The organism is Rhodopseudomonas sp. AAP120 (assembly GCF_001295845.1).
GTDB lineage: Bacteria > Pseudomonadota > Alphaproteobacteria > Rhizobiales > Xanthobacteraceae > Rhodopseudomonas.
Window position 1 is genome coordinate 1 of sequence record NZ_LJIC01000022.1, and the last position, 56795, is coordinate 56795.

The window sequence follows — 56795 nt, forward strand, 5'->3', positions numbered from 1 at the left end:
CGCCGCTGGTGCCCGCCGCCCAGCAGGACGCGCCGGCTCCGGCGCCTGCCGCAGCCGCGCCCGCCGCCGAGGCCGCCAAGCCGGCGCCGAAGCCGGCCGCCAAGGCAGCCAAGAAGACCAACGACCAGGAGGCCGCCCCGGCCGAAGGCGACCGCATCGCCAACCAGTCGATCCGCGTCAACGTCGACACGCTCGAACACCTGATGACGATGGTGTCCGAGCTGGTGCTGACCCGCAATCAGCTGCTCGAGATCAGCCGTCGCCACGAGGACACCGAGTTCAAGGTGCCGCTGCAACGGCTGTCGACCGTCACGGCCGAGTTGCAGGACGGCGTGATGAAGACCCGGATGCAGCCGATCGGCAACGCCTGGCAGAAGCTGCCGCGGATCGTGCGCGATCTCGCCTCCGAACTCGGCAAGCACATCGAACTCGAGATGCACGGCGCCGACACCGAGCTCGACCGCCAGGTGCTCGACCTGATCAAGGACCCGCTCACCCACATGGTGCGCAATTCCGCCGATCACGGGCTGGAGCGTCCGGATGAGCGGGTGCGCAACGGCAAGCCCGAGCAGGGCACCATTCGTCTCTCCGCCTATCACGAGGGCGGCCATATCGTGATCTGCATCGCCGACAACGGCCGCGGTCTCAACACCGAGAAGATCAAGGCCAAGGCGATCGCCAACGGCCTGGTCAGCGAAGCCGACGTCGAGCGGATGACCGAGGCGCAGATCCACAAATTCATCTTCGCGCCGGGTTTCTCCACCGCGGCCGAAGTCACGAGCGTGTCCGGCCGCGGCGTCGGCATGGATGTGGTGCGCACCAATATCGACCAGATCGGCGGCACCATCGAGATCAAGTCGGTGGCCGGCGAGGGCTCCAGCGTCACCATCAAGATCCCGCTGACGCTGGCGATCGTCTCGGCGCTGATCGTCGAGGCCGGCGGCGACCGCTTCGCGATTCCGCAGCTCGCGGTGGTGGAGCTGGTCCGCGCGCGGGCCAATTCCGAGCACCGCATCGAACGCATCAAGGATACCCCGGTGCTGCGGCTGCGCGACAAGCTGCTGCCGCTGATGCACCTCAAGAAGCTGCTGCACATCGACGACGGCACCGGCTCGACCGAGCCGGAAAACGGCTTCATCGTGGTCACGCAGGTCGGCAGCCAGACCTTCGGTATCGTCGTCGACGCGGTGTTCCACACCGAGGAAATCGTCGTCAAACCGATGTCGACCAAGCTGCGTCACATCGGCATGTTCTCCGGCAACACCATCCTGGGTGACGGCGCGGTGATCATGATCGTCGACCCCAACGGCATCGCGCAGGCGCTCGGCACCTCGGTGTCGGCTCAGCACGATCTGTCCGAGCAGAGCGCCGCGACGCGCGCGGCGTCCACCGAACAGCTGACTTCGCTGTTGGTGTTCCGCTCGGGCTCGCCGCAGCCGAAGGCGGTGCCGCTGTCGCTGGTCACCCGCCTCGAAGAGATCGCCGCCGACAAGATCGAAACGTCGAACGGCCGCTACATGGTGCAGTATCGCGATCAGCTGATGCCGCTGGTGCTGATGGAGGGCGTTGCCGTCGCCACCACCGGCGTGCAGCCGATCCTGGTGTTCGCCGACGAAGACCGCAGCATGGGGCTCGTCGTCGACGAGATCGTCGACATCGTCGAGGAGCATCTGCAGATCCAGGTCGGCTCCAGCCGCGAGGGCATCCTCGGCTCGGCCGTGATCAAGGGCCTTGCCACCGAAGTCATCGACGTCGCGCACTTCCTGCCGATGGCGTTCTCCGATTGGCTCGCCCGCAAGGAGATGAAGCAGTCGATCAGCACCCGCTCAGTGCTGCTGGTCGACGACTCCGCCTTCTTCCGCAACATGCTCGGGCCGGTGCTGAAGGCCGCCGGCTACAAGGTGCGGGTCGCGACTTCGGCGGTCGAAGGCCTGTCGGTGCTGCGTACCGGCGCTCAGTTCGACGTGATCCTGACCGACATCGAGATGCCGGAAATGAACGGCTTCGAATTCGCCGAGGCGATCCGCGCCGACGCCAAGCTCGGCACGACGCCGGTGATCGCGCTGTCCTCGCTGGTGTCGCCGGCGGCGATCGAGCGCGGCCGTCAGGCCGGTCTCTCCGACTACGTGGCCAAGTTCGACCGCCCGGGCCTGATCGCAGCGCTCAAGGAGCAGACCATCGGCCATGACCGGGCCGAGCTGCAGCAGCAGGCGGCATGACGAAGGACCAGGAAGGACACCAGACGATGAGCCGGCAAGTCGACGCCATCAGCGGCAACACCACCCAATACGCCACGGCGATGATCGGCGGGCAGCTGTTCGGGCTGCCGATCTCGCGCGTGCAGGACGTGTTCATGCCGGAGCGACTGACGCGGGTGCCGCTGGCGCCCGACGACGTCGCCGGCGTGCTCAATCTGCGCGGCCGCATCGTCACCGCGATCGACATGCGGGCCCGGCTCGGCCTGCCGAAGAACGACAGCGGCAAGCCGCCGATGGCGATGGGCGTCGACCTGCGTGGTGAATCCTACGGCCTGCTGATCGACACGATCGGCGAGGTGCTGACGCTTCCGGACGAAGGTCGCGAGGTCAATCCGGTCAATCTCGATCCGCGGATGGCTTCCTTCGCCAACGGCGTGCACCGTCTCGACGGCCAACTGATGGTCGTGCTCGACGTCGACAAGGTTCTCGAAATCGCAAACGCGCGGATGGCCGCGTAATCGGAACGTACCGGCGACAACAATCGTCCGTTCGTTCGGGCGCTGACTGACAGAGGCAGACAATGAAGACATGTTTGGTGGTCGACGACTCGAGCGTGATCCGAAAGGTCGCACGGCGCATCCTCGAAGGACTCGAATTCGAGATCGTCGAGGCCGAGGACGGTGAGAAGGCGCTCGAGGCTTGCAAGCACGGGCTGCCCGACGCGGTGCTGCTCGATTGGAACATGCCGGTGATGGACGGCTACGAATTCCTGCGCAATCTGCGCCGGATGCCGGGTGGGGACGCGCCGAAGGTGGTGTTCTGCACCACCGAGAACGACGTCGCCCACATCGCGCGCGCGCTTCACGCCGGCGCCAACGAGTACATCATGAAGCCGTTCGACAAGGACATCGTGACGGCGAAGTTTCAGGAAGTCGGCCTGATCTGAGCTGATCCGCCGAAAGGCGATCGACGCCGCGTCGTCCGACGCGGTGGGGCATGTGCGTTGCGTCGGTGAGTGATGAGTGTAGCATTGGCAGGCAGTCCCGCCGCAAGTTCGACGCAGTACGAACCTCTGCGCGTCATGATCGTCGACGATTCCGTCGTGATCCGCGGGCTGATCTCGCGCTGGATCGAAGCGGAGCCCGACATGACCGTCGCGGCCTCGCTGCGCACCGGGCTCGATGCCGTCAACCAGCTCGACCGCGTCCGTCCCGACGTCGCGGTGCTCGATATCGAGATGCCGGAACTCGACGGCATCTCGGCGTTGCCGAAACTGCTCGCCAAGAAGCGCGACCTGATCATCATCATGGCGTCGACGCTGACCCGCCGCAACGCGGAGATCAGCTTCAAGGCCCTGTCGCTCGGCGCCGCCGATTACATCCCCAAGCCGGAGTCGACCCGCGAGCCGCAGGCGGCCGACATCTTTAAGCACGACCTGCTGCAGAAGATCCGCAATCTCGGCGGCAAGGTGCGCCGCAGGGCGACGGGACTGGCCCCGGCCACCGCGCCGACGCCCGCAACGCTGGTGCCGGCGGCGGCCCCGGCGGCCCTCCGCGAACCGATTTCGCACGCCGCGCCGGCTCAGACCGTCGCCAGCCAGGCCGCGCTGGTGAAGCGCTCGTTCGGCCCGACCGCGCCGCGTGTGCTGCTGATCGGCTCCTCGACCGGCGGACCGCAGGCGCTGATGGCGCTGGTCGCCGACATCGGCCCGGTGATCGATCGCTATCCGGTGCTGATCACTCAGCACATGCCGCCGACCTTCACGACGATTCTCGCCGAGCATCTGATGCGCGCCTCGCGTCGCCCGGCGCATGAGGGCGTCGACGGCGAAGCGATCAAGCCCGGCCGCATCTATCTGGCGCCCGGCGGCCGCCACATGCGCGTCGTCAAGCAGGGCGGCAACCCGGTGATCGCGCTCGACGACGGCCCGCCGGTGAACTTCTGCAAGCCCGCGGTCGACCCGCTGTTCACCTCGGCGATCGACGTCTGGCAGGGCGGGATTCTCGCGGTGGTGCTGACCGGCATGGGCTCCGACGGCATGCGCGGCGGCAAGGAGATCGTCGCCGCCGGCGGCAGCGTCATCGCCCAGGACGAGGCGAGCAGCGTCGTCTGGGGCATGCCCGGCGCCGCCGCCAATGCGGGCATCTGCGCCGCGGTGCTGCCGCTTAATCAAATCGGGCCGAAGCTGAATCGGCTGTTTTCGGGAGATCGTTCGTGACGCCTGTCGATTTCGACTATCTGCGCAAGGCGCTCAAGGAACGCTCCGGCCTCGATCTATCGACCGACAAGCAATATCTGGTGGAGAGCCGGCTGCTGCCGCTGGCGCGCCGGCTCGGGCTCGACGGCATCGGCGATCTCGTCACCAAGATGAAGAACGGGGCCGACAAGGTCACCGCCGACGTCGTCGAGGCGATGACCACCAACGAGACCTTCTTCTTCCGCGACAAGCTGCCGTTCGATCATCTGCGCGAGGAGATTCTGCCGGCGCTGCTGGAGGCGCGGGCCGGCAAACGCAGCCTGCGGATCTGGTGCGCGGCGTCGTCGACCGGCCAGGAGCCGTATTCGATCGCGATGTGCCTCAAGGAGCTCGGCCCGGCGGTCGCCGGCTGGCGCTTCGAGATCGTCGCCACCGACCTGTCGCAAGCCGTGCTGGAGAAATCCAGGTCCGGCCTGTTCAGCCAGTTCGAAGTGCAGCGCGGGCTGCCGATCCAACTGCTGGTGAAGTACTTCAAGCAGATCGGCGATCTCTGGGAAATCAGCCCCGAATTGCGGTCGATGATCCAGCACCGCCAGTTCAACCTGCTGCAGGACTACTCGCAGCTCGGGATGTTCGACGTGATCTTCTGCCGCAACGTGCTGATCTATTTCGACCAGCCGACCAAGGTGTCGATCCTCGAGCGCCTGGCCAAGCGGCTCGAACCCGACGGCTACCTCGCCCTCGGCGCCGCCGAAACCGTGGTCGGCCTGACAGACACGTTCAAGCCGCATCCGACACGGCGCGGCATTTACTTGCCCAACGCGATGACCAAGTCGCCCTCGATCGTGCCGGCGGCGAAGCCGCTCGGGCAGTTCGCCGGGCTGCGGGCGGGTTGATCCGGCCTCGTTAGCCGACGTCTTCGTGTTCGACGGAACGCCGGGTGTGCCCCCTCTTCTGGCTTCCGGGTTCGCGCGCAAGAGCGCGCGCCCCGGAATGACGCTGCGGGGAGGGCCGCGGGCGGTTTCCGCAGCATCGGTTCTGCCGGCCAACCCCAAGCACTGTCATTCCGGGGCGCGCGCCTTTCGCGCGCGAACCCGGAATCTCGCAGTTTTGGAGACAGCGCGGTACAAACAAAAACCCCGCCATTTGCGGCGGGGCTGGAGGCTCTCGGGTGAGCGCCGGACGGGCGCTCTGGCAGAAAACGAACCGGCTCAGGCCGGGATGCGGACGTCGTCCTCGGACGGTTCGCGCAGCACGTAGCCGCGGCCCCACACCGTTTCGATGAAGTTGCGGCCGTCGGACGCGTTGGCGAGCTTCTTGCGCAGCTTGCAGATGAAGACGTCGATGATCTTCAGTTCGGGCTCGTCCATGCCGCCGTAGAGGTGGTTCAGGAACATTTCCTTGGTCAGCGTCGTGCCCTTGCGCAAGCTGAGCAGCTCCAGCATCTGATATTCCTTGCCGGTCAGATGCACGCGCTGGCCGCCGACTTCGACGGTCTTGGTGTCGAGATTGACGACGAGGTCGCCGGTCTGGATCACCGACTGGGCATGGCCCTTGGACCGCCGCACGATCGCATGGATGCGGGCGACCAGCTCGTCCTTGTGGAACGGCTTGGTCATGTAGTCGTCGGCGCCGACGCCGAGACCCTTCACCTTGTCCTCGATGCCGGCGAGGCCGGACAGGATCAGGATCGGGGTTTTGATCTTGGAGACGCGCAGCTGCTTGAGAACGTCATAACCGGACATGTCCGGCAGGTTCAGATCGAGCAGGATGATGTCGTAGTCGTACAACTTGCCGAGGTCGACGCCTTCTTCACCGAGATCCGTCGTATAGACATTGAAACTCTCGGATTTGAGCATCAATTCGATCGACTGCGCAGTCGCGCTGTCGTCTTCAATCAGCAATACGCGCATGCCAGTCCCCTTATAGCGCCGCTCCGGGCGTCAGGCGTCCGCACTACCTGCGGCACTGGAAACGCCTCTGAACAACTGATTCGGATCCTGACGAGGTATGGTTAACAAATCCTGATTCTGGTCCGCAAGCTCTGTTCGTGCAATTTTTGCAGAATCGACGTAAGATGTTGCGCAGAAGCAGCTTTTTGTTACCCGGCCTCTTCAAGTTTCACATTAAGAGTCAGTTTCAACCGACTCCCGCGACTCGCACCTTCGTTCTGATGGGCAAGCGCGTTCAGCCACCAAAGACAGTGACGCAATGATTAACGATGCGGGTAAACACGAAGTTAAGGTGACAGCGCCGCCCCCGACAAACTTAAGGGTTTCGCAATGAAGGCCCTGGCGGAACAGATCGGCGATATCGACGGCGTCAACATTTATGGCCGGGTGGTGGGCGTTCGCGGCCTGATGGTCGAGATCGCGGGTCCGATTCACGCGATGTCCGTTGGGGCGCGGATCGTTGTGGAAACTGGGGGAAGTCGCACCATTCCGTGCGAGGTGATCGGTTTCACCGGGAACAACGCGATGGTGATGCCGTTCGCCGGACTCGAAGGCGTGCGCCGCGGTTGCCGCGCAGTGATCGCCAACGCGGCCGCGCAGGTGCGGCCTTGCCAAGCCTGGCTTGGCCGCGTCGTTAACGCTTTGGGCGAACCGATCGACGGCAAGGGGCCGCTGCCGCAGGGGCCGTCGCCGATGCCGTTCCGCAATTCGCCGCCGCCGGCGCATTCGCGCAAGCGGGTCGGCGCGCCGCTCGATCTCGGCGTTCGCGCGCTCAACACCTTTCTCACCTGCTGCCGCGGCCAGCGCATGGGCATCTTCGCCGGTTCCGGCGTCGGCAAATCGGTGCTGCTGTCGATGCTGGCGCGGAACGTCGACGCCGCCGTCTCGGTGATCGGGCTGATCGGCGAACGTGGCCGCGAGGTCCAGGAGTTCCTGCAGGACGATCTCGGCGAGGAGGGCCTTGCCCGCTCGGTGGTGGTGATCGCGACCTCGGACGAGCCGGCGCTGATGCGCCGCCAGGCGGCCTATCTGACGCTGTCGATCGCCGAGTACTTTCGCGACGAAGGCAAGGACGTGCTGTGCCTGATGGATTCCGTCACGCGCTTCGCCATGGCGCAGCGCGAGATCGGGCTGTCCGCCGGCGAACCGCCGACCGCCAAGGGCTATACGCCGACCGTATTTACCGAGCTGCCGAAGCTGCTGGAGCGTGCCGGCCCCGGCATGGGCGAGGGCACCATCAGCGGGATCTTCACGGTGCTGGTCGACGGTGACGACCACAACGAACCGGTCGCCGACGCCGTCCGCGGCATTCTCGACGGCCATATCGTCATGCAGCGCTCCATCGCGGAACGCGGACGTTATCCCGCCATCAACGTGCTCAAATCGGTGTCCCGCACGATGCCGCGCTCGTGCGATCCGGCCTATCTGCCGGTGATCAAGCGGGCCCGGCAGGTGATGGCGACCTACGCCGACATGGAGGAACTGATCCGGCTCGGCGCCTATCGGCCCGGCTCCAGCGTCGAAGTCGACGAGGCGGTGCGGCTGCACGAGCCGCTGGAGGAGTTCCTGCGCCAGGGCAAGGACGAGGCGACCAGCCTTGCGACAGGTTATGCCCAGCTCGACCAGATCCTGAACTCCGTGGAAACGGAACGCTAACTTTGTCACGTCATCATGCTTGGCACGTCAATCGTTTTGCCGGTTGGCCCCTCGCGGGAGGCCGGTGATGTCCCGCGTTGAATCGGGACTTCTGGGGAGTACGAGTCGATGAAGTCACGTGACACGCTGATCCGCTTGAAGAAGTTTCAGGTCGACGAACGGCGCAGGCGAGTGGCCCAGATCGAGGGAATGATCGCGGATTTCCAGCGTATGTCGGTGGACCTCGAGCGCGAAATCCAGACCGAACAGGAACGCGCCGGCATCAGCGATCCCACGCACTTCGCCTATCCCACCTACGCCAAGGCCGCGATCCAGCGCCGCGAGAATCTGACCCGCTCGGCCGACGAGTTGCGCGTGCAGCTCGAAGATGCCCGCGCGCAGCTGTCCGAGGCCTATGACGAGTTGAAGAAGGTCGAGCTGCTCGACGAGCGCGATCAGGCGCGCGAGCGCGCCGAGGAGAGCGCGCGCGAGCAGGCCGATCTCGACAGCATTGGCCTGATGCGCTCCCGTCTCGGCGCGATCGCCTGAACGGACGTCGCCGCGATATCGCAAAGCCCGGGTCACGCCCGGGCTTTTTGTTTGGAGTATCCACAATCGCCGCGGTGGTGCCGTGGCGGAACGCGCGGGCGCGGGATATGCTGAAGCGTGGCCGAGCCGATCGGCCGAACGGACCGGAGCGGCGCGAGCGCCGGGGTGGGGACTGAATGCTGACGTCGGCTGAGTTGGTCTGGCTGATCGCCGCTGTGGCCAAGGGGGACCAGGCGGCCTTCGAGCGGCTTTACAACGCCACGCGCGCGAAACTCTACGGCGTCGTTCTGCGTATCTTGCGCCGTCAGGATCTCGCGGAAGAGGTCGTCCAGGAAGCTTACGTCAAGATCTGGAACAGCGCAGGAACGTTCAATCCCGGCGTTGCTTCTCCGATCACCTGGATGGCGTCGATCGCGCGTAACCGGGCGATCGACGTCGCGCGCAAGCGTAGCGAAGTCTCGATCGAGGACGAGCCGTCCGCGCAGGAGGCCGCCGCCGATTCGCCGGACCCGCTGGCCCGCCGTGAGATGACAGAGGAATTGAAGCGACTGCTCGAATGCGTCGGCCGGCTGGAGCCGGACCGCCAGAAACTCGTGCTGCTCGCTTACTACAACGGTTGGAGCCGCGAACAGCTCGCGGCGAAGTTCGACGCGCCGGTGAACACGGTCAAGACCTGGCTTCGCCGTAGCATGCTCGACATTCGGGAGTGTTTGGGACTCGTCTGATGGCCATGAGCGAAGACCATATCGCGCTCGCCGCGGAATATGCGCTCGGCACGCTGGATGCCGACGAGCGGGCGCAGGTCGAGGCCATGATGGCCGCCGACAAGGACTACGCGGCTGTCGTCGAATCCTGGCAGATCAGGCTCAGCGCGCTCAACCAGATGGTCGGCGGCGTCGAGCCGTCGCCGGAAGTGTGGGAGCGGATCAAGGCGGCGATCATCGCGTCGGGCGATCAGCAGGCTTTCGCCCTGCCGGCTTCGGCGGCTGTTCCGGTGCCGCCGTTCGACACGGTGATCGTCCCGCCGCGGCCCGCCAACGACACCGGCTCCGGCCTCAGTCCGGAATCGATGCGCGTCGTCCGTTTCGCCAAGCAGACCTATGTGTGGAAGCGCGTGGCGGGTGCCACCGGTGCGATCGCGGCCGGGCTGCTGCTGGTGCTCGGCGCACAGCTTTATCAGCCCGATCTGCTGCCGAATGCGCTGCGGCCGCCGGTCCGCACCCAGATCGTCAAGGTCGAGACGCCCGCGCCGGCGATGCCGGCGCAATACGTCGCGGTGTTGCAGCAGGGCGGCGACTCGCCAGCCTTCATCCTCACCGTCGACCCCGCCAACAAGATGTTCATGGTCCGCCGCGTCGCGGCGACCCCGGAGCCCGGCAAGAGCTATGAACTCTGGCTGGTGTCCGACAAGCTGCAGAAGCCGCGTTCGCTCGGCGTCATCGGCACGCACGACTTCACGCTCAATCCGTCGATGGCGTCCTACGATCCGGACATGGTGAACAAGGCGACCTACGCGGTAACGGTCGAGCCCGAAGGCGGCTCACCCACCGGCGTCGCGACCGGCCCGATCGTGTATTCCGGCAAGCTGGTCGAAACCATGCCGCCGATGCCCGTGCCGCCGAAGCAGTAAGCCGCGCTCGTCGTCCCGAGGAGCTAAGCGAAGAGGCGATCCGCTTCGTGCGACGGGCTGAATTGTTTCGCTCCGCGAGGACCCTCGGAGACCTGCAGTTCATCATTAGCCAGCGCGTATCAACCGCGCAAAAAGAAAGCGCCCGTGGGGAGCGGGCGCTTTCTGGGTGATCCACTTGGGGCGAGTGGATCACTGCATCACACGCGGACGACCTGGGGGCTTAACAAGCGCCACGTGAATGCAATCTCTGTCGGCCTATCGACCTCGTCAGCGAATGGCGGTGTTGTTCGTCGTCGAAAGCATCACAGGCTTGTCGGCCTTGATCACCCGCGCCGTCTGCGTATAGCCGTCGCTCGCGCCGAGGCGCGCCGTGATACCAAGTCCGGCCACAGCGATCCCTGCGACCAGTGCGACAGCCACGACCTTGAGATGGGTCGAGCGATCGGCGCTATAGATCGAGTGGTTCATGGTGAGCCTCCTGGTGTCTTTCTCCACCTTCGAGATTTGGTAGTCGCGATCTCGAAGCAGGTTCAAACAACTCGCCGAACAAACGTAGTCCATCGCTTTCCCGTTCCCAATATCCGATCACAAGGCGGTGATAAGACTTGAAGCGCCGCGAGGGTGCGACTGCGAACAAATCTAAATATTAAGCTATTTCATAGGCTTGCCTGGTTTCTCAGGCCGGGAGGCAAGCCGCGGCCATTTACCCTTGCTCAACGGAATTGCGCTCGTCCCGCTTGTCTGTGACGAAAATATCGCACCGGCGAGTTGGCCTAGCGGCGCTGGTCGCTCGGGCCGAATCAAACGCTGCCGACGGTTTTCAGCCGTGCCCGCGGATGGATTTCGGCTTGCGACAGCACGGTTGTCTGCGCCCGGAAACGCTCGACCAGCGAGCGCACGAACGGCCGGATCGCCGCCGATGTCACCAGCACCGGCGCTTCGCCTTCGCGCGCCGCCTGCTCGAATTTGTCGCGCACGGCCGTCATGAACTCCGACAGCTTCGACGGCGCCATCGCCAGGCTGCGCTCGTCGCCCTGGCCGATGATCGATTCGGCGAAGGCCTGCTCCCACTTCGCCGACAGCGCGATCAACGGCAGGTAGCCGTTGTACGAGGTGTTCTGCGCGCAGATCTGCCGCGCCAGCCTGGCGCGCACGTGTTCGACTATGGTCGACGGATTGCGCGAGAAGGCGAGGGCGTCGGCGATGCCTTCGAGAATGGTCGATAGATCGCGAATCGAGATGCGCTCGGCGAGCAGCAATTGCAGCACGCGCTGGATGCCCGACACGGTGATCTGGCCCGGCACGATGTCCTTGACGAGCTCCGACTGCTCCGCCGGCAGATCCTTGAGCAGTTTCTGGGTCTCGCCGTAGGATAGCAGGTCCGACATGTTGCCCTTCAACAGCTCGGTCAGATGCGTCGACAGCACGGTGGCGGCATCGACCACCGTGTAGCCCTTCAGCGACGCCTCTTCCTTGAACGCGGCATCGACCCAGGTCGCAGGGAGACCAAACGTCGGCTCGGTGGTGTGGATGCCCGGCACGGTGACCTGCTCGCCGCCGGGGTCCATGACCATGAACTGGTTGGGCCAGATCCGGCCGGTGCCGGCGTCGACTTCCTTGATCTTGATGACGTAGGTGTTGGCCTCGAGCTGGACGTTGTCGAGGATACGCACCGCCGGCATCACGAAGCCCATCTCGATCGCGAGCGAACGGCGCAGCGCCTTGATCTGTTCGGTGAGGCGGTCGGTGCCGTCAGGGCCATTGACCAGCGGCAGCAGCGCGTAGCCGAGTTCGATCTTGAGGTCGTCGATCTTCAGCGCGGCGCTGATCGGCTCCTCGGCGGCTGCAGCAGCGGCCGCCGCCATCCCGGCCGGCGACTGCGCCGCCGCGACGTCGGCCGCCGCCTTGGTCTCCTTCTTGCGCCGGCTCGCCTTCACCGCCAGCCAGCCGGCGCCGCCACCGAGCGCCAGGAAGGGCAGCGTCGGAATTCCGGGCAGGGCCGCCAGCACCAGCATCACGCCGGCCGCCATGCCGAGCGCCTGCGGGTAGCCGGACAACTGGCCCATCAGCGCCTTGTCGGCAGAGCCGGAGATGCCGGCCTTCGACACCAGCAGGCCGGCGGCCGTCGAGACGATCAGCGCCGGCACCTGGGTGACGAGGCCGTCGCCGACGGTGAGCAGCGTGTAGGTGTGGCCGGCTTCGGCGAAGCTCAGCCCCTGCTGGGCGACGCCGATGATAATGCCGCCGATGACGTTGATGAACACCACCAGCAGGCCGGCGATGGCGTCGCCGCGGACGAATTTCGAGGCACCGTCCATGGCGCCGAAGAAGCCGCTCTCGTCCTCGAGCTCCTTGCGCCGCGTCTTCGCCGTGGCCTCGTCGATCAGGCCGGCCGAGAGGTCGGCGTCGATCGCCATCTGCTTGCCGGGCATCGAGTCCAATTGGAAGCGCGCCGCGACTTCGGCGATACGGCCCGAACCCTTGGTGATGACCACGAAGTTGACGATGATCAGGATCGTGAACACGATGATCCCGATCACGAAATTGCCGCCCATCACGAAATTGCCGAACGCCTCGATGACGTGGCCGGCAGCGGCGGTGCCCTCGTGGCCGTGCGACAGGATCAGCCGGGTCGAGGCCATGTTGAGCGACAGCCGCAGCATGGTCGAGATCAGCAGCACGGTCGGGAACGACGAGAATTCCAGCGGCGCCTGGATGAACAGCGCGGTCATCAGGATCAGGATCGACAGCGTGATCGAGATCGCCAGGAACAGATCGAGGACGATCGCCGGCAGCGGCAGGATCAGCACGACCAGGATGGTCAGCACGCCGAATGCGAGCGCGAGATCGCCGCGCTTCAGCATGGTCAAGATGTCTTTGAAACTGGGAAGACCGCCGCCGGTGCCCTGGCCGACCGTGGTGTCCGTCATGTCCGCCGCCTCTTTCCGCCGTCTCGGTCGCGTCCGTTCCAGAGTCGGGACGCCGCTCGTCGAGGCACCGCACTGGCGCCCGCGGCCGTGACACGGTGCGCGGCCGACGACACCATCACTGGGCAAATTTTGCCGGGTTTATGGTTAGGAAAGGGTTAACGAGGATTAACGGCCGCGCAGGGCAGGCCGCCGCCGGTGTCGCTTGACCCGCGGTGGCCATGCGGCAAACTTGTGGCGTGGAAACGCCTCGCAAGACGACCGGCCCAAGGCCGGCATTCGTGCTCGACTCCCGCCAGGCCTGGATCAGGCTGGCGCTCGCGCTTGTCATTGGCTCGATCGGCAGCGTCGGGATGTGGTCGGTGGTGGTCGTGCTGCCGGTGGTGCAGGCTGAGTTCGGCGCCAGCCGCGGCACGGCGTCGCTGGCCTTCACCATGGCGATGCTCGGCTTCGGCCTCGGCGGCGTCGCCACCGGCAAGCTGACCGACCGGTTCGGCATCGTCGCGGCGATCGGCAGCGGCGTGCTGCTGATCGGGCTCGGCTATGCGGCCGCCGGGCTGTCGGCCGCGCAGTGGCAATTCAATCTGATGCACTTCGTCATCGGGGTCGGCGCCTCGGCGACGTTCGGGCCGCTGATGGCCGCGGTGTCGCACTGGTTCGAGCGCTATCGCGGCCTGGCGGTGACGATCTCCGCCTCGGGCAATTATCTCGGCGGCGCGCTGTGGCCGCCGCTGGTCAATTGGAGCACGCAGACCTACGGCTGGCGCGCCACGCATCTGGCGATCGGCGCGTTCTGCGTCGTCGCCATGACGCTGACGCTGATCGTGCTGCGCGCCCGGATGCGCGCCGCGGCGCCGCAAACGGCCGCGGCTGCTCCGGCGCCGCGCATCGACCTGCAGCTCGGCACCAACACGCTGACGGTGATCCTGTGCGTGGCCTCGATCGCCTGCTGCGTCGCGATGGCGATGCCGCAGGTCCACATCGTCGCTTATTGCGGCGACCTCGGCTATGGCGTCGCGCGCGGCGCCGAGATGCTGTCGCTGATGCTGGCGTTCGGCATCGTCAGCCGGATCGGCTCCGGCTATCTGGCCGACCGCATCGGCGGCATCCCGACGCTGCTGATCGGCGCGGTGGCACAGGGCGCTGCGCTGCTGTTCTATCTGTTCTTCGACAGCCTGCCGTCGCTCTACGTGATCTCGGCGATGTTCGGCCTGTTCCAGGGCGGCATCGTGCCGGCCTATGCGATCATCGTCCGCGAGGCGATGCCGGCGCGCGAAGCCGCCACCCGGGTCGGCCTGGTGATCCTGGCCTCGGTGGTCGGCATGTCGCTCGGCGGCTGGATCTCCGGGGTGATCTTCGACGCCACCGGCTCCTACGCCGCCGCCTTCCTCAACGGCATCGCCTGGAACGCCGTCAACGTCACCATCGTCACCGCCTTGTGGCTGCGCTCGCGGCGGCGTGGGGGCGGGGCGAGGGTGGCAGTGGCATAGGTGGCGGGCGCAAGCGCCCACAGCACCGTCCGCAGGGAGCATGCATGCGCGATCAGGATCTCGCCGGCTTTTATCGCGACTACATCGCCTGCCTCAATCGCCGCGCCTGGCCGGCGCTCGGCGGCTTCGTGGCCGACGAGGTGAGCCACAACGGCAACGAGCTGGGGCTCGCCGGCTATCGCGCCATGCTGGAGCAGAACGTTCGCGACATCCCCGACCTGCGCTTCGCCATCGAGCTGCTGGTCTGCGACGCCGAACGCATCGCCAGCCGGCTGTGGTTCGATTGCACCCCGACCGGCCGCTTTCTCGGCCTGCCCATCGACGGGCGGCGGGTCCGCTTCGCCGAGAACGTGTTTTACGAGATCCGCGATGGGAAGATCGCCGAGGTCTGGTCCGTCCTCGACAAGGCCGCGCTGGAAGCCCAGCTGGCGCCGAACGCCGGCCCCGCGCCGCGCTGACCGCGCCATTGTGCTAGGGTGGCGAGAGATCAGCGCGCACCCAGCTATGGATTGCCCGTGACCGCGCGGCATTGTATGGCCATCTGCCCCCTGCCGCTCCGGCGGCCCCGGCGGGGCCTGTAGCTCAATGGTTAGAGCCGGCCGCTCATAACGGTCTGGTTGCAGGTTCGAGTCCTGCCGGGCCCACCAATGATTTCAATGAAGTTTTTGGCAAAGAGGTCGTCAGCGCGGGTGTTTCTTAAGAAAAGATCTTGCTCGTGGCACGCGTCGGTTCTTTCAGCGACCCGCCAAGCGCATCCATTCCGATGTCGAGTTTGGTTCGCTCAAATATGATGCGGCCCCAACTCTCGCTGCGTTAGTAAGATGACCCGGGCGTCTGCAGATGGGACGCATCTCGTCTGCGTCTCGCGCTAGGCACCAATACTGAAGACTTTTGGAGCTCACATCTTTGTTGACGATCAGGAGAAGCACGTACTGAGGGCGGCAAACGCTGTCGTAGCTGGGCACGTTCCAGAACCTCACTCGCTACTGAGTGTAAAATCTTCTGTCGCATTGATCTGAGTTGGGCATTTTGTATATCGAAGTTTTACGAGCAGAACGGGTGGGGGTATGCAGGTTGGTATAGTCACGATTGACAAGCTGTTCGGCAAGGAGGTGCACTATGCCGTGCCACTCTACCAGCGGCCCTACGTTTGGAACGAGCATGACCAGTGGCGTCCACTCTGGGATGACCTCCAGCCTCTGGCTGAAATGGTGGCGGACGGCAAACAGAGTCGCGCCCACTTTATGGGGGCGTCGGTTCAAGAACCGATCCCGGTGCCAGCAGGGGCGACGGAAACGCGTAGGGTGATTGACGGACAGCAGCGTTTGACGACGCTACAAATGCTCCTGAAGGCATTTCGTGATGTCGCCTCGGCGCGCGGCCATGCGCCTCATGCGCAGGCGATTGATGGACTGCTGCGGAATAGCGATCCGTTGATCACCGATGCGCCCAAGCGGTTAAAACTGTGGCCGACCCGGACTGACCAGCAAGACTACCAACACGTGATGGATGTTGCCTCCCCCGACGAACTGAAGCAGGCGCTCGGAAGGCCGGGCGCATCCTATCCGCTTAAAAATCACAACATAGCTAATGCCTATCTGTTCTTTCACAAAGAGATCGACGCTTGGTTTGTGGCGGATGAGGCTGACATCGCCTCCCGCGTAAAGGGCCTCTATGGTGCGATCCGCGATCAGCTTCGGCTCGTGGTAATCGATCTCGATGATAAGGACGATGCCCAGGCCATCTTCGAGACGCTGAACGCGAGAGGCGCACCGCTGCTTTCCGCCGATCTCGTGAAGAACTCACTGCTGGGGCAACTGCCGCCGAATGACGCGGCTGAAGCGTACAGAAAATACTGGCAGAGTTTCGATAGTGACGGTGCGTTCTGGCGTGAGTTGATCGGTCGCGGTCACGCGCAGCGAGCCCGCATCGAGACTTTCCTCCAGCACGCCCTTACCCTGCTCATGGGCAAGATAGTCAGTGCCGGTCATCTCTACAACGCCTATCTAGAGTATTCCGAAACGCCTGCTGCCGGAACAGCGCTCGACATGCTCAAGCGGTTCAAGAGACTGGGCGATATCTATCGACGGCTCCTTGAGCCGCAAAGAGATGATCGGCTCGAACGTTTCTTCTACCGACTGCACACTCTAGACGTTGTGACTGCTTGGCCTTTCATTTTGGCGCTTTATGACCGACATGAAGAGCGTCCAGACGCTGTTCGTGAAGTCTTAATTGATCTCGAAACCTATCTCGTCCGACGCATGGTCTGCCGGCTCAGTACGAGGGGGTACGGCACGGTCTTTGCCGCATTGACCAACGTGGTCATCGCTGTGCAGGACGACGTTGTCGCCGCTGTGCGTACAGCACTTTTGAAGGGCGAAGCCGAAGTTGATCGGATGCCGAGCGACGTCGAGTTTGAGCATGCTTGGACCGCCTATCAGCTTTATGAGAACCTAACTCGACCGCGCATGCGGCTTCTACTGGAGGCCATGGAAGAAGCGCTCCGAACCGAATTTGCTGAAGAGACGGGGGCTCCGCGCAATCTGACCATCGAGCACGTTATGCCTCAGGGGTGGCGCGAGCACTGGCCTCTATCGGTTGACGGATCAGCGGAGCAGCGCGATCGCATTGTCCAAACCATTGGCAATCTCACGCTGCTCACGAAGAAGTTCAACCCATATCAATCCAACCGTCCTTGGATCGACGGGCAGAACCCCGAATGTGGCAAACGCGCAAATCTCGATGCACACACGGTGCTCGTGATGAACCGCGAACTTTGCCACTGCAACGAATGGATGGAAGCTGACATCAAGAACCGTGCGTCACGTTTATTCGAATTGGCCAAGGCGATCTGGCCGCAGCCCAACGCCTAGCAATGCTGATTGATGCCCACGTCTCTAAAGAGTGCCAGAAGACTGTATGGCCGAGGGGGCTCGTAGCGTCTTGGAGAAAGACAGGTACTTTGCGAGCTTCTTCGGCTAATGGTTTTTAATGGCGCAAACACGAGTTCTTACACATCATCCAACACGGCGATGGTTGATATATTTTAGATTTCAGGCTCGGCTTCACGTAGCGCGGTGATCCTGCAGGAGTACCTGCTCGGGCGCCACGCCTGGATGATTGTCCGGTAGCAGGTCTAGCGCCATGGCGGAAATCTTCGCCAGCAGTTCGTCCAGCGTCGGCGCATCAGCCGCGGCGGGGATCGCGTCGCAATGGCCGGTCCAGACCTGGGCCTCGGCGTCCCAGAGTGCGGAAATCGTAAAGATCACCGGTTTGCTCATGGGCACTCCATCGGTCGGATCCGCCGGCACTCGGCTCGACGGCTACAGCACGTCTAGCATAGCTGGCGCCGCGACGGGAGAGTGCAGGCAAGAGGCCGAGACCTCAACGGCCCGGCGCGGTTTCACGCCGCGAGCGCCGAGTATTAAGTCTATTATAAAGACTTTGGGATGTTTCGAGGCGGCAAAGCCGCTATAGTTGCGGCGTCTGGCGTATCGCGTCGGGCGGTCGCTGTGGTCGGATGCGCACGGCTAGGCGATCCGGTTCACCTGACGCGAGACACCACGCCCATGCGAAGCCAAGACCGTGATCGTAACCGTGTGCCGCTCTATCTGCAGGTCGCCTCGGTGATGCGGCAGCGGATCGAGAGTGGGCATTGGAGCGAGGGCGACAAGATCTCGACGATCGAGGAGCTCGAAGCGGAGTTCAAGGTCGCGCGGATCACGGTGCGGCAGGCGCTGGATCTGCTGCGCGACGATGGTCTGGTCGAATCCATCCGCGGCAAGGGGACGTTCATCTCCGGGCGTCCCAAGGAGAAGCATTGGTTCAATCTCGCCAACGATCTCGAGTCGGTCATCGAGTCGGTGCGGGACAACGTCATCAAGGTGGTAAGCATCGACGAGCAGGCGGCGCCGCCGCTGCTGCAGGCCGGCGAGGGCGTGCTGGCGCCGGACTATGTTCAGCTGCGCAGCGTGCAGTTCAGCCGGGGCGAGCCGTTCGCGGTCGCCAATCTGCGTTTGTCGCGCGAGATCTATGCGCGCGACCGCCGGACCTTCAACCGCAAGCCGGCGCTGCCGCGGATCATGGAGATGCCCGATGTCGACGTCGCGCATGCGCTGCAGACGGTGACGATCGGCGTCGCGGATCCGGAAACGGCCAGCCTGCTACGGGTTGGCGTCGGCGAGCCGACGGCGGATTGTCGCCTGGTGCTGCTGGATAGCGCCAACGTCGCGATCTACGTCGCGGAGTTTCATTATCAACGCAATTGCTTCGCGCTGCGCCGCGATCTGGTGCCGAAGCCCGTCAAGGCGCCGCGCAAGCTGGCGAAAGCGAGCTGACCGACGCGGCCGGCTTTCGCCGCGTGCAGATAAGGCTGCGCCGCGAGCTGGACGCAGCTCAAGACATCGAGCAAGCTCGCCGGCGCGGTCATTGGGACCAGACCTGTCTCCCGGTCCGCCACGGCCGGCACCGCGTAGTAAACCGGAATGCCGGACGTCACCGACGCGACGACGTCGAGCACGACGGTGGAGGGCTCGTTCGGGTTCATGCCAACCTCTCGATGCTGAGCGCTCTGCGGAGAACGCGTCGGTGCTCACAGCGAAATCTTAGCGAGCCGGCTCCGCCCGGCGAGCGCAAATTATCCGCAGCGCGTGCATGGATTTCGATCAGGGAACGAGGTGTCGAGCCGCGCGTCATCTGTTGGCGCGCGGCGCTGCTTCCGCCGCGATCAACTTGTCGACCATCCGCCGCATCTTCATCGGCGCGGCGTCGATGCCGAGGATGATGCGCTTGAAGTCCGGGGCGCGCTCTTCCTCGAGCTGGATGCGTTCGAGGATCACCTTGTCCTCGCGGAACGCAATGTCCAGGCTGGCGCTGAGATCGGCATCCATCTCGAATTCGTTGGTGTGGAAATTGCGGACATGGAACCAGTGCTGCAGCACGGTGCGCTGATCGACCGGCGTCAGCACGTGGCAGGTGTACATCTGGGTGCCTTCGGACCGACGCTCCATGTCCGGGATGCTGCCGGTCGGGCACGAGCCCATGTCGATCTTGAAGTAGCTCGGCGTGCTGTAATTATAGTAGTGCCAGCGATCGACCATGCCGGTCAGCCCGCCGAATTTGGCGAACACGCCGATCGGCGCCGCGTTGCGGATCCAGCGCCAGACGCAGATCTCGTTGCCGTGATACTCGTTGTTGACCGGCACGCTCGCGCCGGCCGGCGTGCCGAGCGTGGTGGCGTGGACGAAGGTCACATGCGCCGGGTCGAGCAGATTGTCGCACAGGCTGAGATAATTGCACTCGATCCGCAGCGTATCGCCCTGCACCGCGTGCCAGGCGGGGTCGTCGTATTGTTCGATGTGGAAGATCTTGCTCGGATCGGCGTTGCGGGCGTCGCCCATATACAGCCAGACCAGCCCGTACTTCACCTGCACCGGATAGGCCCGCACCAGCGCGCGGCCGGGGATGATGTCCTGCCCCGGGATCAGCACGCATTTGCCGGCGCAGTCGAACGTCATGCCGTGATAGCCGCATTCGATATCGTCGCCCTTCAGCCGGCCGAGCGACAGCGGGGCGAGCCGGTGCGGGCAGGCGTCCTGCAGCGCCGCGATGCCGCCGTCCTGCAGCCGATAGATCACGATCGGCTCTTCCAGCACGGTGTGGCGCGTCAGCTCGCGGCCGACGCGATCGGCCCAGACCACCGGGTACCATGCCTCGCGGATGTAGCTCATGATGGGCTCCTGCGTGTTGGGTCTGCGGTCAGTGATAGTAAGCGCCACCGTCGACCACCAGCGTCTGGCCGGTGATGAAGGCGGCGTGCGGGCCGGCGAAGAAGCAGATCGCGCCGCCCAAATCGGTCGGCAGCATGTCGCGCTTCAGGGCGCGACCCCGCACCGAGAAGGCGGCGACCGCGCCGGCCAGTTCTGGATTGTTGTGCACGCCGTCGCTGAGCGTGAAGCCCGGCGCGACGCTGTTGACGGTGACGCCATGGTCGCCGAGCTCGGTGGCGAGCGTCCGCGTCATCGACACGATCGCGCCCTTGGTGGCGACGTAGTGCAGCATGCCGGGATTGCCCTTGAAGGCGACGCCAGAGGAGATGTTGATGATGCGGCCGGACTGCTGCGCCTTGAAGTGCGGCACCACCGCCTTGCAGCACAGGAACTGGCCGATCACGTTGACGTCGAGGATGCTGCGCCACTCGGCGACGGTGAGTTGCTCGAACGGCTTCGACGTCAGCGTCGAATAGATCGCCGCGTTGTTGAGCAGGATGTCGATGCGGCCGAAAGCGACGAGCGCGGCCTCCGCCATCGCGGCGGTGTCGGCTTCGCTGGACACGTCGGTGTCGGCGTGGGCGGCGCGATGCCCCTTGCTCCGCAGCTTTTCGGCCGCGGCGGACGCGTCCATCTTGTCGGCGACCAGAATCGCGGCGCCTTGCGCGGCGAGCGCCTCGCAGGCGGCAAAGCCGATCCCCATCGCGCCGCCCGTCACGATCGCCACGCTGCCGTCGAGATCCATTCGTGCGTCTCCTCGGTGATCTGCGTGCGGCACGCCGCCGCGGTCGCTAATACGTCCTATAAATAGCACAATAGATTTATAAGCGACAACGGCGTCACTGCGTCGATGTTGGGCAATGCCTGCCGGAATTATCGTCGCCCCGGCCGGTTGACTGCAAACATCCTAAAGTTAGGCTATTAGAGCAAAATGCGGCGTGGCTCCGCGTTGCGAGGCGTCAACCTGGTTCGGCCAAGGAGAAGATGAAGATGAGCTCGTCGCGTTCGTGGATGGCGTGTGCCGCCGTCGCCGTTGCCGTCAGCGGCCCCGCTGCCGCGCAGGAGACCATCAAGATCGGCGTCAATCAGCCGTTGACCGGCGTCGTCGCCGCGGCGGGCAACATGGTGACGGCAGGAACTAAGATCGCGGCCGAGCAGATCAACGCCAAGGGCGGCATTCTCGGCAAGAAGCTCGAGCTGATCATCGAGGACAACAAGAGCAATCCGACCGAGGCCGCCGCGGTCGCCGAGAAGCTGATCACCCGCGACAAGGTGCCGGCGCTGGTCGGCGCCTGGAGCTCGACCTACACGCTCGCGGTGATGCCGAAGCTGCTCGAATATCAGGTGCCGATGGTGGTCGAGACCTCGAGCGCCGACAAGATCACCACGCTAGGCAATCCTTACGTGTTCCGCATCAGCCCGACCAACGGCACCGAAGCCAAGAGCTTCGCGCGGTTCGTCGAGCCGCTGGGCATCAAGAAGGCCGACTTTCTCACCGTCAACAACGATTGGGGCCTCGGCGCCGCCGCCGAATTCGGCAAGATGCTGAAGGACAAGGGCCTCACCGTCAACAAGTCGCTGACGATGGACGCCGCGGCGCAGGATGTCTCGGCGCAGCTGTCCAGCCTGAAGGGCACCGACAGCGACACGCTGTTCATCACCACCGGCGTCGAGCAGATGACGCTGCTGATGAAACAGGCGCAGTCGCTCGGCCTGAAGCGGCGAATCGTCACCACCGGCGGCACGCTGCCGGATCAGCTGATCGCGCAGGCGGGGACGGCGGCCAACGATTCGTATCATGACGCGATGTTCGCGCCGTGGTTCCCCGAAACGGCCGCGGATCCGGAAGCGGCGAAACTGTTCATCGCGGATTGGGGCAAGGCCGGCCTGCCTCCGGGCGGAATGCCCGAGGGCGCCCGCGGCTATGATGCGGTCTATGTCCTCGCCAAAGCGATCGAGAAGGCGGGCGCAGCCGAGTCCGAAAAGATCCGCGCGGCGCTCTGGGAAGTCAGCTATTCGGGGCTGACCGGCAAGATCAAGTTCGAAAAGGTCGGCCCGGCCGGCAAGGAAAGCGGGCAGAGCCCGGCGGTGACGCACCTGGTCAAGATCGAGGACGGCAAGGTGGTTCTGGTCAGCAAGTAATCAGCAAAGCAAATCGTGGAGCAAGCGGAGGATGAGGGGCGGCCTTGCACGGGGCCGCCCCTTTTCCTTGCTTGAGGCACATTCGCGTCGTCTCATCTTCGTTGATGAGGCGGACGTACGGTTCCTATGCGGAGCGCGCAGGGCGGGAACCGCGGCCGCCTGCGGTGATTGATCCTGGATCGCCGCGTCGCGCAGCTTCGTGCGCGTCACAACGCCGCGTGTTTCACTCCGAGGTTCCCGATGTGTCGCTGGATTGCCTATCGCGGAGAGGCCACTCTCTTCGAGAACTATGTCACCGAGCCGGTGCATTCGCTGATCACCCAGAGCCTGCGTGCGCGCGAATCAGCGGGCCCGACCAATGGCGACGGGTTCGGGCTGGGCTGGTACGGCGTGCATCCGGAGCCGGGGCTGTATCGCGAGACGCGGCCGGCGTGGTCGGATGAAAATCTGCGCTATCTGTGCCGGCATCTGCAATCGCACATGTTCTTCGCGCATGTCCGCGCCGCCACCGGCACGCCGGTGACGCGGCAGAATTGTCACCCGTTCGCCTGCGGCCGCTGGATGTTCATGCATAACGGTTTCGTCGGCAGCTGGAGCCGGCTGCGCCGCCGCATCGAGGCGATGATCCCGGACCCGCTGTATCCGTCGCGCAGCGGCAATACGGACTCCGAGGCGATCTTCCTGGCCATCATGGGCGCAGGCATCGATGAAGATCCGATCGAGGCGACGCGCACGGTGATGACGCGGCTCGGCGCGCTGCTCAACGAAAACGGCCTGCGCGAGCGGATGCGGTTCACCGCCGCGCTCGCCAATGGTCACGATCTCTACGCCTTCCGCTTCGCCGAGAACGATACGGCGAACTCCTTGTACTATCGGCAGGCCGGCGATCGCCTGATCGTCGCGTCGGAACCGTACGATGGAGAACCGGGCTGGATCGAGGTTCCGGCCAATCACGTGTTGTTGTCGCGCTCTGCGCACCAAATCGAGTTGTTGCCGTTCATGCCGGATGAACCCCGGCTGAAATCGGAACATCCAGGTGCCCAAAGGGTTGTCGCGCGCGCCTGAAAAAGCAGCAAAGCGAGCGAGGCCCAGGGACAATGTGTGGAATTTGCGGAGAGATCCGCACCAAGAATGATGTTCGGCTTCCGGCATTCTGGACCATGACGCAGTCGATGCAGTCGCGCGGTCCGGATGCGGAAGGTGTGTTTTCGCAAGGCCTGGAGCAGGGCGCGATGGCGTTCGGTCATCGCCGGCTCGCGATTCTCGATCAGTCGTCGACGTCGCAGCAGCCGATGATCGACAGCGAGCTCGGCCTCGGCATCGTCTTCAACGGCTGCATCTACAATTTCCGCGAGCTGAAAGCCGAGCTGCAGAGCAAGGGCTATCGCTTCTTCTCCGAAGGCGACACCGAAGTCATCATCAAGGCGTATCACGCCTGGGGCACCGACTGCGTGCGCCGCTTCAAGGGCATGTTCGCGTTCGCGCTGTGGGAGCGCGACAGCGGACGTGTCGTGCTGGTCCGCGACCGTCTCGGCATCAAGCCGTTGTACTACACCGAAGGCGATGGCTTTTTCCGTTTCGCCTCGACGTTGCCGGCGCTGCTGGCCGCGGGCGGGGTCGAGCGCAGCATCGACCGGGTCGCGCTGCATCACTTCTTCAGCTTCCATGCCGCCGTGCCGGCGCCGCGCACCATTCTGAACGGCGTCAGGAAGCTCGAGCCCGCCACCATCCTGACGATCGCGCCGGACGGCAGCAAGACCACCGAGCGCTATTGGCAGTTCGCGGTCGGCGAGCGCGGCGGCGACCGCCGGCTCAGCGAGCAGGAGTGGAGCGAGGCCGTCAACGACGCGATGCTGGCGGCGGTCGATCGCCGCCGCGTCGCGGATGTGCCGGTCGGCGTGCTGCTGTCGGGCGGTCTGGATTCGTCGCTGATCGTCGCGCTGCTCGCGAAGCTCGGCCACGGCAATGTCCGCACCTTCTCGATCGGCTTCGACAGCGTCGGCGGCCAAAGCGGCGACGAGTTCTATTACTCGGATATCATCGCCAAGCATTTCGGCACCGAGCACGAGCAGATCCGGATCGACGGCGGCGAGGCCCTGGGCGTGCTGCCGGATGCGATTCGGGCGATGTCCGAGCCGATGGTGAGCCACGATTCCGTCGCGTTCTATCTGCTGTCGCGCGAAGTCGCCAAGCGCGTGCGCGTGGTGCAGAGCGGGCAGGGTGCCGACGAGATCTTCGGCGGCTACAGCTGGTATCCGTCCTTCCTCACCACCAACGACGCCACCGAGCAATATCGCGACGCCTATTTCGACTGGCAGCACGATGATCTGAGCAAGCTGCTGGCCGACGACATGCTGGGCGACGACGCCAGCACCGACTTCATCGAGACGTTCTTCGCGCAGACGGCCGCGACCTCCGCGGTCGACAAGGCGCTGCAGATCGATGCCGAGACCATGCTGGTCGACGACCCGGTCAAGCGGGTCGACAACATGACGATGGCGCACGGCCTCGAAGCGCGCGTGCCGTTTCTCGACCACGAGGTGGTCGAGCTCGCCGCGCGGATGCCGTCACGGCTGAAGGTCGCGGACGGCGGCAAATACATCCTCAAGCAGGCGGCGCGATCGCTGCTGCCGGCCGAGGTGATCGACCGGCCGAAGGGCTATTTCCCGGTGCCGTCGCTGCGGCACCTCGAAGGCGATTTTCTCGCTTATGTGCGCGACGTGCTCGGCTCGCGCGCAGCGCGCGAGCGCGGGCTGTACCGGCCCGAATTCGTCGATCACATGCTTGCAAACCCCGAAGCGGAGATGAGCCCAAAGGGCCACTCGCGGCTATGGCAGGCGGCGCTCCTCGAAGCATGGCTGCAAGAACATGCAGTTTGATCCGAAGATCATCGAGCGGCTCCGCCTCAATCTGTCCGGGGATCAGAGCCACATCGTCATCCGCTCCGCCGCAGGCGGCGACGCGGAGGCGGCCGGCTATTCGTTCGGCATCGAGGAGGAGTACTTCCTGGCCGATGCCGCAACCGGCGAAGCCGCGATCCTGACGCCGAACGAATTGTTCGAGGCGGCGAATTGGTCGACCGGCGGCCAGGTGATGCGCGAGATGCTGCAGGCGCAGATCGAGGTCGCGACCAACGTCCATGTCGATCCCAAGGACGCGCGGGAGGAACTGCGCTTCCTGCGCCGCGAGGTGTCGGCGGTCGCGGCGCAATACGGCCTCGTCATCATGGCATGCAGCACGCATCCGACCGCGTCATGGCGTGCGTCGCAGCCGACGCCGAAGCCGCGCTATTTCGAGATGATCGAGAACCTTCAGGTGATCGGCTATCGCAACATGCTGTGCGGCATGCACGTCCATGTCCAGCTGCCGCAGCCGGACAAGCGCTTCCCGGTGATGTGCGCGCTGATCCCGCATCTGCCGCTGTTTCTGGCGCTGTCGACGTCGTCGCCGTTCTGGAGCTCGGAGAACACCGGGCTGCGCGGCTATCGGCTCGCCGCCTATAGCGAGCTGCCGCGCACCGGCCTGCCGGAGCTGTTCGAAGATCAGCGCGGCTATGAGGACTATATCGGCGCGCTGGTGAAGTCGGGCGTGATCCCCGACGAGAGCCATGTGTGGTGGGCAATGCGTCCGTCGTTCCGGCATCCGACGCTGGAGCTGCGCGCGCCCGACGTGTGCACCCGGCTGGACGACGCCGTGGCGATCGCCTGTCTGTATCGCGCTCTGGTCCGGCACCTCGGCGAGATGCCGGAGACGCCGAGGGTCGACGCGGTCGAGCGCGCGATCGCGGTGGAAAACAAATGGCGCGCCCAGCGCTACGGCACCGGCTGCAGCTTCGCCTCGCGCGATGGCGCGGTGCCGATCGCGCAGGCGCTCGACCGCGTGATCGAGCTGGTCCGCGACGATGCGGAGGCGCTCGGCTGCGCCGCCGAAGTCGAGGCCTGTCGCGACATCCTGCGCCGCGGCAGCTCCGCCGACGCGCAGCTTCGCGTGTACGAAGCCAGCGGCGGCGACCTCACGGCGGTGACGCGCTGGATCGCCGAGGAAACCATCGCCGAAGCCGGCCAGCCGCCCGCAGCAGCGACGCGCGATGCGGTGAATTAGACGGCCGACTTCACAAGGAAAGGGTCTCTCCCCGTCATTGCGAGCGAAGCGAAGCAATCCAGCCTAGTGCACTGATCTGGATTGCTTCGTCGCTGCGCTCCTCGCAATGACGGGGAGAGGCTGGTTTGTGAGCAGACGAGGCCTGGGACGCGGTAGGCGGTGGTTAGCGCGGCGGAAGATCCGGAATCGACGGCTGGATGGTCCTCGACTGTTGCTTCCGTCATTGCGAGCCAACGGGTCCGGCCCGGCCGGCCCGATGACAGGCTCCGCGAAGCAATCCAGGAGCGCCGAGCACGGGGCTGGATTGCTTCGTCGGCTACGCCTCCTCGCAATGACGGGGAGAGCTCGCTCCGCGCGACTACACGCTGTGCAGTTTCGGCCGCGACGACAGGATGCGCTGGGCGAGGACGACCGGGCAGTCGGGAGCGTGCTTGATTTCGTCGCCGGTCTGCAGCCACGGCACCGAGGCGTTGCACAGCTTGCACTGATTGTGCGCGCCGCCGTCTTCCTCGGAGACGATCTCGATCGCCGTCTTGAGCAGCGCGGTCGCGATCTTGCGGATGTCTTCGGGCGGGGCGAGGTCGGTCATGGCGTGGGTCCGGTGGGAGCGATGGGCGCGACGATCAATAGCACGGATGCCGGCGGCCATCCTGGCCGCGATAGGCGGCGGCGCCCTGCTTGCACAGCGCCGAGGTCGGGCCGTCGTAATAGGCGAAAGGCTGCTCCGGCCAGACCGGGGGGCCGTAATTGTGGAGGTACAGCGAGCCCTCGCCGGCATGGCGGTGATGCCGATGCTTGTGCTTGGCGGCCGCAGGGGCGCTGGCCGCGAGCGACACCACGGCAACGGCGCAGATCAGCTTGAAGACGGTCATGGGGAATCTCCTGCCTGTCGGGTGGAACGCGGTCGAACCCGTTCGGGTTTCATCGCTGGACCCGCCGATGTCAAGCCGGTTGCTGGCTGCCGGCCTGGACCGGGCGTTCCACCGCGCGCAGCGTCGCGCCGCTGCCGGCGCAGCCGGCCAGCCGCTCGATCTCGGCGGCGATGAGGTCCGCATGCGCATGGTGCGCCATATGGCCGGCGCCGGGGATCCGGATCATGCGCGCGCGCGGCATGGCGCGCGCCAGTGCCTCGGCATGGATCTGCGGCGGCACCACCGGGTCTGCGCTGCCGGCGATGATCACGGTGGGCACCTGCACCGCAGGATAGCGTGGCACGTGGTCGATCAGCTGGTCGCGCAATCCGGAATATTCCTGCAGGCTTCCGGAGAACCGCTTCGCCATCAGCGCCAGCCCGAGCCGGCTGCGATCGGCATAGTCCGGCGGCGGCGGCTCCGGCCGGAAGATCCGCGTCGCGACCCGCCCCATCATCGCCATGAACATCGGCGGCAGCACCGTGTAGTTGATCGACGGCTTCATGAGCACGTCGAACACGCGCTGGATCCAGCGGATGCCGCGCGGCCGCGGATGGGTGGTCGGATTGATCACCACCAGGCCCTGCACGGTATCGGGATTGTCGAGCGCGTAGCGCAGCGCGATCAGGCCGCCGAACGAATGCCCGACCACGATCAGCGGCCCGGCGACGCCGCGTTCGCGCAGCACCTCGCGCAGCAGCGTCACCTGATAGGCCGGCGAGGCCAGCGGTCCCATGCCGGGTGCGCTGTAGCCCTGGCCGGGCCGGTCCGGAATGATCACGCGCAGCTGCCGCGACAGCCGCGCGCCGAGCGCCAGCCGCATGTCCTCGCTGCACAGATTGGCGCCGTGCACCAGCAGCACCGTCGGCAGCGGCCGCTCCGACGGGTGCGCCGGCGGCAGATCGAGCACGTGCATCCGCACGCCGTTGGCGGTGACGAACACGCCTTGCGGTGGAAATTTCGCCTCCAGCCGGCGCGCGATCGTGCAGGACAGCCAGCCGGAGCCGAACAACAGCGCGGCAACGATCAGCACCAGCAGGGCAGCGGCAATCATTCGGAATCCTGGCCCGTCGAACATCGCGGACAAGGTCCGCAGCAAGACCGGTATTTTGAGCATGCAGGCCGCGGCCCGCAATTGATCTCCCGCAATGGTGCCGGTCGATCCCGACGCTACGGGTCGGCTGGGGCAGTCAGTGGATCATCATGCACGTCGATGCGGACCAGGCGGGCGGAGCAGCCGGTCGGGCACGGACCTTCGGCCCGGCCGCATGGGCGGGCGCGCTGTGGCGGCATAAATGGCCGGCGCTGGGGATCGGCCTGGTGCTGCTTGCCGCCGCACTCGGACTGACTCGGCTGCTGCTCGGCCCGGAGGTCGTGGTGGCCGAAGTGCAGCGCGGCGATCTGGTGCAGAGCGTCGTCGCGTCGGGGCATATCGAGACGCCGTATCGCGTCGAGATCGGCAGCCAGATCACCGGCACCGTCAAGGACGTCCTCGTCGTCGAGGGCCAGCAGGTGCGGCAGGGCCAGGAGCTGATCGCGATCGAGGACAGCGAACTGCGCGCCGCATTGGTGCAGAGCGAGGGCGCGGTGGCGCAGGCCGAGGCGCGGATGCGCCAGCTCAAGGAGCTGACCGGCCCGGCCGCCGATCAGTCGCTGAAGCAGGCGCAGGCCAATCTGCTGAACGCCGAAGCCGCCTATGAGCGCGCCTCGAAGCTGGCCGATAAAGGCTTCGGCACCCGTGCTACGCTCGACGAGGCGACCAAGAATCTCGACGTCGCCCGCACCCAGGTTCGCACCGCCGAGCTGCAGCTCTACACCTCGAGCCCTGGCGGCAGCGACTACGTCATGGCCGAAACGCAGCTCAGCCAGGCGCGCGCCAATCTCGGCACAGCAAAGGCGCGGCTCGGCTACGCGCTGATCACCGCGCCGCGCGACGGCGTGCTGATCACCCGCGCGGTCGAACGCGGCAGCGTGGTGCAGCCCGGCAAGGCGCTGCTGGTGCTGGCGCCGACCGGCGAGACTCAGATCGTGGTGCAGATCGACGAGAAGAATCTCGGCCAGCTGGCGCTCGGCCAGCACGCCGTGGCTTCGGCCGACGCCTATCCGGACCAGCGCTTCAAAGCGACGCTGAGCTACATCAATCCGTCGGTCGACATCAACCGCGCCTCGGTCGAGGTCAAGCTCAAGGTCGATCCGGCGCCGGACTATCTGCGGCAGGACATGACGGTGTCGGTCGATATCGCCACCGCGCGGCGCGACGACGTCGTCATCGTGCCGGCGCGCGCGGTGCATGATGTCGCCACCGCGCCCTATGTGCTGGTGGCGGCGAGCGGCCGCGCCGTGGTGAGGAAGATCAGGCTCGGCCTGCGCGGCGTCGGCTTCTACGAGGTGCTGGACGGTCTCGCGCCGGGCGATCGCGTCGTCCCGCTGACCTCCGGTGTCAAAGCCGGGCAGCGCATCCGGGCGGTCGTGCCATGAACCGGCTGCTGCCGTTCGAGTGGATCGCCGCAGTGCGCTTCCTGCTCGACGGCGCGCTGCAGACGCTGGTGATCGTCGGCGGCATCGCCATCGGGGTCGGCGTCATCGTCTTCATGTCGGCGATGCTGGCCGGGCTGCAGGCCAATTTCATCAAGCGCGTGCTGACCTCGCAGCCGCAGATTCAGCTGATCCCGCCCGACCAGGTGGCGCGGCCGCTGCGCGATGCGCCGGGCACGTTCGAATCGGCCACCGTGCAGCGCCCCACCCAGCGGGTGATCTCGATCAACCAATGGCCGAAGATCCGCGCCGAGATGCAGGCGCGGCCCGAGGTCACCAACGCCGCCGCCACCGCGGCCGGCTCGGCGCTGGCGCTGCGCGGCGACACCAACCGCGCCATCACGCTGACCGGCATCGAGCCTGAGATCTATTTCAACATCGTCAAGGTGCCGGACTACATCGTCGCCGGCACGCCGCAGATCACCACCGAGGGCATTCTGGTCGGCATCGAACTGGCGCGCGATCTCGGCGCCTCGCTCGGCGACAAGATCATCGTCTCGACGCCGCTCGCCGGCACCCGCGTGCTCACCATCAACGGCATCTTCGATTTCGGCAACAAGGCCGCCAACCAGCGCACCACTTTTGTCACGCTGCGCAACGCCCAGAGCATGCTCGGCCTGATCGGCGGCGTCACCTCGATCGATCTCACCGTCACCGATATCTACGCGGCCGAGGACATCGCCGCGGAGATCCAGGCGATGCTGCCCGTCAAGGCCGACAGCTGGATCAAGACCAACGCGCAGTTCTTCACCGCGGTGCAGGCGCAGAAGAATTCCAACACGCTGATCCGGCTGTTTGTCGGCCTGTCCGTGGCGTTCGGCATCGCCGCGGTGCTGATCGTTTCGGTGATCCAGCGCTCCAAGGACATCGGCATCCTGCGGGCGATGGGGACGCGGCGCGAGCAGATCCTGCGGGTGTTTCTGATCCAGGGCGGGCTGCTCGCCTTCGTCGGCTCGCTGATCGGCTCCGGGCTCGGCGCGCTGGCGCTGATCGTGTGGCACCGCACCGCCCGGCAGGTCGACGGCAGCGAATTGTTTCCGCTGATCATCGAGAGCGATCTGTTCGTCTGGGCCTCGGTGCTCGCCACGGCCACCGGCGTTGCGGCGGCGATCGCGCCGGCGCTGCGCGCGGCGCGGCTCGATCCGGTGGTGGCGATCCGTGGCTGAAGTTCTGCGCCTCGACCAGATCCGCAAGTCCTACAATGTCGGCACGCCGGTCGAGACCGAGGTGCTGCACGGCATCGACCTCGCGATGAACGCCGGCGATTTCCTGGCGCTGATGGGGCCGTCCGGCTCCGGCAAATCGACGCTGCTCAACATCATCGGCCTGCTCGACCGGCCGACCGGCGGGCGGCTGCTGATCAGCGGCCAGGACACCGGCAGGCTCGGCGATGCGGCGCTGACGCATCTACGCGGCCACGCCATCGGCTTCGTATTTCAGTATCACTATCTGATCGCGGCGTTTACGGCCCGGGAGAACGTAATGATGCCGATGCTGGTCGATCGCGGGCGCCCCGATGCTGCGATCCAGCGCCGCGCCGACGAACTGCTCGACCGCGTCGGCCTCGCCAGATGGCGTAACAACAGCGCCACCAATATGTCCGGCGGTCAGCAGCAGCGCGTCGCCGTCGCCCGCGCGCTGGCGATGAACCCGGACCTGGTACTCGCGGACGAGCCGACCGGCAATCTCGACACCAAATCCGCAGAGGACGTGTTCGACCTGATGCGCGAGATCAACCGCGAGCGCGGCACCACGTTTCTGCTGGTGACGCACAACGACGATCTTGCGGCAAAGTGCGATCGTATCGTGCGGGTCGTGGATGGAAGGATTGCGGGGTAGGGCGAAGGAGGCGCTGCCGCCGGGGAGGCACCGCGCCGACCTCGCGCTTCATCGTCATCGCCCGGCTCGGCCCGGCGATCCAGTATCGCAGAGCGCCTGTTTGGTCCGCAGGGCGTTCCCGGAGACGCTCTGGAATACTGGATCCCCCGCATGCGCGGGGGATGACAGGTGATGGTGGGGCAGCCCCAATCTCTTATAAGCCAATCTCTTATAGAATGATGCGCGGGACTAGGCCCGCGCATTCGTCGTTACTTATGGCGTTGGTGTTAGTTCGTCAGCTTCGCTTCGATGACGTCGCCGAACATCTCCCAGCGGTCGCCTTTGAAGCGCATCAGTTGCATCTGCTCGATCGGGAAATGATCGGTCGGGGAGGTGTTCATGGTGATCCCCGGCAGCAATGCGGACGGCGCGTAGCCTTTCAGGCTGGTCGCGACCTTCATGATGTTCTCGCGCGTCAGGTTGTCGCCGGCCTGTGTCAGGATGTGCTCCAGCGTCTGCGCGGCACCGTAGCCGTACAGTAGCAGGCCGTTCGAGCGATCGGAGCCCGGCATGTATTTGTCCAGGAAGGCGTTCCATTCCTTCAGGCCCGGATCGTTCGTCCAGGTCGGGTCGGTCGGATCCTTGACGTAGCTGGCGGTGATCGCGTCCTGGGCGAATTCCATACCGGCCGGCTTGATCACCGCGCCGACCGAGGCCGACACGTTGTTCAGCACGTGAATCGGTTTCCAGCCGAGCTCGCCCATCTTGCGGATCGCTAGCGCCGCGAACTTCGGAGTCGACAGGTTGAGGAACATGTCGGCGCCGGAGGCCTTCAGCTTGGCCATCTGCGAGTCGATGGTCGGGTCGGTGATGTCGTAGCTCGCTTCCGAAATGATCATCGACGTCTTGTCGCCGAGACCGTCCTTGACGCCCTTGTAGATGTCCTTGCCGTAATCGTCGTTGGCCACCAGGACGGCGATCTTGGCGTTCGGGTGGGTCGCCAGGATCCACTTCGCATAGATCCGGCCTTCGGCCTGGTACGGCGGATTGAACGGCATCGTCCACGGATAGGTCTTGGGATCGTCGCCGAACCGCGTGCCGCCGCTCGACACCATCAGTTGCGGCACCTTCTTCTGGTTCAGGTACTTCATCACGGCGGTGTTCGACGGCGTGCCGAGCGTCTGGTACAGGAACAGCACCTCGTCGCCTTCGACCAGCTTGCGGGCCTGTTCCACCGCCTTTGCCGGTGAATACGCATCGTCATACGACAGGAAGTTGATCTTGCGGCCGTTGATGCCGCCCTTGTCGTTGAGCATCTTGGCGTAGGCGATCTCGACCTGGCCGACGATGCCGTAGGCCGATGCCGGGCCGCTGTAGGGCACGAAATTCCCGATCTTGATCTCGGTGTCGCTGGCGCCCGGACCGTAGGATTTCTGCGCCAGCGCAACGCCCGGCGCGAGCAGCGACGTCGCCGCCAGCACGGCGGCAAGTCCGAAAAGTCTCATCTGTTTCCATCCCGTTTTCTTGGCGCGATCTTTCGGATCGTCGCGGCGCGATACTAAGCGCGTGCGGGACCATGGCGCAATGCCGATGATGTGGACAGGTCAGCGCAGTCACTGCAGCGCGGCGCCAATTTCCGCCGCACGGGGCGCTGCACCGCAGCCGATCGCCGCGGTTCAACTGATGAATTGCTTCGTGTGGAATTTGCGTGGCGCGGCGCGTGCCGCCCAGATCGCAGGGCGATCTCGTGCATTGCGGTCCGGTCTGAATGTCCGGGATGCCTCGGCGGCACGAGTCTGATGCGAGCACATGCCGGCTCAGTTCCGATTTTGCGATGATCCGGTGTTTTGATGCGCGCGGTATCGACTCTGCCGAGAACGGTGTGCCGACTGGGGCGGTTCCGTTGGCGTGAGGGGGCTAATCATCTGATGATGAATTCGGGCCGTCCTGGTAGTTCGACGTGGTCGGTTCGTGATGATGAGAGGTTGGTGCTGTTAGTTATAATAATGTGATTAGTAAGCACCGCTGCGGCAAGATTTTCCGGCTCGGACCAAATGAGTGCCCGGCAGCAAAGGGCGTCGATCGGCGATGTCGTTGATTTAGTTAGGTTCCGGATCTGGCGCGCGCCTTGCAATGTTCTTGGTGATGCGCGGCAACGACGCGCGGACATCGATCGGAGGGCCCCTCATGGGATCACTTGATGCACTGTGGACGGCGACGTCCGGTTTGCAGGCCCAGTCGGCCGCCTTGGAGAATATCTCGGGCAATGTCGCCAATGCTCAGACGCCTGCGTTCAAGCAGACAGACACCGCGTTCGCCGATCTTGTGACTCCGCCGCAGGTGTCGGAGACGGTCCAGTGGCGTTCGGTTTTGACCAACGGCCGGCAAGGATCGATCGGGCGCGATCCGGTCAATACCTATATGGCGATCGGCGGGGAGGGATATTTTACGGTGGCGGCGCCGACGGGTGTTAGTTCGGCGGGCCAGCCGACATTCGCCAGCAGCGTCAGCACCTTTACGCGGCGAGGTGATTTCCTGCTGAAGAACGGCTATCTGGTCAACGGTTCCGGTGACTATCTGATGGGGGCGCAAATCGACCCCGTCACCCAGGCGACCAGCGGCACGTTGCAGCCGCTCCATTTCGACACCAGCACCGAGGTGCCGAACCTCGGCGTCTTGCAGAGCCTGTCGGTCAGTTCGGCAGGCAGGCTGCAAGGTACCTATTCCAAGGGGCAAACGGTCGACGTCGCGTCGCTCCCGGTCGCCACTTTCCCGGGGCAGGGCTTCATGACGCAGCTGAGTGGCGGGACGTTCGCCGCGACGGCCAAGTCCGGTCCGCCGCAATACAGCAACGCCAGCAAAGTCGTCGGAAACTCGCTGGAGGCGTCGAATGTCGACGTCGCGGACCAGATGACCACGATGATCCAGGCGCAGCAGGCCTATTCGGCCGGCACCAGAGTCGTGACGGCGGCGAACGAGATGATGCTGACGATCACCGGTCTCACGCTGTGACGATGGCACAGCGCTGACCGCAGTTCCAAGCCTGGCGACGTCGGTGGTCCGGTCGGCCGTGGAGGCGCGGGACGGTCGTCACGCTCACCGCGTCTGCGGCGTCGTCCGGTCCTCGGCCTTGAAGTACTTGCGGGCGTGGGCGACGATCTGGCCGTCGGTCGGATGATCGGCGGTTTCGACCGCAGCGATCTTTGCCGCCAGGGCAGGATCGTGCTCGGCGATATATTTCGCCAGCACGTGCTTGGTCTGGCCCGGGCCGACGACCAACACGACGCCGGCATCGGCGATCGCATCCATCGCTGGCGGAGGAAGTGCTGATCCTCCGGCTCGTGCCCCGAGCCGACCTCTCGGTGATGGTGGATATGGCGGTTCGGGTTGTCGGCGTGCAGCACCAGCTTGTCGGCCTCGTGCGGATTGAAGTGAAACACCCGCGCCTCGCGGTGGTCGATCCAGATGACGGCATGGAAATGCGGGCTGGTCATGGGCAGGGCTCCGGCTGGCGGCGCGGCACGCAGGCATGGCGATCGCGCGGTTCGGTGAGCCTAGCTCCCACCGCGGGACCGCGGCTTGATCGGCCGCAATTTCCTCCGGCTGGGAGTCGCCGGCTCAGCCGCGATGCCGGATCGGCCGGCCCTCGATCGGATAGGCCGGGTCGTTGTAGCCGGGCGTCGAGGGATGGCCGGTGACGACGAGACTGTCGATCAGCGCCTCGTCCTCGGCCGTGAACGTCACGTTGAGCGCCCGGACATAATCGTCCCACTGCGCCTCTGTGCGCGGCCCGGCGATCACCGAGGTGACCAGCGCGTTGTTCAAGACCCAGGCCACCGCGAACTGTCCGGCGGTGATCCCCCTGGATTCGGCGTGCGCGCGGATTTGCTGCGCCAGTTGCAGCGATTCCGGTCGCCATTCGGTCTGCAGCATTCGCTTGTCGGCACGGCCGGCGCGGCTGTCCTTGTCGGGCGCGGCGTCGGGCGGATATTTGCCGGTGAGCACGCCGCGCGCCAGCGGCGAGTAGGGGACGATTCCGAGGCCGTAGAACCCGCAGGCGGGAATGTGCTCGACCTCGGGCATGCGGTTCATGGCGTTGTAATAAGGCTGGCTGACGATCGGCCGGTCGATGCCGAGCCGGTCGCAGATGTTGCAGATCTCGGCGACGCGCCAGGCGCGATAATTCGAGACGCCGAAGTAGCGGATCTTGCCGGCGCGCATCAGGTCGCCGATCGCCCGTACGGTCTCGTCCAGCGGCGTGGTGTGGTCTTCCTTGTGCAGATAATAGATGTCGATCCAGTCGGTGCCGAGCCGCTTCAGGCTGGCATCCGCGGCCTGCATCACCCAGCGCCGCGACAAGCCGCCGCTATTCGGGCCATCGCCGAACTGGTTGGCGAGCTTGGTCGCCAGCACCCAATGATCGCGCTGCGCGGCGATCGCGCGTCCGACCACCTGCTCGGACACGCCTGTCGAATACATGTCGGCCGTATCGATGAAATTGATCCCGGCCTCGCGCGCCTTGTCGATGATGCGGGCCGAGGTCGGCTCGTCGGTGGCGCCCCCGAACATCATGGTACCGAGGCAAAGCGGCGACACCTTCAGGCCACTGCGGCCGAGCGGGCGGTATTCCATGGAAGAAGTCCTTCGCGCGAAAGTGCAATGACCGAATACATACACCCGTCATTGCAAGGAACGAAGCGACGAAGCAATCCAGCGTCGAGCACTTGGCTGGATTGCTTCACTTCGCTCGCAATGACGGGGAGAGGCATCGATCTTGATCGATGCTCTCGAAGTCGAGCCGCCGCTACTTCTTCACCAGCGGGCAGGCCGGATCCGGCGGGCCGAAGGCGTCGTCGCCGGAGATCTTGGTCAGGATCTTGTAGTAGTCCCAGGGATACTTCGACTCCTCCGGGCTCTTGACCTGCACCAGCATCAGGTCGTGCACCATCAGCCCGTCCTCGCGCAGCTTGCCGTTGCGGGCGAAGAAGTCCTCGATCGGCTTCTCGCGCATCTTGGCGGCGACCTTGAGCGGGTCGTCGGTGCCGGCGTCCTTGATGCCCTGCAGATAATGCGTCACCGCCGAATACACGCCGGCCTGCCACATCGTCGGCATCCGGTTCATCTTGGCGAAATAGCGCTTCGACCATTCGCGGGTCTTGTCGTCCATGTCCCAATAGAACGAGGTGGTCAGCAACAGGCCCTGCGCGGCGGGCAGGCCGAGCGAGTGGATGTCGGTGATCAGCGCCAGCAACGCCGCCATCTGCTGGCCGCCCTTGAACACGCCGAATTCGGCCCCGGTCTTGATCTCGTTGATGTTGTTCGGTGGGCCGCCGGCGATGCCGATGATCTTAGCCTTGGAGGCCTGCGCCTGCAGCACGAAGGAGGACAAATCCGGCGTCGCGAACGGTGGACTCACCGAGCCAAGCACCTTGCCGCCGGTCTTGGTGACGACCGAGGCCGCATCTTTCTCAAGCGACTTGCCGAACGCGTAGTCGTCGGTGATGAAGAACCAGCTGTCGCCGCCGCGCTTCACCACCTCCTGCGCGGTGCCGACCGCGAGTGCGCGCGTGTCGAACACCCACTGCATCGCGTAGGGCGAGCAGAATTTGCCGTGGAAGTCGGCCGCGCCGGTCGACTGGGTGATGAACATCCGCTTCTTTTCGTTGGCGATGTTCTGCACGGCGAGGCCGACGGCGGAGACCGGCACGTCGACGATCAGGTCGACCTGCTCGACGTCGTACCAGCGCCGCGCCAGCGAAGCGCCGATGTCCGGTTTGAGCTGGTGGTCGCCGGCGACCACGCTGACCGGCTTGCCGAGCACGCTGCCGCCGAAATCCTCGACGGCCATTTGCGCGGCGGTGACCGAGCCCTGGCCCGTCGGCGTCGAGGCCGGACCGTTCATGTCGGTCAGCACCCCGATCTTGACGATGTCGTCGGAAACTTGCGCCGCGGCGACGGATGGCGACAGCAGCGCAGCCGTCATCATCGCCGCCGCCAATGGTCTGGCGAACATGTGGTTTCTCCCTTGTTCCGGCTCTGCGGCCGTGTTGTGATCGCGAACTTACACCATTCCGGTGCCGCGGCAATTTGCCGGCGCAACGCAGACGATCAGGGGCCGATGTTCGCAATTCTGGGGTTGGGGTTTCTGCTCGGGATGCAGCATGCGCTCGAGGTCGATCATATCGCCGCGGTGTCGACGATCGCGGCGCGCCGCAGCGGCATCCGCGATATCGTCAAGCATGGACTGACCTGGGGGCTGGGCCACACGCTGACGCTGTTCCTGTTCGCCGGCGCCGCGATCGTGCTCGGCCACGCCATTCCCGATCACATCGCCGAGCCGCTGGAGGGAGCGGTCGGGATCATGCTGGTCGGGCTCGGCGCGCATCTGCTGTGGCGGCTGTGGCGGGATCGCGTCCATGTCCATGTGCACCAGCACGGCGACGGGACCCGCCACGTCCATCTGCACAGCCATGCCGGCCAGGTGGCGCGGCACGATGCACCGGCCGCCCATCGCCATGAGCACGGCTTCCGCTGGCGCACGCTGATCGTCGGCCTGATGCACGGCATGGCCGGCTCCGCGGCGCTGCTGGTGCTGGCCGTGTCGCAGGCCCCGACGCCGACGCAGGGGCTGCTCTACGTGGCGCTGTTCGGCCTCGGCTCGATGGTCGGCATGGGCGCGCTGTCGGCTGCCATCGCCGTGCCGCTGGTGATCTCGGCGCGCGGCCTCACCGTGGTGAATCGCGGGCTGCAGATCGCGGTTGGCGTGCTGACCATCGTGATCGGGCTGCACACCATCCAGGCGACGCTGCTGGGCTGAGCCGCGGGGGCACCCCCGAAACTAGTTAGAAATTCGATCCGTCATCCGAGGCTTTGGACGTCGTCATTGCGAGGAGCGAAGCGACGAAGCAATCCAGCTCCGAGCGCTGGGCTGGATTGCTTCGCTCCGCTCGCAATGACGCAAGAAGCTGCTGACTTCGCTAGCTCCGCTTCCGGCCATCCACTCAGAACGACGGGGCGCGCGCCAGCTTGGCCAGCTCGCAGCCTTCGCAGTAGCGCGAATCCTTATAGTCGATCCAGTTGTGCGCGTAGATCCGCTCCGCCGGAATGTCGTAGCGGGCCTGCAGCACGCGCACCAACACACGCCATGCGTCGATCTGGGCTTGCGTCGGCGGCGCCGCGACATCCGGGTAGTTGCCGGCGAACTCGATGCCGATCGAATTGGCGCGGGTTACCTGGCGATAGGTCGGCTTGTTGTCGATGTACTTGTTGTCGTTGCGGTTGGCGCCATCGCCGTGCGTGGTGACGACGGTCTCGGGCACCGCCCAGTACACCGTGCCGTCGGTTTCGACCCAGATGGTGACGCCGCGGCGCGTCGGGTTCTTCGCCTGCTCGCGTGCGCCGTTGCGGGCCGAGCCGGCCGGGCCTTCGGTCTGGTGCACCAGAATGTTGCGCCAGGGCGCCTTGCGATGATCGCCCCACGGCGCGAGCCAGACGATCCGCAGGCCTGGGATGTCGGGCGTGCCGGCGCTGCGGGCGAGCGCGATCGGTTCGGATGACAGCGGTTCGGCCTGGGCGGCGAGCGGCGAGGCCAGTGCGGCCAGCAACGTCCATGCGAACAGCCGGGCGAGCATCGGCGGCAGCCTCACGAAACTGTCGGACTCAGGCGATCCTGCGCAGCGGCGGCACCAGCGACGGCGTCGTCTCCGGCGCCGGCTCGTGGAGCGCGTAGCGATCCTTGCCGAGTTTCTTGGCGTTGTACAGCGCGGCGTCGGCCGCCGCGATCAGCCGCTCGGGGTGCAGGCCGACCTGGAACGTCCACTGCGCCACGCCGATCGAGGCCGCGACGGTGATGCCGCTGTCGCAGTCCCGCTCGGACAGCGTGCGGCTTTCCTCGATAATGAAGCGGGCGAACATCGCGCCCTCGCGCAACGTGGTGGCTGGCATCAGCACGCAGAACTCGTCGCCGCCGGTGCGCGCCAGCAGGTCGCACCCGCGCAGCCGCGACTGCGCGGCGCGCGCGAACCGCCGCAAACACTCGTCGCCGGCCGCATGGCCGAAACTGTCGTTGATCGCCTTGAAGCCGTCGAGATCGATCGCCAGCACGCTGAACGGCTCGCCGCTGCGCATCGACGCTTCGCACTGTTCCTGCATCTGCTGCAGCAGCCGGCGCCGGTTGGCGATGCCGGTCAGGTCATCGACCAGCGCGAGGGTTTCGACCTCCGAGCGCAGCCGGTCGATCGCCATCAGCAGCAACCCGAAATTGAGCGCCATCGACAGGAACACCAGCATCAGCACCATGGCGGCCTGGAAGTCGTTGAAGTGCACCACCGACAATTCGCCGCCGACGCCCATCATCGCCGCGCAGGAGCGTACGGCATAAACCGCGATCATCAGGGCTGCGACGGTCGCGGCCATCCGCGCGCCCGGGTTGCGGCGGGCTTTGCGCTCCAGCAGCACCGGCAGCGCCATCAGGATCGGGATTCCTTGGGTGACGGAGTAGATGACGATCCGCGCCGCCATCGAGTCGACCACGACCAGGAAGAAGGCGAGGCCGGTCATGCACCAGAGCGTCAGGCCGACGGCCAGCCACCAGCTCAGGCGTCGGCCGTAGAACTGAAAGATGCCCATGCCGGTCAGGCTGGACGCCAGCACGATCGCGCCACCGCCGAAGACCAGCGGGGCGGTGTTGTCGATCACGCCGCGCAGCATCCCGATTGCGGCGCCTGCGGACAGCACGAAACAGCCGGCGGTCCAGTAGCGCGCCGGCGTGAAGCTCGGATAGCTCCGCATCACATGGGTCCAGACCAGACCCAGAGCGAAGAAATTGATGAGAAACACAACCCAGAGGGTCGGAACGCTCAACATCGCCCGGTCAAGGCACAGCGCGCCAAGTCCCTGATCCTGAATCCTGGGCGATTCATTGCAACTCCCGAAGTTGCGGACAAGTTGCACGGGGAGCACTTAACGGAGTCTGAGGGCGATTCGAAAAACTACGGGGTGGTTGTGAATATATGAATCCCCGAGCGTCTCTTGGTGACGGCCTCCGGCGGGGTGGCTGGGTCCGGGCCAGGGTCGGACGAGGGGGGCCGACGGATGACCAGGGCGGCCGGGCCGGCAATTTATCCGGCCGCCGGCTTCAAATGCCGACGGCGCTCGGATAGGGTCCGCCGCAACCGACCGGCGCCCGGCGCCCCAACCCCCGACATCGATGAAGATCACGCAAGCATTCAGGTTCGAAGCCGCCCATCATTTGCCCCATGTCCCCGAGACGCATCGCTGCAAGCGGATGCACGGACATTCCTATCGGGTGGAATTGCAGCTCTCGGGACCGGTGAACCCGAAGACCGGCTTCGTGCTCGATTTTTTCGAGATCGAGGCGGCGTTCGGTCCGCTGCTGGCGCGGCTCGACCATTACTGCCTAAACGACGTCGAAGGGCTGGAGAATCCGACCGCCGAGAACATCGCGATCTGGATCTGGGACCGCACCAAGCCGACGCTGGCGGCGCTGTCGAACGTCCGGGTCTATGAGACGCAGGACTGTTGGGCCGACTATGGCGGCGAGGATCGCGGCGTCTGAGCAACTGCTGATCGCGCGGAGGACCGCCGCCATCTCGGCGCGCGGTCCGCATTGCACGATGCCCTGATCAGCGGGCGGCCGCGGTCGCTGCAGCGCGGCCGCGATCTTCCTCGGTCTCCTGCTCCCACCGCAGAATGGTCGCGTAGAGATTCTGGAATTTGCTGGCGGTCTCGCCGTCGAACATCGGATCCTTGCGGGCCTCGATGCGCGAGTCGATCTTCGCCCAGTCCTCGGCGGTCAGCGTTTCCAGCGCGGCGGGGAACAGCAGTTGCTCTTCCTTGGCCATGTGGCGGCGCTGATGCTCGAGGAAGTCCGTCGCGGCGGCGTGGAAGGTCTGGCGCGGCAGTTCCTGATCGGCCAGCACGTCGTTGACCACCTGGGCGAAGCGGCCGAGGCGCTCGCCTTCCAGCACGTGCTCGGCTTCGATATCGCCGACTGCGCCGGCGACCGCCGGATTGCGCTCCTTGAGGATCTGATAGACCACATCCTCCTTCGGATGATGGCAGATCTCTGGATACTCCTTGAAGTACTGGATCACGGCCTGGAAGATCTCGTAGTCGGGCCGTTCGCGCCGGTCGAACACGTTGAGTTCGCGCTCGATCACGCCGAGCAGCTTCGCGATGTTGCGGTGCTCTTCGTGAAGAATTTCGATGATTTGTGACATGGCCGACCTCGACTGCTCGCTGACCGGAAAGACCGCGGCTGCGGCAAAATTCCACCGCGAAGATAGTGACCGGGGCGTCCCGATCCTTGCGGTAGATCAATGGGGTGCCGGCGGCTATCAGTCGCAACAAACTTCTACTTCAGTAGGCCATCACTTCAGATCGGCCGCCCGCAGCCGCAGCGCGTTGCCGATCACGCTCACCGACGACAGCGACATCGCGGCAGCCGCGATGATCGGCGACAGCAGCAGCCCGAAGGTCGGATACAGCACGCCGGCGGCGATCGGGATGCCGGCCGAATTATACACGAAGGCGAAGAACAGATTCTGTCTGATATTGCGCATCGTGGCACGCGACAATTTCCGCGCGCGGACGATGCCGCCGAGATCGCCCTTCAGCAGGGTGATGCCGGCGCTTTCCATCGCCACATCCGTGCCGGTGCCCATCGCGATGCCGACATCGGCGGCGGCGAGCGCCGGCGCGTCGTTGACGCCGTCGCCGGCCATCGCGACGACGCGGCCCTGCCGGCGCAGCTTCTCGACCACGGCGCTCTTCTGATCGGGCAGCACTTCGGCTTCGACATCGGCGATGCCGAGCTTGCGGGCGACGGCTTGGGCCGTCGTGCGATTGTCGCCGGTCAGCATGATGACCTTGAGGCCGTCGGCGGCGAGGGCCTTCAGCGCGTCCGGCGTCGACGCCTTCACCGGATCGGCGATCGCAATCAGGCCGGCAAGCTTGCCGTCGATGCCGACGCTGACCACGGTGGCGCCGTCGGACCGCATCTGTTCGGTCTTGTCACGTCGCGCAGACGTGTCGATGCCGAGCGAGCCGAGATAGCTCGCCGTTCCGATGGCGACCATGCGGCCTTCGACTTTGCCGGCCGCGCCTTTGCCGGTCGGCGCATCGAACTCGTCGACCTTGGCGAGCACGAGCTTGCGTTCGGTGGCGGCCGCGACGATGGCGTGGGCGAGGGGATGTTCGCTGGCGCGCTCGACGCTGGCGGCGAGGCGCAGCAGCTCGCCTTCGTCGAAGCCGCTGGCCGTGACGATGGCGGTGACCTTCGGCTTGCCCTCGGTCAGCGTGCCGGTCTTGTCGATCACCAGCGTGTCGATCTTCTCCATTCGCTCCAGCGCCTCGGCGTTGCGGATCAGCACGCCGGCCTGCGCGCCGCGGCCGACGCCGACCATGATCGACATCGGCGTGGCGAGGCCGAGCGCGCACGGGCAGGCGATGATCAGCACGCTGACGGCGGCGACCAGCGCGAAGGTCAGCCGCGGCTCGGGACCGAACGTCGCCCAGGCGGCGAAGGCGGCGATCGCGGCGAGCAGCACCGCCGGCACGAACCAGCCGGCGACCAGATCGGCGACGCCCTGAATCGGCGCGCGCGAGCGCTGCGCCTGCGCGACCATCTGCACGATGCGCGACAGCATGGTGTCGCGGCCGACCTGGTCGGCGCGCATCACGAAGCCGCCGGACTGATTGATGGTGCCGGCCACCACCTTGCCGCCGGCCTCGCGCGTCACCGGCATCGACTCGCCGGTGACCATCGACTCGTCGAGCGAGGAGCGGCCTTCAAGGATGATGCCATCGACCGGCACCTTCTCGCCCGGGCGCACGCGCAGTCTGTCGCCGACCGCGAGGCTGTCGATCTCGACCTCGTGCTCGCTGCCATCGGCTTCGAGCTTGCGCGCGGTCTTGGGCGCGAGGCCGAGCAGCGCCTTGATGGCGCCGGAGGTCGCTTCGCGGGCGCGCAACTCGAGCACCTGGCCGAGCAGCACCAGCACGGTAATCACTGCGGCGGCCTCGAAATACACCGGCACGGTGCCGCCATGGCCGCGGAACGCTGGCGGGAACAGCTGCGGCGCCAGCGTCGCCACGACGCTGTAGACGTAAGCGACGCCGGTGCCCATCGCGACCAGCGTGAACATGTTGAGGTTACGCGTCACCACGGATTGCCAGCCGCGCACGAAGAATGGCCAGCCGGCCCACAGCACGACCGGTGTCGCGGTTGCGAGCTGAATCCAGTTCGACAGCACCTGATCGATCAGGCCGTGGCCGCCGACCAGATGGCTGCCCATTTCGAGCGAGAATGCCGGCAGCGCCAGCACCAGCCCGATCCAGAACCGGCGCGTCATGTCGACCAGTTCGGGATTCGGCCCGTCGTCGAGCGACACCAATTCGGGCTCCAGCGCCATGCCGCAGATCGGGCAGGTGCCCGGGCCGATCTGGCGGATCTGCGGGTCCATCGGGCAGGTGTAGATCGTGCCCTCGGGAACGGCTGGAGCGGGCTTGGCCTTCGACTTGTCGAGATAATAGACCGGATCCGCGGCGAATTTCTCGCGGCAGCGCGCGGCGCAGAAGTAATAGGTCTGACCCTGATAATCGAAGCGGTGCTTCGCCGTCGCCGGATCGACCGTCATGCCGCAGACCGGATCGATCACCTTGCCGGCGGCGGGCGCCGCATCGTGGTGGTGATGGGCATGGTCGTGACCGCCGTGATCATGGCCGCCGCAGCAGGGCGCAGGCGCGGCGAAATTCGTCAGTTGATGCAGCTTCGACGCAGGTTTGGGCGGCAGCACCAGCGGCTGGGCTGCGTTGGCGAGCACGCCGGCCGGATCGGCGGCGAATTTGCTGCGGCAGCCATCGCAGCAGAAATAATAGGTGGTGCCGTCGTGGTCGCAGCGATGCGCGGTGGTGGCCGGATCGACGGTCATGCCACACACCGGATCGATCGCCTTGGTGGCGGCGGGCGTGGCCTGATGGGCGTGGCCGCCGCAGCAGGAGCTCGCGGCAGCCGGTGCGTCGTTGCTCGAGACCGAGCCGCAGCAGCTCGAGTTGGCGGCCGCATTGTCGTCTTGAGGCTGCTTCGTGCCGCGCATCGCATCACCTTACCGCTTGAAACCTATACCCTGTAGGGGTATATATCGGCCATGAAGTCGGACATCAAGACGTCGTGTCAGAAACGCCTCGGCAGGATCGAGGGGCAGGTCCGCGGCATCTCCAAGATGCTGGAGGAGGGCCGCTACTGCATCGATATCGTCACGCAGATCTCCGCGGTCCGCGCGGCGCTGCGGCGGGTCGAGGAAGAGGTGCTGAAGGATCACGTCGCGCATTGCGTCGAGCATGCGATCGCGAGCGGCAACAAGACCGATCAGCGCCAGAAGATCGCCGAGCTGATGGATGTGATTCAGCGATCCAGTCGCTGATCTGAGGCCGATCGCCGGCGGCCGCGTTGCGGCTGATCAAGTCGGCGTATGGAACAGTTCCACGCTCCGGTTCAACGACCCGGCTTGGCCGCTGGTCCGAACAGCGACGACCTCACCGCGCTGAAACCTTTCGACAAGCCGGTCAGCCCGCATGACACCGGATCGCCGTCGCATGCGTACTTGGCGGGCTGCACCAGGCGTTGCCGTGGCTTGGCGGCGGTCCGGAGCTTGGCCGGGCGCTGGCGCGGCTTGGCGGCCGCGGCGCGCGGGGCCTCGACCGACGGGCGTGGCTTGACGGCGGGGGCGGCTTCGGCCGGCTGCTGCGCCTGCAGCGCGGCGATCTGCTGTTGCCGCGCAGCGAAGGCCGCGGCGATGATCGTGCGACGGCGCTGGTCGAGAAATTCGGTGTACTGCTCGTCCATCTTGCGCAGTTCTTCGGCGGTCGGGTTGGGCCCGGCGATGTCGAAGCTGCGATTCTGCATGAAGTCGAAATAAGTGTAGCCGCCGCCGGGTTTGCGCCGGCCGGCGAATTTGGCGTCGCATTGCGCCGCCAGCGCCGCCTTGGCGTCCTTGCTGTCGGCAGCCTTCTCGCCCTTCTCGATGCAGTCCTCGTAGTCCACCGGGGTGCGGGTCGGCCACCACTCGGCGCGCGCATCGGACGGCAGCGCGGCGGCGCCGAGCGCGAGCATCAGGTGAAAACTGGTCAGCTTCCGAAAGCCGGTCATGCCCGTCCCGCAGCGGCAGATCACGCGAAGATCGCGGGATTCCGCCGTCGGGGTCTGGCTTTGTCAAGTACACAGGTTGCGAGCCGCTCGCGACGGCGGGCGATCGGTCGTATTTGCAGGGCTTTATCCCGGCGGCGCGGCGGCCCTCATTCCGGAGGGAGGCCCGCGCAAGCGCTGTCAGGCGGCGAAATGCTCGGCCGAGACTGAGTCGCTGTGCTCGATGTGATCCAGCTCGGACAGCTTGGTGATGCTCTTGCCGCGGCAGGACCACGAGATCAGCGCCTCGTCCCCGGTGATCGACAGGATGATGCCGGTGACGTTGCCATGGGCGGTGACTTCGTCGCCGACTGAAAACGTCTGGTTCTCGAGCGCGGCTTCCAGCGCGGCGCGCAGGCTGACGGCGTCGCTGCCGCCGGCAGCGCGGAAGGCGGCGGTGGCCTTGGCGACCATATCCTCAGTGACTTTGAGTTTGTGGGTCATTGGTGATCCCTCGATCGGTCCGGTCGTCGGTAGCGATAGGCCCGGGAGCTTAACGGTCTGCGACCAAGGCCGGTGTGGCCGTGAGCATGAGCGATTTTCCGTTAAGGCGGCGAGCCGCCGGACCTCATCTCCCTGACATATTACCGCTTGCGGTACATATGCACCCAATCCCGAAATGTGATTTGACCTGCATCAAAAGCAAACGCGCGCCCGAAGGCGCGCGTCGCAGGCCGCAGACGAATTGCGATAGCAGGATCAGACGGCGATCGAGTGCCGGACGTTCGAATTGCGCAGATAGGTATCGAACACCGAGGCGACCACGCGAGACAGCCGGACGCCGTCTGCGGTGAGCGTCAGCTTGCCATGATCGCAGATCACCGCGCCGTCGCGCTGCAATTCGGCGAGCGCTTCTTCTTCGGGGGCGTACCAGTGGTCGGCATAGCCGAACGCGCGGCCGGCGGCGGCGAGGTCGATCTTGCCGTCGCACATGATGCGTTCGATCACATGGGCGCGCAGATTGTCGTCCTTGGTCAGGCCGTGGCCGCGCGCCACCGGCAACTTGCCGGCCGCGACCGCGCGCGCCCAGGCGCCGGTTTCGACGATGTTCTGGATGTAGCCGCTCGGCGTGCGGCCGATCGAGGTGGCGCCGATGCCGATCAGCGTCTGCGCGGCGTCAGCGGTGTAGCCTTGGAAGTTACGGTGCAGCTCGCCGGTCTTGGCCGCCACGGCGAGCGAGTCGCCCGGCAGCGCGAAGTGATCGATACCGATGCGGACATAGCCGCCCTTGACCAGGGCTTCCGCCGCCGCGTCGGCCTGCTCGGCGCGCAGCTCCGGCTTCGGCAGCGAGTCGTCGGGGATCATCCGCTGGTTCTTGGCGACCCACGGCACGTGTGCGTAGCCGAACAGCGCGACGCGGTCGGGCTGCATCTCGACGCATTGCTCCACGGTGCGCCGCAGATCTTCGGCGGTCTGATAGGGCAGGCCGTAGATCAGGTCGAAGTTGATCTTCGACACGCCGGCCGCCTTGAAGCGATCCATCGCGCGCGCCACCATGTCGGGCGGCTGGATGCGGTTGATCGCGGCCTGCACCTTCGGGTCGAATTCCTGCACGCCGAAGCTGGCGCGGGTGAAGCCGAGTTCGCCGATGGTCGCGACCATCTCGTCGGTCAGCGTGCGCGGATCGCTCTCGATCGCCAGCTCGGCGTCCGGCACGAATTCGAAACGTTCGCGCAGCAGCGTCATGATCGCACCGAGATCCTCGGGCGATATCACCGTCGGGGTGCCGCCGCCGAAATGCAGATGCCGCACCGGCATGGTGCCGGGCATCGCGTCGGCGACGAGGTCGATCTCATCGATCAGGTTCTCGACATAGTCGGCGACCGGGCCGTATTTCGACGCCAGCTTCATGTTGCAGCCGCAGTACCAGCACTGCTGCTTGCAGAACGGCACGTGCAGATACAGCGAGATCGGCTCGTCGGTGTCGAGCTGGGCCAGCCAGCCGCGATACACCGATTCCGGAAACTCCTTGGCGAAATGCGGCGCCGTCGGATAGCTGGTGTAACGCGGCACCGAGCTCTTGGCGTATTTTTCGAGAGCAGACGACATCGCAAGGTCTCTCACATCGTCCGCGGATCAACGCGCGGAAATGGTTTCGGAAGGGCCGGCGATCGGCGCTGATCGGCGGCTGGCGTAAATATTCGCGGCGTCCGGGATCGTGGTCCAGTCCGCCACGAAGCGGCAGCAATCGTCGCCGCGCGCTCCGCAAGTGGTCTCGGTCACCCGGGTATAGGGCGAGACCAGCGCCTGAAACAGCCGTTGAAATACGGAGGCGTGCCAGACGCAGACCTGGTGGTCGGCGTGTTCGCCGGCGCACAGCGGATTGGCGGCGATCTCGAAGGTGACGGTCTTGCCGGCGGTGGCGGAGAACTTGCCCGAGCCGGCGAAGGTCCAGGCGTGCGCGGTGATCGCCTTGGTCAGCATTCTGGCGGCGATCGACGCCGGCATGATCTTGAGCACGGCCTGCGCCAGTTTCGGAATCCGGTTGGCCAGGATGTAGTCGCCGGTGCGCAGCCCGGCGTCGGCGAGGATCACGGCGGCTTGCGGCGGCGGCAGAACCCGGCGCACCGCCTGATGGATGGCGGCGACCGGGCGCTCGTCGACCATTACGGACGGCGGCTCGGCGAGCCAGTCGCTCGCCGCCGCCTCCGAGAAGATCTCCTTCGCGGCCGGCTGGAGACCGGCCGCGTCGAGCGCGTGGATCAGTTGGATGACGGCGTTGGGTCCGATCTCGGACACCTCCGGCATCCCGCTGTCAGTGGCGTGTGACGGAACCTGCGTCATGGGTGTCCGCCATGCGGCTGGTTACGGTCTTGGCGAGCGCCGCCTTGGCATCGGCTTCACTCTCTTCCATCTGCTCGGTGCCGCCGCCGCAGGCCGAGACGATGGCCATCTGCGAGGCGGCCGCCTTGCGCGAACGGTCGGCATTGGCTTCCCAATCGGCCATCTGCGCGTGCGAGATCTTGCGGGTCTCGTCGAAGTGGAAGTCGACCTTCTTCTTCGATTGCGGACCCCAGTAACCGACGCGGCCGAGATCGTAGAACTTGCGCTCGAAGCCGGCCTTGAGGAACGCCTTCAGACAACCCAGCAGATAGCGTCGCCGTCGCCCCGTTCCCGACCATGGGTAGGAGAAGAACGCCTTGTACATGTAGAACCGGCGATAATTGTTCATCACCCGGTCGAGCAGTTCGCCGCGCTCCATCGCCGCCGGCTTCACGATCGGCGTGACGAAATTGTACTTGGCGAAGTCGAACACCTCGACCTTGTCGCTGAGTTCCTTGAACAGCGGCGTGAACGGCCACGGCGTGTACATCGACCAGTTGGCGAGGTCCGGCTTCCAGTCCATCGCCATGCGGTAGGTTTCTTCCAGCGTCTCCGGCGTCTCGCTGTCGAGGCCGACGATGAACTGAGCTTCGACCACGATGCCGGCTTCACGCAGAAGGCGGATCGCCTTCTTGTTGTCGGAGATCTTGGTTTCTTTGTTGAACAGGTCGAGCTTGAGCTGCGCCGCCGCTTCGGTGCCGAGCGAAACGTGCATCAGGCCGGCTTCGTTGTAGAATTTCAGCAGCTGCTCGTCGCGCAGGATGTCGGTGACGCGGGTGTTGATGCCCCACTGCACCTTCTTGTTCAGGCCCCGCGCGATCAGCTCTTCGCAGAACTGGATGAACTTCTTGCGGTTGATGGTGGGCTCTTCGTCGGCCAGGATGAAGAAGCCGACCTGGTATTTCTCGACCAGCTCCTGGATTTCGTCGACCACCTTCTTCGGATCGCGGACGCGATAGTCGCGCCAGAATTTCCACTGCGAGCAGAACGAGCAGGTGAACGGGCAGCCGCGCGCCATGTTGGGAATCGCCACGCGGGTGTTCATCGGGATGTATTTGTAGAGCGACCAGTCGAGGATGCTCCAGTCCGGGCTGATGGCGTCGAGATCCTTCACGGTCGGCGCCGCCTGGGTGGCGATGATCTTGCTCTCGCCGTTGATGCCGTCGGTGTAAGCGAGGCCCTTGATCGAGTCGCGATTGGCCGGCCATTGTCCGGAGTCGATCGACTTCGCCAGATCGACGACGATCTCTTCGCCTTCGCCGCGGACGATGACGTCGACCCACGGCGCTTCGCTCAGCACCTGCTGATACATGAAGGTGGCGTGGACGCCGCCCAGCACGGTGACGATCTTCGGATCGACCTGCTTGGCGACCTTCAGGGTCTCTTCGGCCTTGTAGATCGACGGCGTGATCGACGTGGTGCCGACCATATCCGGCTTGTAGTCGGCGATGATCTGCTTGAGCTGCTCGTCCGAGGTGTCCTCGGTCATCGCGTCGATGAATTTGAGGTCGGTGAAACCGTTCGCCTTCAGCGCGCCCGCCAGATAAGGCGCCCAGGCCGGCGGCCAGTGGCCGGCAATTTCGGCGCCACCGGAATGATAATTCGGGTGAATGAGAAGGATGCGCACTGACATTTCTCCCATGATTGTCAAGAAACGATGACACATGGAGTGTCAAGGATTATTGACGCAGATCAACAAAGTGGTGCATTAGTAATGAGGAGCCCGACAGCAGCTCTCTCGGCGATCGCAGCGGGCACGCTGGGCCCCGCTTGAGCGTCGGCGGTCAGGACTCCGCGGTGAAGTTGGCGTCGTGTTGAAGAGCGTCGAGCGTGTCGACGTTCAGACAATAGTTCTGATAGGCGGGCACCAGAGTGCCGGCGGCGATATCGGCGTCGCACTCCTGCTTGTGCTCGCACATCGCGCAGGTGCGCCGCAGATCGTTGAGCAGCATCGGCTCCTTCTCGGCGAGCGCGCGGATGCTGATGCGCAGAGCGTCGAGCAGGCAGGGGAGCTCCTTGGCACTGCTGCCCTTGGTGGCGAGCGCGCGCACTTCGGCTGGTGATAGCCCGAGGTCCTTCACCATGTTGGCCATCGCGCGTCCAAAGGCTTCGAGTTCGACAGGGCTGGCGGTGATTTCTTCCCACTCGCGGACGACGGCAGCGACGGTGTCAGCGGCGACCGACTCGTTGATGGGGGCCTCGTTGATGGGGGCGTCGTTGATGGGTGCGTTGTTGGGGTCTGGATTGCCGGATGCAGTCATGGGCGCCTCCAACGCGATTGTTTTGCTGATATACTCACGCCCGTCAGGCGCCCCATTGCGCCAGATCAAGGAGTGCGACAGGCTTGCGATGGATCAAAGACAGGCCCGCGAGTCCGAATGGCGCCGGTCGAACTGATCGCATCGACTGCCACGCGGCGATCTTGGGCGCGCCGCCAACAACAAGCCGCCGCAGGCGAAGCGGATCGACCTGACAGCGGATTGAACGATAGGGGAGGTGGACTTGCTGCTTGCGCTTTTCGCCGACATTCATGCCAACCGGCAGGCCTTCACCACCTGCCTGGCCAAAGCGCGCGAGCAGGGAGCGGAGAAGTTCGTTCTACTCGGTGACTATGTCGGTTACGGCGCCGATCCGGACTGGTCGGTGAGCACCGTGATGGAGCTGGTCGGCGGCGGCGCGGTCGCGGTGCTGGGCAATCACGACAGCGCGGTGGGCAATCCCAAGGTGCAGATGAATGCCGAGGCCGAAGCCGCGATCGAATGGACGCGCGGCCAGCTCGGCGCTGCGCAGCGCCGGTTCCTGGCCGATCTGCCGATGAAGCAGGAGGACGGCAATTTGCTGTTCGTGCATTCCGAAGCGACGCGGCCGGATAGCTGGATCTACGTCACCGACACGTCGATCGCCTCGCGCAGCATGCAGTCGGTCGCCGCGCATGTGACGTTCTGCGGCCACGTCCACAAGCCGGCGCTGTACTCGCTCTCGGTGACCGGCAAGATGACCACCTTCGTGCCGACCTCGGACGTGCCGGTGCATCTGCTGCCGGGCCGGCAATGGCTCGCGGTGCTGGGCTCGGTCGGCCAGCCGCGTGACGGCAATCCGGCCGCCGCCTACGCGCTGTACGACACCGTCAAGCACGAGCTGACCTATTGCCGCGTGCCCTACGACGTCGAGGGCGCCGCGCGGCGGATTCGCGACAACGGCCTGCCGGTCTGGCTGGCCGAGCGGCTGCTCGCGGGGCGGTGACCGCGATGGACAGCCCCTCGTTCGAGCCCGGCAGCAGCGTCGACGGCTACGTCATCGAGGGGGCGCTGCATCGCGGCGGCATGGCGTCGCTGTTCGCGGTCCGCCGCGACGGCGATCCGATGCCGATGGTGATGAAGCTTCCGCGCACCGGCGAGGGCGAGGACCCGGCCGCGATCGTCAGCTTCGAGATGGAGCAGATGCTGATGCCGCGGCTGCGCGGGCCGCACGTCCCGCAATTCGTGGCGCTGTCGGATTTCTCCAAGCTCCCCTACATCGTGATGGAGCGGATCGCCGGCGAGCCGCTGCTGGCCCGACTGCCGGATCTGCCGCTGCTTTACGACGAGGCGGTCGCGATCGCCGCCAGGATCGCGGTGGCGGTGGCCGACCTGCACCGCCAGCACGTCATCCATCACGACATCAAGCCCAGCAACATCATGTTCCGTCCGAGCGGCGAGGCGGTGCTGCTCGACATGGGGCTCGCCTGCAGCGACCAACTCCCCGACCTGATGCAGGAGGAGTTCCGTCTGCCGTTCGGCACCGCGCCCTACATGGCGCCGGAGCGGCTGCTCGGCGTGCGCAACGATCCGCGCAGCGATCTGTTCGGGCTCGGCGTGCTGCTGTATTTCTTCACCACCGGCATCCGGCCATTCGGCGAGACCGAAACCATGTACGGCATGCGCCGGCGACTGTGGCGCGATCCGGTGCCGCCGCGCAGACTACGGCCGGACTATCCGCCCTGGCTGCAGGAAGTGGTGCTGCGCTGTCTGGAGATCCAGCCGGAGTGGCGCTATCCGACCGCGGCGCAGCTGGTGTTCGATCTCACGCATCCGACAGAGGTGAAGCTCACTACGCGTTCGGAGAAGCTCAAACGCGATCCGCTGCGCACCGTGCTGCGCCGGCGTTTCAACAAGGAGCTGACGCGGCCGCGCCGCGAAACGCTGGCGGCGCATCTGGCCTCGGCGCCGATCGTCGCGGTGGCGATCGACGTCGCCGAAGGCTCAGCGGCCCTGAACGACGAACTGCGCGTCACTGCCGGCCGCATCCTGACGACGCTGCCGTCGGCGCGGCTCGCCTGCCTCAACGTGCTGAAGCTCGGGCGGATGACGATCGACCGGACGCTCGACGAGCACGGCCACAACAAGCATGTCGATCGCCTGGTCGCGTTGCGGCACTGGGCCGAGCCGCTCAAGCTGGCCGACGACCGGCTGACCGCCCACGTGCTCGAGGCGGTCGATCCGGCCGCCGCCATCCTCGAATTCGCCGAGGCGAGCCGGGTCGATCACATCCTGATCGGCGCGCGGCGCAACTCGATGCTGCGCACCCTCGGGGGCAGCGTCTCAGCCAAGGTCGCGAGCGAAGCGACCTGCACGGTGACCATCGTCCGCGATTCGGCGCAGCGGCCGACGCGGTCGGGGAAGCCGGCGAGCGCAGATCTCAGCCGGGAAGGCGTGTGAGCCAGGGCGCAAGCCTCTCCCCGTCATTGCGAGCGCAGCGAAGCAATCCATAGCGCCGTGCGCGGAGCTGGATTGCTTCGTCGCTTCGCTCCTCGCAATGACGGGGTGGCGTCGGAGATGAAATCGGACGCCGGGGATCAACACACTTCAACCGGTTGGTCTCTGATCTTCCGAAGTAAAAGCCTCTCCGCGTCATTGCGAGCGCAGCGAAGCAATCCATAGCGCCGAGCACTGCGCTGGATTGCTTCGCTGCGGAGCCTGTGCCCGGACGGCGCAAAGCGCCGATCCGGGTGCTCCTCGCAATGACGGGGAGATGTCAGGCGTAACAGAGTGCCGGCGATCAGTTGATCATCAGGCGGTCGTCGACCGCTGCGACGCCGGGGGTCGACCAGGCGGCGGTCTGCACCGCGCGGCGCTGGTCCCAGCTGTCGACGCGGCCTTCGAGCACGACCATGTTGCCGTTCTTCACCGTCACGCGAATGCCGCTCGAGGCGAGTTCGGCGTGACGCTCCAGCGCCGATTCGAGGCAGGCCCGAATGCCGGCGTGGTCGCCGAGCGGATTGCTGATGACGATGTTGTTGGTGACGCCGACGACGCCGGCGAGCTTGCGCACATCGTCTTCGGCGGCGGCGCGCTCGTAGTGCCAGTCGACGTTGCCGCTCAGCGTCAGCCAGCCGTCTTCGACCTGCACTTCGATCGAGTTCGCCGGCACCAGCACGTTCCAGTCGAGGATGTCGGATGCGCGCTGCGCGATCTGGTCGTCGGCGGTCTTGGTGAAGGGATAGCGAACCTCGATATGCTCGGAGATCGCGTGCACGCCTTTCACGCGGCGCGTCGCCGCAATCGCGGCCAGCTTCTCCGCATAGCTGATCACGTGACCGGTGAGGACCACGATGTCGCCTTCGACAGCGACATTGATATGCCCACTGTTGAAGCTCGGATCGAATTCGAACTCGTCAAGGATGTTTTGACGGAGCTGGGACTCGGACATGATGGCCTCTGGAGTTCCGCTGCGCTAACGGCCGGCATCTTCCGTGGTTGAAGGTCAAACACATTGATCCCAATCAACCAGACGCTGCATCGCGGTTGATCTGCGTCAAACGCTGTCATCAGGGTTTCATCGCCGTAATCTCAACAATCCCTTCGACGACGATCTCCGGCAATGTCCGGGTCTTGCATTGCGTCGCGTTCGCGAGCGCTAATGTCAGGCCAGACTGACACTGATCGCCATTCGGCTAAGGCGCGCGTGCGCCCGCATCCGACGGCGTGGTCAGCGCAGCGAGGACGTCGGCGCGAGCGCGCAGTACGCGATGTGAAATGCAGAGGCGGAGAAGGTGATGTCAGACGTATTGTCCAACGAACTGATGCAGAAGATGGACGCCTATTGGCGGGCCGCGAACTACTTGTCGGTCGGGCAGATCTATCTGCAGGACAATCCGCTGCTCGACGAGCCGCTGCGGCTCGAGCATCTCAAGCCGCGCCTGCTCGGGCACTGGGGCACGACGCCGGGACTCAATCTGCTCTACGTGCATCTCAACCGGATGATCACCGCGCACGACCTGGATATGATCTACATCATCGGCCCCGGTCACGGCGGGCCCGGGCTGGTGGCGAACTCCTATCTCGAGGGCTCCTACACCGAGCGCTACCCGGCGATCGAGCGCAATCGCAACGGCCTGCAGCGGCTGTTCCGGCAATTCTCCTGGCCGGGCGGCGTGCCGAGCCACGTGTCGCCGGAGACGCCCGGCTCGATTCACGAAGGCGGCGAGCTCGGCTACTCGCTGGCGCACGCCTACGGCGCCGCGTTCGACAATCCGAACCTGATCGTCGCCTGCATCGTCGGCGACGGCGAGGCCGAGACCGGCGCGCTGGCGACCAGCTGGCACTCCAACAAGTTCCTCAATCCCGCGCGCGACGGCGCGGTGCTGCCAATCCTGCATCTCAACGGCTTCAAGATCGCCAACCCGACCGTGCTGGCGCGGATCAGCCGCCAGGAGTTGACCGATCTGATGCGCGGCTACGGCTACGAGCCGATCGTCGTCGAAGGCGACGATCCGGCGATCGTGCACTATTCGCTCGCCGCCGCGCTAGAGAAGGCACTGACCGACATCCGCGCGATCCAGGCCGCCGCGCGGCACGAGGGTGTGACGGCGCGGCCGCGCTGGCCGATGATCATCATGCGCACGCCCAAGGGCTGGACCGGGCCGAAGCAGGTCGACGGCAAGCCGGTCGAGGGCACCTGGCGGGCGCATCAGGTGCCGATCGCCGACTTCAAGACTCCCGAGCACATCAAGCTGCTGGAAGACTGGCTGCGCAGCTACCGGCCGGACGAATTGTTCGATGCCAATGGCCGCTTCCGTGACGACCTCGCGGCGCTGGCGCCGACCGGCCATCGCCGGATGAGCGCCAACCCGCACGTCAATGGCGGCGAGCTGCTGCAGCCGCTGTCGCTGCCGGATTTCCGCGACTACGCGGTGGCGCTGCCGGCGCCCGGTGCCGCCAAGGCCGAAGCCACGCGCGTGCTCGGCACGTTCCTGCGCGACGTGATGCGCGACAACCTCGAAACGCAGAACTTCCGGCTGTTCGGACCGGACGAGACCGCCTCGAACCGCCTCGACGGCGTGCTCGAGGTCACCGAAAAGGAATGGATGGCGGACATCGAAGAGGTCGACGTCGCGCTCGGTCCCGACGGCCGGGTGATGGAGGTGCTGAGCGAGCACCTGTGCCAGGGCTGGCTCGAAGGCTATCTGCTGACCGGTCGCCACGGCCTGTTCTCGTGCTACGAGGCCTTCATCCACATCATCGACTCGATGTTCAATCAGCACGCCAAATGGCTGAAGGCGTGCGCGACGATCCCGTGGCGGCGGCCGATCGCCTCGCTCAACTATCTGCTGACGTCGCATGTCTGGCGGCAGGACCACAACGGCTTCTCGCACCAGGACCCCGGCTTCATCGATCACGTCCTCAACAAGAAGGCCAGCGTGGTCCGCGTCTATCTGCCGCCGGATGCCAACACGCTGCTGTCGGTGGCCGATCACTGCCTGCGCAGCCGCAACTACGTCAACGTCATCGTCGCCGGCAAGCAGCCGGAGTGGCAGTGGCTGGATATGGATGCCGCCGTCCGGCACTGCACCGCCGGAGCCGGGATCTGGCAGTGGGCCAGCAATGACGACGGCGATCCCGACGTGGTGATGGCCTGCGCCGGCGACGTGCCCA

Annotated in this window: 52 protein-coding genes, 1 tRNA gene and 1 pseudogene (1 of these 54 running past the window's edge); 29 read left to right on the plus strand and 25 right to left on the minus strand. The window is 65.4% G+C overall.

Annotation, left to right across the window (positions count from 1 at the left end; all coding sequences use genetic code 11):
• From IP86_RS04890 to IP86_RS04910, 5 genes are all read left to right on the plus strand, one after another.
• Positions 1-2219 (plus strand): hybrid sensor histidine kinase/response regulator (locus tag IP86_RS04890; protein WP_054161399.1); only part of this gene is annotated, 2219 nt, incomplete at its 5' end.
• A 26-nt stretch (positions 2220-2245) separates the two neighbouring features.
• Positions 2246-2716, plus strand: a complete 471-nt coding sequence (locus IP86_RS04895) for a chemotaxis protein CheW (protein WP_197279631.1) — start codon at positions 2246-2248, stop codon at positions 2714-2716.
• 62 nt (positions 2717-2778) lie between these two features.
• Positions 2779-3144 (plus strand): response regulator, encoded by a 366-nt coding sequence (locus IP86_RS04900; protein WP_054161401.1) that lies wholly within the window; start codon positions 2779-2781, stop codon positions 3142-3144.
• Positions 3145-3216: 72 nt separating this feature from the next.
• Positions 3217-4416: a protein-glutamate methylesterase/protein-glutamine glutaminase gene (locus IP86_RS04905; protein WP_054161402.1), complete on the plus strand. Its 1200-nt coding sequence runs from the start codon at positions 3217-3219 to the stop codon at positions 4414-4416.
• Positions 4413-5291: a CheR family methyltransferase gene (locus IP86_RS04910; RefSeq protein WP_054161403.1), complete on the plus strand. Its 879-nt coding sequence runs from the start codon at positions 4413-4415 to the stop codon at positions 5289-5291. The genes IP86_RS04905 and IP86_RS04910 overlap by 4 nt, the downstream gene beginning before the upstream one ends.
• A gap of 315 nt (positions 5292-5606) precedes the next feature.
• On the opposite strand, the gene ctrA is transcribed toward IP86_RS04910, so the two are convergent.
• A complete protein-coding gene (gene ctrA, locus IP86_RS04915; protein WP_011157191.1) occupies positions 5607-6308 on the minus strand; it encodes a response regulator transcription factor CtrA in 702 nt (233 codons plus the stop codon).
• 369 nt (positions 6309-6677) lie between these two features.
• On the opposite strand from ctrA, the gene fliI reads away from it, so the two are divergent.
• The 4 genes from fliI (at position 6678) to IP86_RS04935 (ending at position 10161) form a co-directional block, all read left to right on the plus strand.
• Entirely contained in the window at positions 6678-8003 is a 1326-nt protein-coding gene (gene fliI, locus IP86_RS04920; protein WP_054161404.1) for a flagellar protein export ATPase FliI, read from the plus strand.
• Between the two features lie 108 nt (positions 8004-8111).
• Entirely contained in the window at positions 8112-8531 is a 420-nt protein-coding gene (gene fliJ, locus IP86_RS04925) for a flagellar export protein FliJ (protein WP_054161405.1), read from the plus strand.
• 176 nt (positions 8532-8707) lie between these two features.
• Positions 8708-9256 carry a sigma-70 family RNA polymerase sigma factor gene (locus IP86_RS04930; RefSeq protein WP_054161406.1) on the plus strand — a complete coding sequence of 183 codons (549 nt, stop codon included), beginning with the start codon at positions 8708-8710 and terminating at the stop codon, positions 9254-9256.
• Positions 9256-10161, plus strand: coding sequence for an anti-sigma factor (locus IP86_RS04935; RefSeq protein WP_054161407.1), 906 nt, complete (start codon positions 9256-9258; stop codon positions 10159-10161). Before IP86_RS04930 ends, IP86_RS04935 begins: the two co-directional genes overlap by 1 nt.
• Positions 10162-10428: 267 nt before the next feature.
• Here IP86_RS04935 and IP86_RS04940 read toward each other — a convergent pair whose 3' ends face one another.
• Positions 10429-10629: a hypothetical protein gene (locus IP86_RS04940; RefSeq protein WP_054161408.1), complete on the minus strand. Its 201-nt coding sequence runs from the start codon at positions 10627-10629 to the stop codon at positions 10429-10431.
• 332 nt (positions 10630-10961) lie between these two features.
• The gene (gene flhA / locus IP86_RS04945) at positions 10962-13091 is read right to left on the minus strand and encodes a flagellar biosynthesis protein FlhA (RefSeq protein WP_054161409.1); all 2130 of its coding nucleotides are present in this window, start codon (positions 13089-13091) and stop codon (positions 10962-10964) included.
• 236 nt (positions 13092-13327) lie between these two features.
• Between flhA and IP86_RS04950 the strand changes: the two genes are divergently transcribed.
• From IP86_RS04950 to IP86_RS04965, 5 genes are all read left to right on the plus strand, one after another.
• Positions 13328-14578, plus strand: coding sequence for an MFS transporter (locus IP86_RS04950; RefSeq protein WP_054161410.1), 1251 nt, complete (start codon positions 13328-13330; stop codon positions 14576-14578).
• Positions 14579-14622: 44 nt separating this feature from the next.
• The gene (locus IP86_RS04955) at positions 14623-15036 is read left to right on the plus strand and encodes an ester cyclase (protein WP_054161411.1); all 414 of its coding nucleotides are present in this window, start codon (positions 14623-14625) and stop codon (positions 15034-15036) included.
• A 113-nt stretch (positions 15037-15149) separates the two neighbouring features.
• Positions 15150-15225 (plus strand) — tRNA-Ile (locus tag IP86_RS04960).
• A gap of 234 nt (positions 15226-15459) precedes the next feature.
• Entirely contained in the window at positions 15460-15597 is a 138-nt protein-coding gene (locus tag IP86_RS28545) for a hypothetical protein (RefSeq protein ID WP_283804768.1), read from the plus strand.
• A gap of 48 nt (positions 15598-15645) precedes the next feature.
• A complete protein-coding gene (locus tag IP86_RS04965; RefSeq protein WP_054161412.1) occupies positions 15646-17451 on the plus strand; it encodes a DUF262 domain-containing protein in 1806 nt (601 codons plus the stop codon).
• A gap of 192 nt (positions 17452-17643) precedes the next feature.
• Here the strand turns inward: IP86_RS04965 and IP86_RS04970 are convergent, their stop codons facing one another.
• Positions 17644-17859 (minus strand): DUF1902 domain-containing protein, encoded by a 216-nt coding sequence (locus tag IP86_RS04970; RefSeq protein WP_245290537.1) that lies wholly within the window; start codon positions 17857-17859, stop codon positions 17644-17646.
• A gap of 288 nt (positions 17860-18147) precedes the next feature.
• On the opposite strand from IP86_RS04970, the gene IP86_RS04975 reads away from it, so the two are divergent.
• Complete coding sequence (locus IP86_RS04975; RefSeq protein WP_054161413.1) at positions 18148-18915, plus strand: GntR family transcriptional regulator; 768 nt, start codon at positions 18148-18150, stop codon at positions 18913-18915.
• On the opposite strand, the gene IP86_RS29210 is transcribed toward IP86_RS04975, so the two are convergent.
• From IP86_RS29210 to IP86_RS04985, 3 genes are all read right to left on the minus strand, one after another.
• Positions 18834-19124 (minus strand): hypothetical protein, encoded by a 291-nt coding sequence (locus tag IP86_RS29210; protein WP_156332404.1) that lies wholly within the window; start codon positions 19122-19124, stop codon positions 18834-18836. The two genes, IP86_RS04975 and IP86_RS29210, sit on opposite strands and share 82 nt — an antisense overlap.
• 145 nt (positions 19125-19269) lie before the next feature.
• Positions 19270-20307 (minus strand): aromatic ring-hydroxylating dioxygenase subunit alpha, encoded by a 1038-nt coding sequence (locus IP86_RS04980; protein WP_054161414.1) that lies wholly within the window; start codon positions 20305-20307, stop codon positions 19270-19272.
• Positions 20308-20335: 28 nt separating this feature from the next.
• Positions 20336-21091, minus strand: coding sequence for an SDR family NAD(P)-dependent oxidoreductase (locus IP86_RS04985; protein WP_054161415.1), 756 nt, complete (start codon positions 21089-21091; stop codon positions 20336-20338).
• 245 nt (positions 21092-21336) lie between these two features.
• On the opposite strand from IP86_RS04985, the gene IP86_RS04990 reads away from it, so the two are divergent.
• From IP86_RS04990 to IP86_RS05005, 4 genes are all read left to right on the plus strand, one after another.
• The gene (locus IP86_RS04990) at positions 21337-22488 is read left to right on the plus strand and encodes an ABC transporter substrate-binding protein (protein WP_054161483.1); all 1152 of its coding nucleotides are present in this window, start codon (positions 21337-21339) and stop codon (positions 22486-22488) included.
• A 240-nt stretch (positions 22489-22728) separates the two neighbouring features.
• On the plus strand, positions 22729-23553 hold the full coding sequence (locus IP86_RS04995) for a class II glutamine amidotransferase (protein ID WP_054161416.1): 825 nt from the start codon (positions 22729-22731) through the stop codon (positions 23551-23553).
• Between the two features lie 32 nt (positions 23554-23585).
• The gene (locus tag IP86_RS05000; RefSeq protein WP_054161417.1) at positions 23586-25367 is read left to right on the plus strand and encodes an N-acetylglutaminylglutamine amidotransferase; all 1782 of its coding nucleotides are present in this window, start codon (positions 23586-23588) and stop codon (positions 25365-25367) included.
• Positions 25357-26589, plus strand: coding sequence for a carboxylate-amine ligase (locus IP86_RS05005; protein ID WP_054161418.1), 1233 nt, complete (start codon positions 25357-25359; stop codon positions 26587-26589). Before IP86_RS05000 ends, IP86_RS05005 begins: the two co-directional genes overlap by 11 nt.
• 358 nt (positions 26590-26947) lie before the next feature.
• On the opposite strand, the gene IP86_RS05010 is transcribed toward IP86_RS05005, so the two are convergent.
• From IP86_RS05010 to IP86_RS05020, 3 genes are all read right to left on the minus strand, one after another.
• Positions 26948-27178, minus strand: a complete 231-nt coding sequence (locus IP86_RS05010; protein WP_054161419.1) for a DUF3222 family protein — start codon at positions 27176-27178, stop codon at positions 26948-26950.
• Between the two features lie 34 nt (positions 27179-27212).
• On the minus strand, positions 27213-27461 hold the full coding sequence (locus IP86_RS05015) for a hypothetical protein (RefSeq protein ID WP_054161420.1): 249 nt from the start codon (positions 27459-27461) through the stop codon (positions 27213-27215).
• A 70-nt stretch (positions 27462-27531) separates the two neighbouring features.
• Positions 27532-28554, minus strand: coding sequence for an alpha/beta fold hydrolase (locus IP86_RS05020; RefSeq protein ID WP_054161484.1), 1023 nt, complete (start codon positions 28552-28554; stop codon positions 27532-27534).
• Between the two features lie 149 nt (positions 28555-28703).
• On the opposite strand from IP86_RS05020, the gene IP86_RS05025 reads away from it, so the two are divergent.
• From IP86_RS05025 to IP86_RS05035, 3 genes are read left to right on the plus strand one after another with little or no spacing between them, the layout of a single operon-like run.
• Positions 28704-29978: an efflux RND transporter periplasmic adaptor subunit gene (locus IP86_RS05025; RefSeq protein ID WP_054161421.1), complete on the plus strand. Its 1275-nt coding sequence runs from the start codon at positions 28704-28706 to the stop codon at positions 29976-29978.
• Positions 29975-31201, plus strand: a complete 1227-nt coding sequence (locus IP86_RS05030) for an ABC transporter permease (RefSeq protein ID WP_054161422.1) — start codon at positions 29975-29977, stop codon at positions 31199-31201. Before IP86_RS05025 ends, IP86_RS05030 begins: the two co-directional genes overlap by 4 nt.
• On the plus strand, positions 31194-31874 hold the full coding sequence (locus tag IP86_RS05035; RefSeq protein WP_054161423.1) for an ABC transporter ATP-binding protein: 681 nt from the start codon (positions 31194-31196) through the stop codon (positions 31872-31874). Before IP86_RS05030 ends, IP86_RS05035 begins: the two co-directional genes overlap by 8 nt.
• A 266-nt stretch (positions 31875-32140) precedes the next feature.
• On the opposite strand, the gene IP86_RS05040 is transcribed toward IP86_RS05035, so the two are convergent.
• Complete coding sequence (locus IP86_RS05040) at positions 32141-33358, minus strand: ABC transporter substrate-binding protein (RefSeq protein WP_054161424.1); 1218 nt, start codon at positions 33356-33358, stop codon at positions 32141-32143.
• Between the two features lie 628 nt (positions 33359-33986).
• Here IP86_RS05040 and IP86_RS05045 point away from each other — a divergent pair.
• Entirely contained in the window at positions 33987-34865 is an 879-nt protein-coding gene (locus tag IP86_RS05045; RefSeq protein WP_245290538.1) for a flagellar hook basal-body protein, read from the plus strand.
• An 84-nt stretch (positions 34866-34949) separates the two neighbouring features.
• Here IP86_RS05045 and IP86_RS05050 read toward each other — a convergent pair.
• The 3 genes and pseudogenes from IP86_RS05050 to IP86_RS05060 form a co-directional block, all read right to left on the minus strand.
• Positions 34950-35347, minus strand: a pseudogene (locus IP86_RS05050) (translational machinery protein).
• A gap of 124 nt (positions 35348-35471) precedes the next feature.
• Positions 35472-36485 (minus strand): aldo/keto reductase, encoded by a 1014-nt coding sequence (locus tag IP86_RS05055; RefSeq protein WP_054161425.1) that lies wholly within the window; start codon positions 36483-36485, stop codon positions 35472-35474.
• A gap of 172 nt (positions 36486-36657) precedes the next feature.
• Entirely contained in the window at positions 36658-37866 is a 1209-nt protein-coding gene (locus IP86_RS05060) for an ABC transporter substrate-binding protein (RefSeq protein WP_054161426.1), read from the minus strand.
• Positions 37867-37971: 105 nt separating this feature from the next.
• On the opposite strand from IP86_RS05060, the gene IP86_RS05065 reads away from it, so the two are divergent.
• A complete protein-coding gene (locus IP86_RS05065; protein WP_054161427.1) occupies positions 37972-38670 on the plus strand; it encodes a sulfite exporter TauE/SafE family protein in 699 nt (232 codons plus the stop codon).
• Between the two features lie 184 nt (positions 38671-38854).
• On the opposite strand, the gene IP86_RS05070 is transcribed toward IP86_RS05065, so the two are convergent.
• Complete coding sequence (locus IP86_RS05070) at positions 38855-39484, minus strand: peptidoglycan recognition protein family protein (protein ID WP_054161428.1); 630 nt, start codon at positions 39482-39484, stop codon at positions 38855-38857.
• 28 nt (positions 39485-39512) lie between these two features.
• Positions 39513-40718 (minus strand): GGDEF domain-containing protein, encoded by a 1206-nt coding sequence (locus tag IP86_RS05075; protein WP_054161429.1) that lies wholly within the window; start codon positions 40716-40718, stop codon positions 39513-39515.
• A gap of 343 nt (positions 40719-41061) precedes the next feature.
• On the opposite strand from IP86_RS05075, the gene queD reads away from it, so the two are divergent.
• Positions 41062-41430 (plus strand): 6-carboxytetrahydropterin synthase QueD, encoded by a 369-nt coding sequence (gene queD / locus IP86_RS05080; RefSeq protein ID WP_054161430.1) that lies wholly within the window; start codon positions 41062-41064, stop codon positions 41428-41430.
• A gap of 67 nt (positions 41431-41497) precedes the next feature.
• Here the strand turns inward: queD and IP86_RS05085 are convergent, their stop codons facing one another.
• On the minus strand, positions 41498-42094 hold the full coding sequence (locus tag IP86_RS05085) for a hemerythrin domain-containing protein (RefSeq protein ID WP_054161431.1): 597 nt from the start codon (positions 42092-42094) through the stop codon (positions 41498-41500).
• Between the two features lie 150 nt (positions 42095-42244).
• Complete coding sequence (locus tag IP86_RS05090) at positions 42245-44806, minus strand: heavy metal translocating P-type ATPase (protein ID WP_054161486.1); 2562 nt, start codon at positions 44804-44806, stop codon at positions 42245-42247.
• 216 nt (positions 44807-45022) lie between these two features.
• On the opposite strand from IP86_RS05090, the gene IP86_RS05095 reads away from it, so the two are divergent.
• Positions 45023-45298: a metal-sensitive transcriptional regulator gene (locus tag IP86_RS05095; protein WP_054161432.1), complete on the plus strand. Its 276-nt coding sequence runs from the start codon at positions 45023-45025 to the stop codon at positions 45296-45298.
• A 71-nt stretch (positions 45299-45369) separates the two neighbouring features.
• Here the strand turns inward: IP86_RS05095 and IP86_RS05100 are convergent, their stop codons facing one another.
• From IP86_RS05100 to IP86_RS05125, 6 genes are all read right to left on the minus strand, one after another.
• Positions 45370-46023, minus strand: coding sequence for a hypothetical protein (locus tag IP86_RS05100; protein WP_054161433.1), 654 nt, complete (start codon positions 46021-46023; stop codon positions 45370-45372).
• Positions 46024-46200: 177 nt separating this feature from the next.
• Positions 46201-46503 (minus strand): hypothetical protein, encoded by a 303-nt coding sequence (locus tag IP86_RS05105; RefSeq protein WP_054161434.1) that lies wholly within the window; start codon positions 46501-46503, stop codon positions 46201-46203.
• Positions 46504-46758: 255 nt separating this feature from the next.
• Positions 46759-48108, minus strand: coding sequence for an oxygen-independent coproporphyrinogen III oxidase (gene hemN / locus IP86_RS05110; RefSeq protein ID WP_054161435.1), 1350 nt, complete (start codon positions 48106-48108; stop codon positions 46759-46761).
• Between the two features lie 27 nt (positions 48109-48135).
• A complete protein-coding gene (gene bchJ / locus IP86_RS05115; protein ID WP_054161436.1) occupies positions 48136-48843 on the minus strand; it encodes a bacteriochlorophyll 4-vinyl reductase in 708 nt (235 codons plus the stop codon).
• On the minus strand, positions 48815-50509 hold the full coding sequence (gene bchE, locus IP86_RS05120; RefSeq protein WP_054161487.1) for a magnesium-protoporphyrin IX monomethyl ester anaerobic oxidative cyclase: 1695 nt from the start codon (positions 50507-50509) through the stop codon (positions 48815-48817). Before bchE ends, bchJ begins: the two co-directional genes overlap by 29 nt.
• 157 nt (positions 50510-50666) lie before the next feature.
• Positions 50667-51212 carry a hypothetical protein gene (locus IP86_RS05125; protein ID WP_245290539.1) on the minus strand — a complete coding sequence of 182 codons (546 nt, stop codon included), beginning with the start codon at positions 51210-51212 and terminating at the stop codon, positions 50667-50669.
• Positions 51213-51384: 172 nt separating this feature from the next.
• Here IP86_RS05125 and IP86_RS05130 point away from each other — a divergent pair, with 172 nt between their 5' ends.
• Entirely contained in the window at positions 51385-52125 is a 741-nt protein-coding gene (locus IP86_RS05130) for a metallophosphoesterase family protein (protein ID WP_054161489.1), read from the plus strand.
• A gap of 5 nt (positions 52126-52130) precedes the next feature.
• Positions 52131-53579 carry a serine/threonine protein kinase gene (locus IP86_RS05135; protein ID WP_054161437.1) on the plus strand — a complete coding sequence of 483 codons (1449 nt, stop codon included), beginning with the start codon at positions 52131-52133 and terminating at the stop codon, positions 53577-53579.
• 340 nt (positions 53580-53919) lie between these two features.
• Here the strand turns inward: IP86_RS05135 and IP86_RS05140 are convergent, their stop codons facing one another.
• Positions 53920-54570: a BON domain-containing protein gene (locus tag IP86_RS05140; RefSeq protein ID WP_054161438.1), complete on the minus strand. Its 651-nt coding sequence runs from the start codon at positions 54568-54570 to the stop codon at positions 53920-53922.
• A 346-nt stretch (positions 54571-54916) separates the two neighbouring features.
• On the opposite strand from IP86_RS05140, the gene IP86_RS05145 reads away from it, so the two are divergent.
• On the plus strand, positions 54917-56795 hold the 5' portion of the coding sequence (locus IP86_RS05145; protein WP_054161439.1) for a phosphoketolase family protein. It continues 476 nt past the right edge of the window; only the first 1879 of its 2355 coding nucleotides appear in the window; it begins with the start codon at positions 54917-54919; the stop codon falls past the right edge of the window.

Coding starts and splice junctions, on each gene's coding strand:
- IP86_RS04895 (WP_197279631.1), top strand. CDS start 2,246: ATGAGCCGGCAAGTCGACGCCATCAGCGGCAACACCACCCAATACGCC.
- IP86_RS04900 (WP_054161401.1), top strand. CDS start 2,779: ATGAAGACATGTTTGGTGGTCGACGACTCGAGCGTGATCCGAAAGGTC.
- IP86_RS04905 (WP_054161402.1), top strand. CDS start 3,217: ATGAGTGTAGCATTGGCAGGCAGTCCCGCCGCAAGTTCGACGCAGTAC.
- ctrA (WP_011157191.1), bottom strand. CDS start 6,308: ATGCGCGTATTGCTGATTGAAGACGACAGCGCGACTGCGCAGTCGATC.
- fliI (WP_054161404.1), top strand. CDS start 6,678: ATGAAGGCCCTGGCGGAACAGATCGGCGATATCGACGGCGTCAACATT.
- fliJ (WP_054161405.1), top strand. CDS start 8,112: ATGAAGTCACGTGACACGCTGATCCGCTTGAAGAAGTTTCAGGTCGAC.
- IP86_RS04930 (WP_054161406.1), top strand. CDS start 8,708: ATGCTGACGTCGGCTGAGTTGGTCTGGCTGATCGCCGCTGTGGCCAAG.
- IP86_RS04935 (WP_054161407.1), top strand. CDS start 9,256: ATGGCCATGAGCGAAGACCATATCGCGCTCGCCGCGGAATATGCGCTC.
- IP86_RS04940 (WP_054161408.1), bottom strand. CDS start 10,629: ATGAACCACTCGATCTATAGCGCCGATCGCTCGACCCATCTCAAGGTC.
- flhA (WP_054161409.1), bottom strand. CDS start 13,091: ATGACGGACACCACGGTCGGCCAGGGCACCGGCGGCGGTCTTCCCAGT.
- IP86_RS04955 (WP_054161411.1), top strand. CDS start 14,623: ATGCGCGATCAGGATCTCGCCGGCTTTTATCGCGACTACATCGCCTGC.
- IP86_RS04965 (WP_054161412.1), top strand. CDS start 15,646: ATGCAGGTTGGTATAGTCACGATTGACAAGCTGTTCGGCAAGGAGGTG.
- IP86_RS04970 (WP_245290537.1), bottom strand. CDS start 17,859: ATGAGCAAACCGGTGATCTTTACGATTTCCGCACTCTGGGACGCCGAG.
- IP86_RS04975 (WP_054161413.1), top strand. CDS start 18,148: ATGCGAAGCCAAGACCGTGATCGTAACCGTGTGCCGCTCTATCTGCAG.
- IP86_RS29210 (WP_156332404.1), bottom strand. CDS start 19,124: ATGAACCCGAACGAGCCCTCCACCGTCGTGCTCGACGTCGTCGCGTCG.
- IP86_RS04980 (WP_054161414.1), bottom strand. CDS start 20,307: ATGAGCTACATCCGCGAGGCATGGTACCCGGTGGTCTGGGCCGATCGC.
- IP86_RS04985 (WP_054161415.1), bottom strand. CDS start 21,091: ATGGATCTCGACGGCAGCGTGGCGATCGTGACGGGCGGCGCGATGGGG.
- IP86_RS04990 (WP_054161483.1), top strand. CDS start 21,337: ATGAGCTCGTCGCGTTCGTGGATGGCGTGTGCCGCCGTCGCCGTTGCC.
- IP86_RS04995 (WP_054161416.1), top strand. CDS start 22,729: ATGTGTCGCTGGATTGCCTATCGCGGAGAGGCCACTCTCTTCGAGAAC.
- IP86_RS05000 (WP_054161417.1), top strand. CDS start 23,586: ATGTGTGGAATTTGCGGAGAGATCCGCACCAAGAATGATGTTCGGCTT.
- IP86_RS05005 (WP_054161418.1), top strand. CDS start 25,357: ATGCAGTTTGATCCGAAGATCATCGAGCGGCTCCGCCTCAATCTGTCC.
- IP86_RS05010 (WP_054161419.1), bottom strand. CDS start 27,178: ATGACCGACCTCGCCCCGCCCGAAGACATCCGCAAGATCGCGACCGCG.
- IP86_RS05015 (WP_054161420.1), bottom strand. CDS start 27,461: ATGACCGTCTTCAAGCTGATCTGCGCCGTTGCCGTGGTGTCGCTCGCG.
- IP86_RS05020 (WP_054161484.1), bottom strand. CDS start 28,554: ATGATTGCCGCTGCCCTGCTGGTGCTGATCGTTGCCGCGCTGTTGTTC.
- IP86_RS05025 (WP_054161421.1), top strand. CDS start 28,704: ATGCACGTCGATGCGGACCAGGCGGGCGGAGCAGCCGGTCGGGCACGG.
- IP86_RS05030 (WP_054161422.1), top strand. CDS start 29,975: ATGAACCGGCTGCTGCCGTTCGAGTGGATCGCCGCAGTGCGCTTCCTG.
- IP86_RS05040 (WP_054161424.1), bottom strand. CDS start 33,358: ATGAGACTTTTCGGACTTGCCGCCGTGCTGGCGGCGACGTCGCTGCTC.
- IP86_RS05045 (WP_245290538.1), top strand. CDS start 33,987: ATGTTCTTGGTGATGCGCGGCAACGACGCGCGGACATCGATCGGAGGG.
- IP86_RS05055 (WP_054161425.1), bottom strand. CDS start 36,485: ATGGAATACCGCCCGCTCGGCCGCAGTGGCCTGAAGGTGTCGCCGCTT.
- IP86_RS05060 (WP_054161426.1), bottom strand. CDS start 37,866: ATGTTCGCCAGACCATTGGCGGCGGCGATGATGACGGCTGCGCTGCTG.
- IP86_RS05065 (WP_054161427.1), top strand. CDS start 37,972: ATGTTCGCAATTCTGGGGTTGGGGTTTCTGCTCGGGATGCAGCATGCG.
- IP86_RS05070 (WP_054161428.1), bottom strand. CDS start 39,484: ATGCTCGCCCGGCTGTTCGCATGGACGTTGCTGGCCGCACTGGCCTCG.
- IP86_RS05075 (WP_054161429.1), bottom strand. CDS start 40,718: ATGTTGAGCGTTCCGACCCTCTGGGTTGTGTTTCTCATCAATTTCTTC.
- queD (WP_054161430.1), top strand. CDS start 41,062: ATGAAGATCACGCAAGCATTCAGGTTCGAAGCCGCCCATCATTTGCCC.
- IP86_RS05085 (WP_054161431.1), bottom strand. CDS start 42,094: ATGTCACAAATCATCGAAATTCTTCACGAAGAGCACCGCAACATCGCG.
- IP86_RS05090 (WP_054161486.1), bottom strand. CDS start 44,806: ATGACCGTCGATCCGGCCACCACCGCGCATCGCTGCGACCACGACGGC.
- IP86_RS05095 (WP_054161432.1), top strand. CDS start 45,023: ATGAAGTCGGACATCAAGACGTCGTGTCAGAAACGCCTCGGCAGGATC.
- IP86_RS05100 (WP_054161433.1), bottom strand. CDS start 46,023: ATGACCGGCTTTCGGAAGCTGACCAGTTTTCACCTGATGCTCGCGCTC.
- IP86_RS05105 (WP_054161434.1), bottom strand. CDS start 46,503: ATGACCCACAAACTCAAAGTCACTGAGGATATGGTCGCCAAGGCCACC.
- hemN (WP_054161435.1), bottom strand. CDS start 48,108: ATGTCGTCTGCTCTCGAAAAATACGCCAAGAGCTCGGTGCCGCGTTAC.
- bchJ (WP_054161436.1), bottom strand. CDS start 48,843: ATGACGCAGGTTCCGTCACACGCCACTGACAGCGGGATGCCGGAGGTG.
- IP86_RS05135 (WP_054161437.1), top strand. CDS start 52,131: ATGGACAGCCCCTCGTTCGAGCCCGGCAGCAGCGTCGACGGCTACGTC.
- IP86_RS05140 (WP_054161438.1), bottom strand. CDS start 54,570: ATGTCCGAGTCCCAGCTCCGTCAAAACATCCTTGACGAGTTCGAATTC.